The organism is Arthrobacter caoxuetaonis, from assembly GCF_023921125.1.
Lineage (GTDB): Bacteria > Actinomycetota > Actinomycetes > Actinomycetales > Micrococcaceae > Arthrobacter_B > Arthrobacter_B caoxuetaonis.
Genome location: NZ_CP099466.1, coordinates 2,229,907 through 2,287,577 on the forward strand (window position 1 = coordinate 2,229,907; position 57,671 = coordinate 2,287,577).

Genomic DNA, 57,671 nt, shown 5'->3' on the forward strand with positions numbered 1-57,671 from the left:
CAGGTCGATCTCCGCGGCGCTGGCGTGTCCGACTCCCCACGCCGGGCACCACTTCTTGATGAGCGGGACCAGTGCTTCGCGGTCCGCCGGCGAAAGGAGCTTACTGTCTCGGACCCCCTTAAGGGAGCGCACGGACTCGAGCTCGACCGCCACCAGCCCGACACTGACGGGACCGGCAAGGGCACCCCGTCCGACTTCGTCGCATCCAGCCAGGACCCGGTGCCCGACCGCGGTAAAAGTGCGTTCATACCGCAGCGAGGGGCCCTTCGCCCCCGCCGCCTTGGGCCGCGCGGTGCGTATGCTCCCAGCGGGCTTCGCTGCAGAGGCGCCCGCCGGAATCCGGAGCCTTAGCTGGGGTTCGGTGCTCACGGGGAAACCGTTTCGGCTCCGGCTGGTGCGGGAACGTTTTTGAAGACTTCGGGGTAGCTGCCGATGAAGCCGGCACGGTCCAGCGGCCAGGCGATGACAGCGGCTTTGCCTTCGATGTCCTCGATGTTGACGAAGCCCTCATTTGCGCCGTCCTGGTGTTCCCGGGAGTCAGCCGAGGCGTTGCGGTGGTCGCCCATGACCCAGACCTTGCCCTCCGGCACGACAACGTCGAAGGGTGCCTCGGAGGGAAGAGCTCCCGGATAGACGTAGGGTTCGTCGATGGGCTCACCGTTGATGGTGATTTTGCCGTCGGCGGTGCAGCAGGTGACATGGTCACCGGGCATCCCGATGATGCGCTTGACCAGATGCTGTTCGGATTCGTCCGGCAGCAGTCCCACGAACGTGAGCGCATCGGCGATGAAGTTCCCGTCATCCCCGTTGCCCGTGGGCGGCAGCCAGCCCTGGGTGTCCTTGAAGACGACGACGTCGCCGCGGGTGAGATCGAACGGCTCCGGTACCAGGAGGTTCACGAAGATCCGGTCATGGATTTCCAGGGTCTGTTCCATTGAACCGGAGGGGATGAAGAATGCCCGGAACAGGAAGGTCTTGATCAGGAAGGAGAGCAGGAGCGCGATGACAACAATGGTGAGTACTTCGCGCAGCCAGGCACCGAAACCGCGGCTCTTGCCGTCCTTGCCTGAGGCGTGGGCGGCATTGCGGCGCGGTTCGCCGGAGTCCGCGTTCCCGTCACGGGGATCGTCCGGGAAGTCCTGCGCCATGTGCTGTCCTCTTATTCCGCTAAATTCCATACGGCTTCCAACTCTAGCCGTTCAATCTCTGAGCTTCTTTCGAACGGCCATAGGATTTGCTGGGCGCGCCCAATCACACGATCCTGCGGGATGAGTCCACCTCCGGGAGCGCCGAGCAGCGACCTGGAATCAGCTGATTCGGAACGGTGGTCCCCCAGGAGCCACAGGCGCCCGGCCGGGACCTCGACGTCGAACGCCTGCTCGCTGGCGGCGTCGCCGGGGAACAGATAGGGCTCCTGGATCGGCGTGCCGTTGACGGTCAGGCTTCCGCTGTCCGAGCAGCACGCAACCTGGTCACCCGGAAGACCGATGACGCGCTTCACGTAGATGGAATCGCTGCCCGTCAGGCCCAGCCACTGGCCCGCTTTGGCCAGCCCCTGCTGCAGGAGGGGATCACTGCTGTGCAGGGGTGCCAGGGAGCCGCGTCCGTCGAAGACTACGACGTCGCCCCGCTGGATCTCGCCGCTGCGGTATTCCATCCTCGAGACCAGGATGCGGTCCCCGGGTGCAAGCAGCGGCTCCATGGACCCGGAGGGAATGTAGAACACGTCAAAGAAGAAGGCACGGACGACTCCGGCAAGCACAACGGCCGCTGCTGCGGCCCAGAACACGAAACGCCAGTCCCCCAGGGACCGGCGTTTCGCGTGCTTTCGGGGCGGGGCCCCGTCGGCGGATGTATCAGGCAAGTTATTACTTGGCGGGACGGAAGTCGCGCTTTTCCTTGATCTTGGCAGCCTTGCCGCGCAGGTCGCGCATGTAGTACAGCTTGGCGCGGCGGACGTCACCACGGCTAACGACCTCGATCTTGTCGATGACCGGGGAGTGCACCGGGAAGGTACGCTCCACGCCGACACCGAAGCTGACCTTGCGGACCGTGAAGGTCTCGCGGAGGCCGTCGCCCTGCCGCTTCATGACGAAGCCCTGGAAGACCTGAACACGGGTGTTCTTGCCTTCAACGATGTTGACGTGAACCTTGACCGTGTCACCGGCGCGGAACTCGGGGATGTCCGAACGCAGCGAGGCTGCGTCAACAGAATCTAGGATGTGCATTGTTACTCACTCCTGGTGAACGCCACAGGTCATCCACTTTGGTCACGGCAGCAAGGATGCGCACTCAGCGCACAGATACTGCCGAAGCTATGAAAACCGGCGGTCCGGGAATCGGTTGCCGGTGTGCCTTACCTGTTGGCCTCGCTCCCCCTGTGGCAGGTGCGGACCCAGATGACACAACTACCTATTGTGCCACAGCTTTGGTTCCAGCTCCCAACCGCATCCGGGTCAGGGCCGGGGCAGGACGGCCTCGGGCGTAACCGTCCAGCCCAGGGCTGCCAGCGTGGCCCTGTCTGCCTTGTCCAGGCTGGCCGGGTCGAGTTTGGCCAGCAGGTCCGGCCGGCGCTCGGACGTGCGCCTGAGCTGTTCGTCCCGGCGGAAACGGGCGATCTTCGCGTGGTTGCCGCTCAGCAGCACCTCCGGAATCGCACGTTCACGCCAGATTGAAGGCTTGGTATAGACCGGATACTCCAAGAGGCCATCGGAGTGGGATTCCTCGACCAGGGATTCAGGATTGCCAACGACGCCGGGCACCAGGCGGCCGATCGCCTCGACCATGGCCAGCACGGCCACCTCCCCGCCGTTCAGGACGTAGTCGCCCAGGCTCATGGGGCGGACGTCGAAGTTCTCCCCGGCCCATTCCAGCACCCTCTCGTCTATGCCCTCATAGCGTCCGCAGGCGAAGACCAGGTGCTCTGCCTCCGCAAGCTCATAGGCCGTGGCCTGGGTGAAGACTTCTCCGGCAGGCGACGGGACGATCAGGACCGGCCGGGTACCGGCGGTGTCCCCAGCACCGGCGTCCGCCAGGGAAGAGGCCAGCGCCTGGGACCAGGGTTCGGGCTTCATCACCATGCCGGCTCCGCCGCCGTAGGGAGTGTCATCCACAGTGCGGTGCCGGTCCGTGGTGAAGGCGCGCAGGTCGTGGACACGCACGTCAAGGAGCCCGTCCTGGCGTGCCTTGCCGATCAGGGACAGGTCCAGTGCGGCGAGGTACTCCGGAAAGATGGAGAAGACGTCGATGCGCACTTAGCTGCCTGCCCCGCCCTTGTCTGCCTCCGGGATGTTGAGCTCAAAGAGTCCGGCCGGCGGAGTCAGCAGCACATAGCCGTCTTCCGTGTTGACCTCCGGAACGATCGCCTCGACGAAGGGGACCAGGACCTCCCGCCCCTGCGTGTCTTCCACGATGAGCAGGTCCTGGACAGTAAGGGTACGCAGCGCAGTCACGGTGCCGACGACGTCGCCGCCCACCTTGGCCTTCAGGCCCACCAGCTCGTGTTCGTACCAGCCTTCGCCGTCCTCTTCTGCGCCGGCTTCGTCCGTGTCGATGAAAAGCTTCACGCCGCGCAGTTCCTCGGCGCCGTTGCGATCCACCACTTCTTCGAACCCGAGCAGGAGGATGTCCTTGTTCCAGCGTGCGCTCAGCACAGTCAGCGGGCCCTTGGACGCCGGCTCGACGGTGAGCACTGCACCGGGCACAAAGCGGTCTTCGGGGGCATCGGTCAGCACCTGCACGGTCACCTCGCCGCGGATGCCGTGGGGCTTGCCGATGCGTGCCACCTGTAACTGCATGGATTCTCCTAGGTTCGAAAGGGACTGCCGGTGGGGGCCGGCGGCGTAAAAAAACATCCGGCCCCTACACCATTATCTGGTGCGGGGCCGGATGCTAAGAACTGCTTGAATTGCTGGTGCGTCAGCGGCGCCGGTCAGTGTCGACGACGTCGACGCGGACCTGGTCGCTGCCGGCCAGGGCGGAAATCACCGTGCGCAATGCGCGGGCGGTGCGTCCCTGGCGGCCGATTACCCGGCCAAGATCGTCCTGATGAACACGGACCTCGAGGGTTTCCCCGCGGCGGTTGTTCTTTGCGGAAACCTTGACATCCTCAGGGGAGTCAACGATTCCGCGCACGAGGTGCTCCAGCGCTTCGGCCAGCAATCTACTCAGCCTCAGCCTCGGTGGAAGCGGCTTCTGCCTCTTCCTTCTTGGCCTTCGGGGTGATTGCTTCGGGGACAATCACGGACTTCTTCTCGGGAACCACGAAGGGCTCCTTCGGGGCCTTGGTACGCAGGGTACCTTCCTGGCCCTCGATGTTCTTGAACTTCTGCCAGTCACCGGTGATCTTCAGCAGAGCTGCGACCTGCTCGGTCGGCTGGGCGCCGACGCCGAGCCAGTACTGGGCACGGTCGGACTTGATGTCGATGTACGACGGTTCCTCGGTCGGACGGTAGAGTCCGATTTCTTCGATGGCACGGCCATCGCGCTTGGCACGGGAATCCATGACAACAACGCGGTAGTGTGCTGAGAACTTCTTGCCGAGGCGCTTAAGGCGAATCTTTACGGCCACTTTTGTGGTCACTCCTGATCTGAAATGGGGCGAACCCGTACTTCTGCTCCCGTGGGGCGGGCCATACGTTGGGGTTCAAAAGGACAAGATGCATGCACGGAGAGAGGGGCCGCGCAGATCGAGTACCTGACCATTGTGCCAGATGCCTCCATCTTTTGCGACTCGCGCCCCGCCGGGGAGGTTTCGCCTCCGCTCAGGCGGCGGCAACCCTGATGCGGTTGCGCCAGGGATCTTCGAAGCGCAGTTCGGCGCCCGTGTGGTGGCTGGAAACTCCGGCGGCCTTCAGCCGGTCAGCCAGCGCTCCGACGTCATCCTGCCCTGGAACCCGGATGAGCACCTCACCAAGCCCAAGCGTGTCCTTCCTGGGACCGGCGCCTTGGCTGTTCCACACATTCATTGCCATGTGGTGGTGATAGCCGCCAGCGGAAACGAACAGTGCCTGGCCATGGAAATCCGCCGTGCGTTCAAAGCCCAGGGTACCCACGTAGAACTCGGCCGCGGTGGCGGTGTCGCCGACCTGCAGGTGCACGTGCCCCACACCGGCTGCTGCTGCGGCAACCCGCGACATGGCCTCTTCGGAGAGGTGCTCCTGGAAATACTGCTGCGGGGGAAGCGCCAGCGATGCCATGCGGACGGTCTTGCCTGCCGCCGTCGCATCCCAGTCCCACGCCTCACGGGGACGGTCCCAGTAGAGTTCGATTCCATTGCCTTCGGGATCAGTGAAATAGAAGGCTTCGCTGACCAGGTGGTCCGCGCTGCCGACGTAGGCGGAAGGATCGAACTGTGCCGCCATCGCCACTGTCGCCGCAAGGTCCGACTGGGTCTCGAACAGGATCGCCGTATGGAACAGTCCTGCCTCTCCCCGCGATGCGACCTGCAGGCCCTGCGCGGGAGCCAGATGCACCAGCGGCACCGTCCCGCGCCCCAAATACAGGCCACCGTCAGCCTCTGCGACGACGTCGAGCCCGAGTGCTTCACGGTAATAGCCCCACACTCTCTCCATATTGCCCACCTTCAGCATCACGGTGCCCATGGCAAGGTCGGCGGGTAGGAGATCAGGGGTTGGTTGAAGGTTCATGTAAATAGCTTACTTGAAGCTTCATGTATTTCCTAGCGGGCGCGTTGTCGTCGTCAGCCCTGTTCGAAGGATTTGCGCATGGCCACCCTTGCTCCCAGCGAGTCCAGTCCAAGACGGCGTTCATTCTCCCGGACCCGTGCCAGCTCCCCCTCGGGATCAATAACGACGAACCCGCAGCTGCGGTAGAAGGGCGCGTTGAACGGAACATCGGCAAAGGTACACAGAGTCATGCCGGGATAGCCCTGCTCCCGGGCCCAGGCGAGTGCGGCCTCTACCAGGGCGCGCCCCACTCCCCTGCCTGCCTGCAGCGGATCGACAGAAAGCTGCTCGAGGTGCGCGTCCGTTCCGACCTCCTCGATCCGCGCGAAACCCTGCGGCGGCCGCCCTGCCACGAGTACCTGGAGCGCTGTGCGCAGCCCCTCCTCGCTCGTCGGCGGAGGCAAGCGGTCCACAGCGCCCGGCTGCGTCCCCGGGACATCCTGCAGCAGGGTGTCTGATGCGGCCTCGATCGCGGGAAGCAGGGACAGTTCGCCGGGCGACGCGGGACGGACAGCGCCGTTCATGCTGCGGCGCTCCCCCGGAAACCGCTTAGAAAGGCTTGGATCGCCTCCCGGCCTTCAGGGCTGTCCTGCGGGCGGTGGTTGCCGCCGGCTCCGATGTGCTCTGCTCCGGTGGATTTGAGAAAGGCTGCAACTTCCTCGTACAGCGGCTCCCATCCACCTGTCAGCACGAGAGTCGGGACCCCGGGAACGATCTCCAGGGGCGCTTCCCGCGGCGGGGCCTGCATCCGCCGGCGTGCTGCTGCCTTCGCATCGGGTACACCTGCGGGGTGCACCTCGGGGAGAAAGACCATCCGCTGCTGAGCCATCCGGATAGCTGATCTTCGGCAGGTTCGGGACATGTTCTAACCCAGCAGGTGGGACACTTCCGGAAGCTGCGGCATCATGGCCGGTATCCCCGGCCTGGCAGGCAGGGGGGCACCCGGGATCAGGCGTCCGTCGACCAGCTCCGCCACGGACTGCGTTTCCAGGGCAGTCAGGGCTGCCGCCAGCCGGGCTACTTCTGCCGGCTCCAGCAGCCTCGTGCACGCGTCAATGGACAGGAACCTGGCATGTACGGTATCGCCGGCCGCCCGAAAGCCGGAGGTGGCGGCCGGTACCGATCCGCCGTCGTACACGAATGCGAGGCCGCCGGCGTCCTGGGCCGAATCGACCGCACAGTCGAACACAAGCATCCGGCCGGCAGGAATCCGGTCGCCGAGAACCGGCAACAACGCACGTGCAGCGGCAGTCCGGGGATCTTCACCCGCTTTGACGACGGCGCCCGGCAATGCCCAGGGCCCGTCGCCTGAGCGGACGGCAAGAACGGCCCCCACGCTGTCGCGCACCAGGGCGGCAGCATCGACCCGGCGGCGGAAGACGCTGCCGTAGAAGCGCGCCAAACCCGAAGCTGCCACGTTCTTTCCTCCCCGTACGGATCACTTCACGATTGCGGTGAAGCCTATCCGCTCGGCGGAGGAATGACAGCTCTCAGGTCAGCCGGCTATTTCCCGAGGAACTTGTCGAAGCCCTTGGGAAGGTTCAGGGACGACGGATCAAAATCCCCGCCCTGCTGCCCGAAAGCCGAACCGGTGGGCAGCGACTTGCGTGCCCCGGCGCGGCGCGCCTCGGCCTCCGCCAGTTCCTGGGCGGCCTTGGCCGGGTTGCCGGAACGGGCCTTCTTCTTGCCCTTGGCAGCCTGCTGCTTCTTGCGGCTGCCGCCGAACCCTCCGGGGCCTGCAACGCCGGGCATCCCCGGGATGCCGCCGCCTGCAGCCATCTTCTTCATCATCTTCTGTGCCTGGGCGAAGCGCTCGAGCAGGCCGTTGACCTCCGAGACGTGGACGCCGGAGCCGCGGGCAATACGGGCACGGCGGGAGCCGTTGATGATCTTGGGAGCTACCCGTTCGTGTGGCGTCATGGAACGGACGATCGCCTCGACGCGGTCGATTTCACGCTCGTCGAAGTTCTCCAGCTGCTCACGCATTCCGGCAGCACCGGGCATCATCATGAGCATCTTCTTCATGGAACCCATGTTGCGCAGCTGCACCATCTGGGCGAGGAAGTCATCCAGGGTGAAGTCTTCCTGGTCGGCGAACTTCTTCGCCATCCGGGCAGCTTCATCCTTGTCCCAGGTCTTCTCCGCCTGCTCAATAAGGGTGAGGATGTCGCCCATGTCGAGGATGCGGCTGGCCATGCGGTCCGGGTGGAAGACCTCGAAATCCTTCAGGCCTTCACCGGTGGAAGCGAACATCACGGGCTTGCCGGTGACGGAGGCAACGGAGAGCGCGGCACCGCCGCGGGCATCGCCGTCGAGCTTTGTGAGGACAACGCCGGTGAAGTTCACGCCTTCGTTGAAGGCCTGCGCCGTGGCAACGGCATCCTGGCCGATCATGGCATCGATAACGAAGAGCACTTCGTCCGGCGTGATCGCCGCGCGGATGTCTGCGGCCTGCTGCATCAGTTCCGCATCGACGCCCAGGCGGCCTGCGGTGTCCACAATGACGATGTCATGCAGCTTGGTGCGCGCTTCCTCCACACCCTGGCGGGCGACGGCCACCGGATCGCCGGTGGCGGCTTCGAATTCCGAGCTGACGCCGGGATGCGGAGCGTAGACCGGCACGCCGGCGCGTTCACCGTTGACTTGCAGCTGCTTGACGGCGTTGGGGCGCTGGAGATCGGCAGCAACCAGCAGCGGGCTGTGACCCTGGTCCTTGAGGTAACGGGACAGCTTGCCCGCCAGTGTCGTCTTACCGGCGCCCTGGAGGCCGGCGAGCATGATCACCGTCGGCGGGTTCTTGGCCAGGGACAGGCGGCGGGTCTGGCCGCCGAGGATGCCGACGAGCTCCTCGTTGACGATCTTGACGACCTGCTGGCCCGGGTTCAGGGCCTGCGAAACTTCCAGGCCGAGGGCCCGCTCCTTGACCGAAGCAGTGAAGGCCCGGACCACGGGTACCGCGACGTCGGCGTCGAGGAGGGCACGGCGGATTTCCCGCACTGTGGCATCGACGTCCGCTTCGCTCAGACGCCCCTTGCCCCGCAGGTTCTTAAACGTGGAGGTCAACCGGTCAGACAGTGAATTGAACACGCGCTGCGCACTTCTTTCATCGGGTAGTTCGCCATGTTTGCCAGGCCCAGCTGTTAAGGGTACCAAGCGCGGGTGGGTATTCGCCGCATGCCCTTACACCGAAGCGCCCCCCGGTGGCACGCTGGAGAAATGGCTGATGAAGGCGTCCGCGAGACGCGCGTCCATACCCTGCTGATCCTAGGCGCCACCGGTGATCTGTCCCGCCGCCTGCTTTTGCCGGGGCTGGCCAGGCTGATCGCCCGGGGGCGGGCACCCGGGCTGGTGGTTGTCGGATCCGGGTCCCGCAGCTGGAGCCAGGAGCAGTGGCAGGACCGGGTGAGGGAGGCTTTCAGCTCGGAGAACAACGACGCCGATCCGGACGCGCAGCGCGAACTTTCAGCCGCGGTCCAGCGCAGCAGGTACCTTCAAATGGATTTGTCCCGGCCGGACGACCTGGGAGCCTCGCTGCAAACACTCGATGCACCCCTGGCCGTGTACTTTGGGCTCCCACCGGCCCTGACCCTTACGGCTGTGCAGGGGCTCAACCGCGACGACCTTCCCCCGAATACGCTGCTGGTCCTGGAAAAACCCTTTGGAACGGACCAGTCATCGGCACGTGAGCTCAACCGGCTCCTGGCGGACCTGGTGCCGGAAAAGGACATCTTCCGCGTGGACCATTTCCTGGGCATGACGACCGTCATGAACCTCGTAGGCATGCGGTTTTCGAACCGGCTCCTGGAACCCGTGTGGAATTCCCTGCACATCGAAAAGATGGAAATCCTGTTTGATGAGCAGCTTGCCCTGGAAGGCCGGGCAAAGTACTACGACAGCTCCGGGGCCCTGGAAGACATGATCCAAAGCCATCTGCTGCACACGATGGCCTTCATGGCGATTGGCCCGCCGGCCAGCCTGGGTGAAAGGGATCTGCGCGATCTGGTTGCGGCAGTTCTCCGGGCCTCCTCAGTGCCGGAGGACTTTCTGGCCAGCACGCGGCGTGCCCGGTACACCGCCGGCGTCATTGAGGGCAAGGAGATCACCGGCTATACCGAGTCCCCGGGGGTAGATCCCCACCGGGCCACAGAGACCCTCGCTGAGATCGAAATCGCCATCAACAACGAACGCTGGGCAGGTGTCCCGTTTATCCTGCGCTCGGGCAAGGCCCAAGCCCGGCGTCGCAAGGAAGCTGTCGTCACCTTCCGGCCGGTCAACCACCTGCCCGAAGGCTTCACCGGAGATACAGCGCTCCCCTCCCGGCTGAGGATCTCCTTCAATCCGGCCTTCCTGGAACTGGAAATGAACGTCAACGGCCCTGCGGACATCTTCAAGCTCGAACGCAGCTCCCTGACCGCCGAGCTGCATGCCTCCCGGCTGACCGCGTACGGAGAAGTCCTGGAGGCCGTCCTGGAGGGAAACGAACTGCTCTCCGTCCGCGGGGACATTGCCGAGGAATGCTGGCGGATCGTGGATCCCGTGCTCGCCGCCTGGCGTGGAAACAAAGTCCCTATGCAAACCTACGCTGCGGGTACGGAGGGTCCCCGGGACTGGAACACCAGCCGCAGCGGCCTGTAGCCCTTCGACCCTGCCGGCAGTTTGATGGACGGGCAGCACGAAGAAACCGCCCGGCCGAGAATTCGGCCGGGCGGTTTCCTCATAGGAGATGCCTGTTTGTGGTGGACTTGCAGCGGTGGACCTACAGTGCGGAGTCGCCCCGCTCGCCCGTCCGGACGCGCAGTGCTTCTTCGACATTGGTCACCCAGACCTTGCCGTCTCCGGCCCGGCCGGTGTTGGCAGTGGAGACAAGGACATCCACGATGTCGTTGACCCATTCGTTGGCGGCCAGCACCTCGACGCGCAGCTTCGGCAGCAGGTCGACGGTGTATTCCGCGCCGCGGTAGACCTCAGTGTGTCCGCGCTGGCGGCCGTAGCCGCTGGCCTGGCTGACGGTCAGTCCCTGGACTCCGTAGCTTTCCAGGGCGCCCCGGATGGCGTCGAACTTCTCGGGCCGGACAATTGCGGTGACGAGTTTCATGAGTTGATGCTCTCCTTGGTGGCAGCGGGAACGGTTTCAGCCAGCGGACGGAAGGTACCGCCGACGCCGACGCCGCCGAGTTCGTAGGCGGTCTCAGCATGTTCGCTGAGGTCCACGCCGTTGATTTCCTGCTCCTCGGAAACCCGGAAGCCGATGGTCTTGTGGATGGCCAGGCCGATGATGAGCGTCATGATGGCTGAGAAGAGGATTGCCACAATGGTCGCAACGATCTGTGCACCCAGCTGGGCCAAGCCGCCGCCGTAGAACAGGCCGCCGCCTTCGCCGTCAACCGGCAGTGCAATGAAGCCCAGGGCGACAGTGCCGATGAGGCCGGCGACCAGGTGGACGCCTACGACGTCGAGGGAATCGTCGTAGCCGAACTTGTACTTGAGGCCAACCGCCAGGGCGGAAACGATACCGGCGACCAGGCCGAGGGCCAGGGCACCAATCGGCGAGACGCTGGCGCAGGCCGGGGTGATCGCCACGAGGCCGGCCACGATGCCCGACGCTGCGCCGAGGGAGGTCGGACGGCCGTCGCGGATACGTTCGGTGATCAGCCAGCCGACCATTGCGGCGGCGGGAGCTGCCAGGGTGTTCACCCAGATCAGGCCGGCTTCTTCGGCAGTGCCTGCGGCTCCGCCGTTGAATCCGAACCAGCCGAACCAGAGCAGTGCAGCACCGAGCATGACGAACGGGATGTTGTGCGGACGGTGGCTCGGATCGGAGCCGAACCCGCGGCGCTTGCCGATGATCAGTGCCAGGACCAGGGCCGCTACGCCGGCGTTGACGTGTACGACGGTGCCGCCGGCAAAGTCGATGGCTTCCCCGACCACGGAGCCGATGGCTCCTTCTTCACCGAGCAGGCCGCCGCCCCAGACCATGAAGGCCAGCGGGCAGTAGACCAGGGTGACCCACACGGGGACAAAGATCGCCCAGGCACTGAACTTGGCCCGGTCTGCGATCGCCCCGCTGATGAGTGCGACGGTGATGATGGCGAAGGTGGCGCCGAAGCCGGCGCTGATCATGTCTTCGGTACCGATCAGGCCCTCAAGGCCGAAGGAGGCGAACGGGCTGCCGAAGAGCCCGGCAACGCCGTCTCCGCCGGTCATTGAGAAGCCCCAGAGAACCCAGACGACTCCGACAAGACCGATGGAGACGAAGCTCATCATCATCATGTTCAGGGCAGCCTTGGCCCGGGTCATGCCGCCGTAAAAGAATGCCACTCCGGGAGTCATGAGCAGCACGAGTGCCGCCGATATCATCACCCAGACGTGACCTGCTGTCAGATCCATCTTCGCGTCCTTCCACAATCGTGCGGGCATCTCCCGCCTGGAAAGAACTTTGCCCGGGTCAGGTTTCAGCATTCGGCCGGCCGGATTGCCGGAAGGTTACAAAGCCGGCGTACGTGTAAAAGACCAGTGACGGAAAGGTTTCGGGCACGTTACCCGGCAGTGGGAACTTGCCGGGGATGTTGGCTACAGGGGTTGCGGGCGGCGCGCGGATAGTATGTAGGCGACTCCCGTCCCCGTCCTGAGGAACTTTTCCATGCCCCAACAGAATCCTGCGCGCGGAAGCCGTGCACAGCAGCCGGACACGAACGGGCCCCAGCCGCCCAGGCGCCTCCGCCGTGCAGACCCCGCCAAGGCTCGCAGGAAGAAATGGATTGCCGGCGGCATCGCGGGCGCCGTCCTGCTGACGGCTGGAATCGCCGTTCCTCTCGCTTTGAACTCTTCGGAGGGTGAAAAAGTCTCAATTGCTGCTGCGGCCACTTTGCCGCCGGAGCCGGAGTTCGCCTATTACAACCAGGCCGGCCCGCCCGAGGGATCTCCCCTGAATGCTGTAGACCCGCTCTCGCTGGATATCAGCGCCACGACTACCGGCACGTCGCTGCCCAAGGGTTTGGTCGGTCTCTCACTTGAGGCAACGGATCTGGCTGATCCCGCAATGTCCGGTGACAACCCCGAAATGGTGCAGTCCCTCAGCGGCCTGGGACAGCCCCTGCTGCGTTTCGGCGGAAACGCCGTGGACCGGCGGTTCTTCTGGACCTCGGCCAATGAACCGATTCCCGGACATCTCCAAGGCGACAAGGCACATCCCGTTCGGGCGGTGACACCGGCGGATCTGGAACGGGTCAACACGCTCCTGACGGCCCTGGACGCCACCATCAACCTCACTGTGGATCTTGGCAACTACGATCCTGCCCGCGCCGCAGACATGGCCGCCCACGCCGACAGGATTTTTGGCGACCGGCTGGTGGGAATCACGGTTGGGAACGAGCCCAATGGATACGCAAGCAACGGCCTGCGTGATTCCAGCTGGACCATCGATGATTATTTCGTCGAGCTGAAGGCCTATGCCGATGCAATCTACGCGAGTGCCCCCGATGTCGCGATCGTAGGGCCGGGCGTGTATTCGCACTCTTGGTGGGAACCGTTTGCCAACGCAGACCTGCCACAGAAAAAGATCTTCTCGTTCCATCACTATCCGCTTTCCACCTGTGACGGGAAGAACGATCCAACGGGAGAGCCCATACTGGCGAACCTGATGAGCCAGAACATTCATGACCACGCGGACTACTACCGCGGGGAAGCACTGAAACCCGCTAACGAGGCAGGCCTGGAAACGTGGCTCACCGAAACCGGCGTCTCCGCCTGCCCGGGTTCCAACGAGACGACCAAGACCCATGCTTCGGCCCTGTGGGCGGCTGACTACGCCATCAGTGCCGCCCAGCTTGGCATCACCAGGCTGAGCTTCCACAGTTCGCTGCTTACCTGCCAGGGCGGCCCGCCCATGTCCGCCATCTGCACCGGGGGTGCTTACCTCCAGCCCAACGGGGTTGTCGAGGAACGCGCCAATTTCTTCGGTCTGTCCATGATCGCCGAGATGGCGCCGGGCCAGTTCCTGCAGGTCAGCGAGGAAGGTGGAGGTATTAGCCACTCCTATTCCGTCCATCACGACGACGGAAGCATCAGCGTTGTCCTGGTTAACGCCAACAACCCCGAGACGGACGCGCAGATGCAGGTAAGCCTGAAGCTCCCGGCCAAGCCCCTGACGGCGGCAATGACCCAGATGACCGGGGCCTCCTATGCCTCTGAGGACAGCACCATGATCGACGGGCAGAAGGCCGAGGCGGTCCCGGTGGCAGAGCGGCTGACCCTGCCCGGGTTCGCCTACGGCTCCGAGACGCAGGAATTCGCCCTTACCGCCGGAACCGTGACTGTCCTGAACTTCACGTTCCAGGAGTAGTCCCGGCCATACAAAAGAGAGCTCCCCGCACCGGATGGTGCGGGGAGCTCTCTTTTGTATGGTGCCGGGACTGTCGCTTGCTAGGACAGGAGGGCGTCCACAAAGGCTTCAGCGTCGAAGGGTGCCAGGTCATCCGGCCCTTCGCCCAGTCCCACGAGCTTCACGGGAACTCCGAGGGTGCGCTGGATGGCGACGACGATGCCGCCCTTGGCCGTTCCGTCGAGCTTGGTCAGGACGATGCCGGTGATGTTCACAACCTCGGCGAAAACCTTGGCCTGCGTGAGTCCGTTCTGGCCGGTGGTGGCGTCAAGGACCAGCAGGACCTCGTCTACCTCGGCCTGCTTCTCGATAACGCGCTTGACTTTGCCCAGCTCGTCCATGAGGCCGACCTTGTTTTGCAGGCGTCCGGCGGTGTCGATCAGCACTGTGTCGACTTCGCCGTCGATCCCGGCCTTGACGGCCTCAAAGGCGACGGACGCCGGATCGGCGCCGTCGACCTCGGAGCGAACGGTGGGCACGCCCACGCGCTGGCCCCAGGTGGCGAGCTGTTCGGCGGCGGCGGCCCGGAAGGTGTCAGCTGCACCGAGCAGGACGTCTTTGTCCTCCGCCACGAGCACGCGGGCCAGCTTGCCCACGGTGGTGGTCTTGCCGACGCCGTTCACGCCCACGACCATCACGACGGCGGGCTTATCGGCATGGCGGTCGACGGCCAGGGAGCGGTCCATGGACGGATCCACGAGCTTGACCAGCTCTTCGCGCAGCATCGCGTGGACCTCTTCGGGGTCGCGGCTGCCGGAAATCTTGACCCGCTCGCGCAGGGCATCGACCAGTTCCATGGTCGGTTCGGTGCCAAGGTCCGCCAGGAGCAGCGTTTCCTCGATCTCGTCCCAGACGTCCTCATCGATCTTGTCGCTGGACAGCAGGGTCAGCAGGGCCTTGCCGAGAGCGTTGTTCGATTTGGCCAACCTGGCGCGGAGCCGGGCCAGGCGTCCCTGTACGGGTTCGGGGGTCTCCACCACCGGCGCGGGCGTTTCCGCCTCTTCGAGGTCCCGGAGGTCATCCGGGACGATCACCGGCGAATCGGGTCCCGCTTCGGCGGTTCCCGGCCTGTCCAGGACGGCGGTGCTGCCTCCTGGCTGGTCGTCAGCGTCACGCGTCGTGGGATACATCCCCTTCGGCGTACGCCTGGTTCGTACCAGCAGGGCCGCCAGGGAACCGATCACGGCAAGCCCAATGACCACATAGATCACAATCGAAAGAGTCTCATTCACGCTTTCCAGCATGTCATACGGCACCGCACCCCGGCACCCGTCCAGCCGCTGGCAGCGGCTCGGATACGCCTCAAGCGGACAGGCACAAACCCCGCAGACTCTGCGAGAATCAAAACATCATGGCGAGCACACCCCGTATTCCCATTCCCCGCGAAATCAAGGTCCTCATCGCTGCGGCCTTCCTCATTGCCCTCGGCTTCGGCCTGGTGGCGCCGGTGCTGCCGCAGTTTGCTCAGAGCTTCAACGTCGGCGTCGCTGCATCCTCCGTTGTCGTCAGCGCCTTCGCTTTCACCCGGCTGGTGTTCGCGCCGGCCGGCGGCGCACTTCTGGAAAAGCTCGGCGAGCGCCCGGTCTACGTGATGGGGCTCCTCATCGTTGCGCTGTCCACCGCGGCGTGTGCCTTCGCCGGCAGTTACTGGCAGCTCCTGATTTTCCGGGGGCTGGGCGGGATCGGTTCGACCATGTTCACGATCTCTGCCATGGCACTCATCATCCGGCTGGCACCACCGGCCATCCGTGGCCGCATCTCCGGCGCCTATGCCTCGTCTTTCCTCCTGGGCAACATCGGCGGTCCCCTCCTGGGCGGCCTGCTGGCCGGTTTCGGCCTGCGGGTTCCGTTCCTGGTCTATGCAGCGGCACTGCTGGTTGCAGCCGTGGTCGTGGCGTTCCTGCTCCGGGATGCCAGCGGGACCGGGGCCCCCGGCGGGACCGCTCCCGAACGCGTCCACCTCTCCGTACGGGAGGCACTGTCCGACTCCGCTTACCGGGCGGCGATGGTCTCCAGTTTTGCGAACGGCTGGTCATCCTTCGGCGTGCGCAACTCGCTGCTGCCCCTTTTCGCCGCCGCGGTGCTTTCCGCCGGCCCGGAAATCGCCGGTATCTCCCTGACGGCGTTCGCCGCCGGGACCGCGCTGGCACTGACGTTCTCCGGCCGGCTGGCGGACAGCTGGGGACGCAAGCCGCTGGTCATCACCGGCCTGGCCGTCAACGCAGCGGCGACGGCGGCGATCGGCTTCTCCGGGAGCGTGGCAATGTTCCTGGTCGTCTCCGCCGTCGCGGGGCTCGGCACCGGGCTGCTGAACCCTGCGCAGCAGGCTGCCGTCGCCGACGTCGTTGGCAGCGGACGCAGCGGCGGCAAGGTGCTGGCCGCCTTCCAAATGTCCGCTGACACCGGTGCCATCATCGGCCCCATCCTTGCAGGCGTGCTCGCCGACCAGCTGGGCTACACCTGGGCCTTCGCCGTCACCGGTGCGGTGGCCGCGCTGGCCCTGCTGATTTGGCTCTCGGCACGCGAAACACTGGCTCCGGAGCAGCGGTTGGCCCGGACCCGCGGAAGCCGCACTACCATCGAGGAATGAAGCCCTTCCTGTTGCTGGCCTCCCGCGCTGAAGACGACGCCGCGGAGGAAGAGTACGAGTCCTATCTCCGGTTCGGCGGCCTGCTGCCCGCGGAGCTGCACCGCGTCCGGCTGGAGGCCGCTCCCCTGCCGGACATTGACCTGGACCGCTACAGCGGCATCATCATCGGCGGGAGCCCGTTCAATTCCTCGGATCCGGAAGAGTCCAAGACTCCCCTGCAGCACCGGGTGGAAAAGGAGCTCAGTGCCCTGCTGGACCGGGTAGTCGCACAGGATTTTCCCTTCCTGGGGGCCTGCTACGGGGTAGGGACGCTCGGCCGCCACCAGGGCGCTGTCGTCGACCGGCAGTTTGGTGAAGCCATCGGGGCGGTTCCCGTCACGCTCACGGCCGATGGCCGGGCTGATCCGCTTCTGGCCGGGCTGCCAGAGAAGTTCGACGCCTTCGTGGGGCATAAGGAAGCGGTGTCCAAGCTGCCGGCCCACGCCGTCAACCTGGCGGGCTCCCCCACCTGCCCGGTGCAGATGTTCCGTGTCCGTACGAACCTCTACGCAACCCAGTTCCATCCCGAGCTGGACCTCGCCGGGCTGCTGACGCGCATTTCTGTCTACCGGAATGCAGGATATTTCCCTCCCGAAGAGGCCGAGGCAGTAATGGATTCGGTGCGACCCGCTAAGGTCGACGCTCCCGGGACGATCCTGCGCAATTTCACCGCCCGCTACGCCCGGTAGCCGGTCAGACCCCTGCTTTGTCCAGCCGCTGGCTGATGACCGCTGATACCCCGTCCCCGCGCATCGAGACGCCATAGAGCGCATCTGCGACTTCCATGGTCCGTTTCTGGTGCGTGATGACGATCAGCTGGCTCGATTCCCGCAGTTCCTCGAAAATCGTGATGAGCCGGCCGAGGTTGGTGTCGTCCAGGGCTGCTTCGACCTCGTCCATCACGTAGAACGGTGACGGCCGCGCCTTGAAAATCGCCACGAGCAGCGCGACAGCCGTCAGCGAGCGCTCACCGCCGGAGAGCAGCGAGAGGCGTTTGATCTTCTTCCCGGCCGGCCGGGCCTCCACCTCGATGCCGGTAGTCAGCATGTCCTGGGGGTCCGTCAGCACCAGCCGGCCCTCACCCCCGGGAAAGAGGCGCCCGAAGACCCGCTCGAACTGTACGGCTGTGTCCCGGAACGCCTCAGTGAAGACTTCCTCCACCCGCTGGTCCACTTCCCGGATGATGTCCATCAGGTCCTTGCGGGTGGCTTTCAGGTCCTGGAGCTGGGTACTCAGGAACTTGTGGCGTTCCTCCAGCGCAGCGAATTCTTCCAGCGCCAGCGGATTGACCTTGCCGAGCGAGCTGAGGTCCCGCTGGGCACGTTTGAGGCGTTTTTCCTGCTCGGCACGAACATAGGGCACCCCCTCGGTGACCGGATTGCCGTCGTCGTCCACCGCCACATGCAGCGCTGCCCATTTGCCGGCGGCCTCCGTGGTCCCGGCGGGCACGGGCACCAGCTGGTCCGGCCCGTACTCGGCGACCAGCCGATCGGCAGTGATACCCAGTTCCTCGATCGACCGCGTTTCCAACGCCTCGATCCGCAGCCGCTTTTCAGCCCGCAGCAGCTCATCGCGGTGCACCGAATCCGTGAGCTTCGCCAGCTCCGCGGCGGCTTCAGCGTTGGCACTCCGCACTGTCGTGAGTTCAGCGTCCCATTCGGCCCGGACGGCTTCGGCCCGGTCCCGCTCGGCGGCTGCAGCTTCGAGCGAAACCCCGGCCCAGCGCGCGGCCAGAGCAGCTGCCTCGGCGACGGCGGCGGCACGGCTGGCCTGCGCAGCCCGAATCCGGGCCCGTTCAGCCGCAGCTTCGCGAGCCTTCCGCTCTGCCGCTGCCGCGCGTTCCAGCGATTCTGCACGGCCCGACACTGCCGCTAATTGCTCCTGGGCCGACCTCAGAGAGAGCCTGGCATCCATTTCGGCCTGCCGTGCCTGGGCAGCGGCCAGTGCCAGTGCATCCCGGCGCTCCGTCGAGGGCTCTTCCGCGTCCGCAGGCACCCCCTGGGCCGCAGCAAGCCGTTCAGTAACAGCTGCGAGGGCCTGCTGTTCCCGGGAGAGGTTCTCTTCCGCATCGGCGGCGAGGCGGGTGAGCCGTTCGGCCTCCCCCGACGCCGAGCGCAGCACGGAACCGAGTGCGCCGAGCCGTTCACCAACAGCGGCCAGCCGTGCATCCGAATCATGCAGTCCGGCCAGTGCTGCGTTCACGCGCGCCTGGGCAGCTTCCCGCTCAGCCGCAGCGCCGGCAATTGCGAACCTTGCCGCTTCCGCCCTCGCCGTTGCTTCGGCCAGGCGGGCCTCAGTCTCCTCGACGGCAGCCTGGACTTCGATCAGCCCCGGAGCAGACGCGGAGCCGCCGCGGGCACTGAATGAGGACAGCAGGTCGCCTTCCATGGTGACGGCCGTCAGCTCCGGGGCCTCGGCCAGCACCGCGGCAGCTTCCTCCAAGGTGTTCACGACGACGGCGCCGCGCAGCAAAGCGCGCACGGCAGCGTCCGCACCGGGTACCGCCTGCACTACCTCCAGAACATGGAGGCAGCCCTCAGGCAGCACCGGCATCCCGCCGTCGCCGGCTGTGGGCAGCGACGCGGCGTCCCCTCCGGCCAGGACCAGCGACACCTGGCCCCCACCGGACTGCTTGAGCAGGCTCAGGGCAGCCAGCGCCGGTTCCGTCCCGGATACTGCGAGCGCCTCAGCCGCTGGACCGAGGGCCGCACTGACGGCGCGCTCATAGCCCGGGCGTACGGTGAGCAGGTCAGCCAGCGGCGCCAGGACGCCGTCGAGCCCTGCCTCCTGCAGTTCCTGGGTGCCGTCCTTCCGGTCCAGGCCGACCGCGAGCGCATCCCGCCGTGCGGTCAGGGTGTCCCGGTCGCGGACTGCAGCGTGTTCCTCGTCCTGCAGCTTCCGGACCCGTTCCTCGATCGATTCGAGGACGGCGGCGGCTTCTTCATACTCCGCATCCAGGCTTTCTTCCCCGGCTTCGGCTCCTGCGGCCTGGTGTTCGAGTGCCGTGAAGTCTTCCTCGGCCTTGCGCCGCCGCTCCTCGCCCTGGGCGATGGAGGCGCGGAGCCTGCCCAGTTCCGCCTCCGCCGCTTCCACGCGGGAGCGTGCTGCCGCTACGGAGCCGGACAGCCGTGCCAGTCCCTCCCGGCGGTCAGCGGCGGCCCGGAGCAGGGAGGTGAGCCGGCGCTCCTCGGCGGCGGCGTCCTCCTCCGCGGCGGCGCGGATCTCCATGGTGTCTTCGAGCGCGCCTTCACGGTCTTCGACTTCGCGGGATAGTTCTTCGGCTTCCGCGCGTACCCGGGCGGCCTGCGCCTGCAGCTTCTCCGGGTCCCGGCCCGGATCCGGCGCCGGTTCGTCCGATCCAAGCAGGCGGCGGCGTTCCTGGGCAAGCGCTGCCAGGGCACGCAGCCGCTCAGCCACCGTGGACAGGGAGTACCAGGTGTCGCGGGCGGTGTTCAGGCGCGGAGTCGCAACGGCTGCCAGCCGTTCCAGCTCTGCCAGCCGGGCGCCCTGGGCCTGGACGGCCTGTTCGATTTCCTTCCGGCGTTCCCGAAGCGCATTCTCGGCAGCGGTGTCCTGTTCGACGGCGGCGGTGAGGGTCACGATGTCGTCGGCGAGCAGGCGGGCACGGGCATCCCGGACGTCCTGCTGGACCGTCTTCGCGCGCCGCGCGACGTCGGCCTGCTTGCCCAGCGGGCCGAGCTGGCGCCGCAGTTCCGAGGTCAGGTCGGTCAAGCGGGCCAGGTTGGCCTGCATCGCGTCGAGTTTGCGGACCGTCTTTTCCCGGCGGCGGCGGTGTTTGAGGATTCCTGCGGCTTCCTCGATGAACCCGCGCCGGTCCTCGGGAGAGGCGTGCAGCACTTTGTCCAGCTGCCCCTGGCCGACGATCACGTGCATTTCCCGGCCCAGGCCGGAGTCGGAAAGCAGCTCCTGGATGTCCAGCAGGCGGCAGGGGGCCCCGTTGATCGCATACTCGGATCCCCCGGCACGGAACAGCGTGCGGGAGATGGTGACTTCGGAGTACTCGATCGGCAGGGCGCCGTCGGCATTGTCAATGGTGAGGGACACCTGGGCACGGCCCAGCGGAGGTCGCCCCGACGTGCCGGCGAAGATGACATCTTCCATTTTTCCGCCGCGCAGGGTCTTCGCTCCCTGTTCCCCCATCACCCAGGCAAGGGCGTCCACCACATTGGACTTGCCTGAGCCGTTGGGACCGACTACGGCGGTCACTCCCGGCTCAAACTCGAAGGTGGTGGCCGACGCGAAGGACTTGAAGCCCCGCATCGTGAGGGTTTTTAAGTGCACTGGCCTCTGTCTCTCTTTTGTGGAAGATTCCCTAAAGCCGGGCGGTGCCCCACACTTAAGCGCAGTACTCGCAGAGCGTAATCCGGGATTTCGCGCGTTCCAGGCCGGGCAGGAAAGTAGGCTTCTAAGAGAATCATATGGTTCGACGGCGCCGTTACGGGCTTGACCGGGCCCGGACCTCGATCTTTTTTGGCAGCAGACAAGGCAGGCATTTTGAGCGGGAACTTCAACTTCCATCACACCAACACCGCGCTCCTGAGCGTCAAGAGCGTAGAAGCGCCCGTTGTTGTCAGTTCTCAGGAGTTCGACGAACGGCTCTCGCCGTCCTTGAAACGGCTGAGGCTTTCCAAGGGCCTCCTGGAACGGGTAGCCGGCGTCAGCGAACGGCGGTGGTGGGCACCCGGGTCGACTTTCGAGGACGGGGCGATCGAGGCAGGGGCCAAGGCGATGGCCGAAGCCGGCGTCGAGCCTTCGCAGATCGGCCTGTTGATCAATACCTCAGTGACCCGCAAGAACCTCGAGCCGTCCGTTGCCGTGAAAATCCACCACAGCCTTGGCCTGCCGTCCTCTTGCCTGAACTTTGACCTCGCCAATGCCTGCCTCGGGTTCGTCAACGGCATCACCATGGCCTCCAACATGATCGAGTCGGGCCAGATCGATTACGCCCTGATCGTCGCCGGCGAAGACTCGCAGGGCGTCCAGGAAGCCACGTTCGGCCGCCTGAACCGTGAAGACTCCACACGGCAGGACTACCTGCGCGAGTTCGCGACCCTGACGCTGGGCAGCGGGGCCGCGGCTGCCGTAATCGGCCGGGCCGGGGACCACCCCGGTTCGCACCGCATCCTGGGCGGGGTCTCGCGGGCCGGCACCGAGCACCACGAGCTCTGCGTGGGCGGCGAAGGCGGAATGTATACCGACACCAAGGGACTGCTGGAAGGCGGCCTGGACCTGGTGGTCACCGCCTGGCACGAAGCGCAGGAGAACGGCTGGGACTGGAAGGGCATGGACCGCTACGTCACCCACCAGGTTTCAAACTCCTACACGAACGCCATCATCAAGGCCGTGGAGCTGGAGAAGGAACGCGTTCCGATCACCTTCCCCCGGTGGGGCAATGTTGGCCCCGCCTCGCTGCCTATGACCCTTGCCCAGGAAGCCCGCACCCTGCATCCCGGGGACCGGGTGCTGTGCATGGGCGTGGGATCAGGCCTGAACACCACCATGATGGAAATCGCGTGGTAGCTGAGCTTTGGCCCGGTGTTCCGGCCGCCTGGTCCCGCTATGTCCAGGTGCCCTCCACCGCGGCTGTCGACCGTCCGGGAACCGTCCATGAGTGGCATCTCCTCGATAACGCTGCGGACCTTGAGTCCAGGGGCGTGGAACCTGCCGGGACCCTGCTCTGCGTCCATGGCAACCCCACCTGGTCCTATCTGTGGCGTGCCCTGTCGGCCGCCGGAAGCTCGGCTGAAAAGCCCTGGCGGGTCATCGCCGTCGACCAGCTGGACATGGGTTTCTCTGCCCGGACCGGAACGTTCCGCCGTCTGGCCGACCGCATCACCGACCTGGGCAACCTCACTTCTGCTCTCGGGCTCACCGGACCGGTGGTCACGGTTGGGCACGACTGGGGCGGGATCATTTCCCTCGGCTGGGCGCTGCAGCACCAGGAACAGCTTGCCGGGGTGGTGCTCACGAACACCGCCGTGCACCCTGCCGGGTTCTCCCTGCCGCCTGCCCTCCGGCTGGCACTGCATCCGGCGGTCCACGGGTGGGGCACCGTGAGCACGGATGCCTTTATCCGCGTCACCCATTCCCTCGCCCAGCCCGCCCTGGCACGGGAGGTGCGTGCTGCCTTTGCGGCACCGTACCGCGGGGCAGGCCGCCGGGCCGGCGTCGGAAACTTCGTGGCCGACATCCCCGCCGATGAAACGCACCCCAGCTACCGGGCCCTGGAGCAGGTCGCCGAAGGCATCCGCCGGCTCAAGATCCCGGCGCTGGCACTCTGGGGGCCGAAGGACCCGGTCTTCTCCGACCGGTACCTGCGGGACCTGATCAGCAGGATGCGGCACCTGGATGTCCACCGCTTCGAAGGCGCAGGGCATCTCGTCGGGGAGGACCGGGATATTGCAGGCCCGATCCTGGCCTGGCTGGAGTCCGTTGCCGGCCAGGCGGCGGAAACGCCGCAGACCGGGACGCCTGCCGAAAGCGCGGACGAGTTCCGTCCGATGCTCGCCGAGCTGCTCGAGCGCAACGAAGACAATTCACCCGCCGTCGTCGACATGGCCCCGGCTGCGTCCGGGAAAGCTCCGGCAGTGCTGTCCTGGGCCGAACTCGGCACCCGGGTTAACGCGCTTGCCGCCGGGCTGGCCGGCATCGGAGTCCGCCCGGGCAGCCGGGTGAACCTGCTGGTTCCGCCCGGCAGCGAGCTCACCACCCTCATCTACGCCTGCCTGCGCCTCGGCGCGGTAGTGGTGGTGGCCGACGCCGGACTGGGCACCAAGGGCCTGAGCCGTGCCATCAAGGGCGCTGGGCCGGACTTCATCGTGGGAATCGAACGCGGCCTGACCGGCGCGCGGCTCTTCGGCTGGCCCGGCACCCGCGTCCTGGCCGGCGAAGCTTCCCCGGCCAGGCGCCGCCTGCTGGGTGCAGCGCACACGGTGGCGGAACTGACCGCAGCAGGCACCGGACAGCCCGTCCCCGACTGGCAGGTTGAGCCCGACGCCGACGCCGCGGTCCTCTTCACCTCAGGCTCCACCGGCCCGGCCAAGGGCGCCGTCTATACCCACCGCCGGCTTGCCGCGATGCGGGACACGCTGCGCCGGACGTACAACCTCAAGGCCGGGTCCTCCCTGGTGGCAGGTTTCGCGCCGTTCGCCCTGCTGGGTCCGGCACTGGGTGCCACCAGCGTCACACCGGACATGGATGTCACTGCTCCCCGGACACTGACCGCCGCAGCCTTGGCTGACGCCGCTGCGGCTGTCCAGGCCACCACGGTGTTCGCCTCCCCGGCTGCACTGACCAATGTGCTGGCCACCGCCGGGGACCTCGACGCCGCTCAGCGCACCGCACTGTCACAGGTGGACCTGCTGCTCTCCGCCGGGGCTCCCATCCCGGAAGCGCTGCTGGCCCGGGTGCAGGACCTCGTCCCGGCTGCTGCCCTGCACACTCCCTACGGAATGACCGAGGCACTGCCGGTCACGGACATCAGCCTGGAACAGATCCGCAAGGCAGGTACCGGAAACGGCGTCTGCGTTGGCACGGCAGTAGCCGGCGCCCGCGTGGCCCTTGCACCTCTTTCCGCAGACGGCACCGCCGGCAGCGAGATCTCCGAGGCCCCCGGAACCACCGGGGAAATCCTGGTCAGCGCACCGCATGTGAAGGACCGGTACGACCGGCTCTGGATCACCGAGGCCCACAGCAGTTCGCTGCCGGGCTGGCACCGGACAGGGGACGTGGGCCATTTCGACGCCGACGGCCGGCTGTGGGTAGAGGGCCGGCTTGGCCATGTGCTCACCACCCCGGCCGGACCGGTCACCCCGGTCGCCGCGGAGCAGGCCGCCGAGTCAGTCCCCGCAGTCCGTCTGGCGGCCCTCGTGGGCGTGGGTCCGGCCGGAACGCAGGTGCCGGTGGCCGTGGTGGAAACCGCCGACGGCGTCCGCAGGCCCGGGCCGGCCGAAGATTCCCTGGCCGCCGACGTCCGCACCGCCGTCGCCGACCGCTGCGGACTGGATCTGGCCGCCGTGCTGGTGCTTCCGCAGATGCCCACGGACATCCGGCACAATTCCAAGATTGACCGCTCCGCTCTGGGAGTCTGGGCCGCCCAGGTCCTGGCCGGCGGACGGATCACGGCACCGGGGGCGCGCCGATGAGCCGCCGGATCCTCGTCACCGGCGCCAGCGGCCTGCTCGGCGGCGCCGTCGCCGGCGTCCTGGCCGGGCAGGGACACTTTGTGCGCACCCTGCAGCGGCGCCCCGCGTCCGTTTCCGGCCTGGAGTTCGTCGCCGGGTCCATCACGAACCGCACGGCGGTGGACGCAGCCATGGCGGGAATGGACGCCGTCGTGCACCTCGCTGCAAAGGTGTCCTTCACCGGCGAGTGGTCCGAGTTCCAGGCCACCAACATCGAAGGCACCCGCAACGTCCTGGACGCTGCCCGGGCTGCAGGGGTACGCGACGTCGTGTTTGTGTCCTCCCCCTCGGTCGCCCACTTCGGTGAGCCCATTGCCGGTGCGGGCGCGGGCACCGCGGATCCTGGACGGGCCCGCGGCCACTATGCCCGGTCCAAGGCCGCCGCGGAACTCCTCGCGCTGGCTGAGGATTCCCCGGGTTTCCGGGTTGCCGCCATCCGGCCGCACATTGTCTGGGGGCCCGGTGACACCCAGCTGGTGGAACGGGTGATGGACCGGGCGCGCTCCGGACGGCTGCCCCTGCTCGACGGCGGCGCTGCCCTGATCGACACCACGTACCTGGACAATGCCTCCGCCGCCATTGCGCGTGCACTGGACCGGATGGAATACGCCCGCGGACAGGCGCTGGTGGTCACCAACGGCCAGCCGCGCATGGTCCGGGAGATGATCTCCGGAATCTGCGCTGCCGCCGGCATCCCGGCGCCGTCGTTCAGTGTGCCCGGCTGGCTGGCCCGCGGCGCCGGCAGCGTTCTTGAAAAGGCCTGGCTCGCTGCCGGGGCCCGTGGACTGGTGGAGGACGAACCTCCCATGACCAGGTTCTTGGCCGAGCAGCTGTCCACCTCGCACTGGTTTGACCAACGGCACACCCGTCAGGTGCTCGACTGGCAGCCGGAGGTGTCCGTCGAGGAGGGCATGGCCCGCCTGGCCAAGCACTACGCCGCATAGGATGGCAGGGATGAAGACTCTCGAACAGACCCAGTCCTGGCCCGCAGGGAACGTTTCCGCCGCCGTCGTCACTGCCGACGGCACAGTGCTGGCAAGCGCCGGTCACCAGGACAAGCGCTATCCGCTGGCCTCCGTCACCAAGCTGCTGACCGCGTACGCGTTCCAGGTGGCCCTGGAAGAAGAGGCCGTTGCCCTGGACGATCCGGCAGGTCCGGAAGGGTCCACCATCCGGCATCTGCTGGCCCACACCGGCGGCTACGACTTTGGCGACCGTACGGTCCGCTACGAGCCCGGAACCCGGCGCCTGTACTCCAATGCCGGCTTCGAGGTGCTGGGTGAGCATCTGGAAGAGGCCACGGGCATCGCTTTCAAGGACTACCTCTCCGAGGCAGTCCTGACGCCGCTGGGCATGAAGGACACATCCCTGGACGGCTCCCCGGCTGCCGGCGCGGTCTCTACCGCGGCGGACCTGTCCCGGTTCGCTGCCGAGCTGCAGAATCCCCGCCTGGTCTCCGCGAACTCAATGGCCGCTGCCACCTCCGTGGTGTTTCCCGGCCTGGCCGGTGTGCTGCCCGGCTTCGGCCGGCAGAAGGAAAACGACTGGGGCCTGGGCTTCGAGATCCGCAACGGGAAGTCTCCGCACTGGACGGGACAGTCCAACTCCCCGCGCACCTTTGGGCACTTCGGCCAGTCCGGGACGTTCCTGTGGGTGGATCCGGAGCTGAAAGCCGCTGCAGTCGTGCTTACCGACCGGGACTTCGGGCCGTGGGCTGCCGAAGTGTGGCCGGTGTACAACGACGCCTTGGTTGCCGAGCTGCGCAGCAGCTAAACCGGCGCTACCAGCGGCCGCTGCGCGGACGCTTCTGGCAGACCGGGCAGGAGTAGGACGAGCGGTTCATGAACGAATCGCGGCGGATGAGAGTGGGAAGTCCCTCTGCCTCGCACCGCGGACACGGCTGGCCTTCCCGGCCGTAAGCGTTCAGCGACCGGGCAAAGTAGCCCGAGGCGCCGTTGACGTTGACGTAGAGCGAATCGAAGCTGGTGCCGCCGGCTTCAAGTGCACGGAGCATCACGTCCCGGGCTGCTTCCACCAGGCGCAGCGCATCTGCCCGGCGCATGGTGTCGGTGGGCCGGGCAAAGTGCAGCTTCGCCGCCCACAGCGCCTCATCCGCGTAGATGTTGCCGACGCCGGAGACCAGTCCCTGGTCCAGCAGTGCCCGCTTGATGCCGGTGCGCCGTGCCTTCAGCCTGCGGTAGAAATCCTCGAAGGAGAACGCCGGGTCCAGCGGATCGCGGGCAATGTGGGCTGCCTCGGAGGGAACCAGGGCCAGTCCGGTTTCGGACAGCCCGCCGGGTTCCCCGTCAGGAGTGGGCAGCAGATCGGCCAGGAACACTCCGCCGAAGATCCGCTGGTCCACAAAGCGCAGTTCTGCGGGCATGGGAGCGCCGTCCGCATCTTCTGCAGGACTCAGGGTGAACCTGACCTTGAGATGTTTTTCATCCGGCAGGGCAGAATCCTCCATCAGGAGCTGTCCGCTCATGCCAAGGTGCGCCATGAGCGCAAACGGCGGAGCGGCGTCGGGGGCCGAGGCTTCCACGAGCGGCATCCACAGGAACTTCCCGCGCCGCGCTACGTCATGGACCCGGGCACCTTCCAGGTTCCCGCGAAGGTCCTCAGGACCCGGGGCGTGCCGGCGTACCGAGCGCAGGTCCAGGACCTCAACGCGAAGGATGGTGCGGCCGCGCACCCAGCGGGCGAGGCCGCGGCGGACTACCTCGACTTCGGGCAGCTCGGGCACGGCAGGGCTAGGCGCCTGCGGGTGAGGCAGATCCGCCAGGCACGGGCAACGTGCCTGCTTCGCGCAAAAGCCTGCAGGTATCTGCAGCGGCTTCCTGTTCGGCATCCTTCTTGGAGCGCCCTGTTCCGGTGCCGTACGCGCGGCCGCCGATGTGCAGGACTGCCACGAAGCTGCGGGAATGGTCCGGACCGGAGCCGGTAACGCGGTATTCGATATCGCCCAGTTTCCGGGCGGCGGCGATTTCCTGGATGCTGGTCTTCCAGTCGGTGCCGGCTCCGAGGGCTTCGGCATCATGGAGCAGCGGACCGATCAGGCGCATGACCATGGAACGCGCGGTTTCCATGCCATGGCACAGGTACACGGCCCCGATCAGGGCTTCAGTGGTGTCGGCAAGGATGGAGGACTTGTCCTTGCCGTTGGTAAGTTTCTCGCCCTGGCCAAGAAGGATGTAGTCGCCCACGTTCAGCTGGCGCGCTACGGAGGCAAGGGCCTTGGTGCTCACGACGGCGGAACGCCGTTTGGCGAGCTCGCCTTCGGAGAGGTCTGGGTTGTCCCGGTACAGGGTATCCGTCACGGAAAAGCCGAGGATGGAGTCGCCTAGGAACTCCAGCCTCTCATTCGTGGGGATTCCGCCGTGCTCGTAAGCGTAGGACCTGTGGGTGAGCGCAAGACGAAGCGTCTCGGCATCGATATCGACGCCGAGACGCTTCAGAAGCTCTTCAGTGTTTTTCACTTGGTGATTTTGCCCCGAAAAGCAGTGCGCCCCTCCGCTGCCTGCCTCAAAAGGCATGCGGCAAAAGGGGCAAACACTGGTCTTAGACGTCCGCTACCTTGCGGCCCTTGTATTCAAGGAACAGCGCGGTACCTGCAGAGTCGGTTACGACCTTGGCCTGGTGAGGCAGGCTGTAGGTAACGCGGCCGTTCTCAACGGTCTTCACCAGGTTGGGCGCAGTTGCCTTCCACTGGGACCGGCGTGCACGCGTATTCGAGCGGGACATTTTCCGCTTGGGAACAGCCACGACTAACTCTCTTCTCTCTCGTCTGACTCTGTACTTTTTGCCGCTTCGTTGTCAGCGGCGGTGCCAGTCAACCCGGCGAGGGCTGCCCAGCGAGGATCCACGACTTCATGATGGTGACCCGGATCCTCCTCAAGGCGCACCCCGCATTCGGGGCAAAGGCCTTCGCAGTCCTCCCGGCACACCGGCTGGAACGGCAGGGAAGTTACCACTGCGTCCCGCAAAACCGGTTCAAGATCGATGACATCTCGCTCGATCCGGCGTTGCTCTTCTTCCTCTTCTTCTCCGAAGGACTCAGCGTCCTCGTAGTAGAAGAGTTCCTGCACATCGACGTCTTGGTCGTACGCGATGGGCGTCAGGCACCGTCCGCATTCTCCCCTCACGGGAACAACAGCGGTTCCGGATACCAAAATCCCTTCGTGCACGGCCTCAAACCGCAGATCGAGCTCAATGTCCGATCCATCAGGTACGCCGATCAGCGCAACACCGAAGTCTTTCGGTGCCGGCACATGCTCATGCATGGTCCGCATGGTTCCCGGGCTGCGCCCGAGATCCTTGACATTTTCTGCCAAGGGGGAACTCGGTTGTGACCGCGATGAAACGCTAATGAGAACTCCTGTAGAACATAGACCGACATATCATCTTAGCCTGACCGGGGGGAATCTCTCAAACCGGCCCTTCAAGGCCACTTCGCCGCGCGGCAGGCAGTGCCCGGCGCGGACATCTGTTACCAGTCTAAGGCAGGAACGGTGCGACGGCGGATTCATGGCCTGCGGCTGCTCTCGCCTAGTCTTGGGTGGTGTTCTTTCGACGTGCCAGGTCCCTGCGACTCATAGCTGCCCTTGCCGGTGCTGCGCTCTCCGCACTCCTGGTGTGGCTCCTGGTCGCGGTGAACCTTTTCTACTTTCCGTACACAGAAGACCCGCCGGCCCGCGCCGATGCAGTGATCGTCCTGGCCGGTGCGGCTTCGGAGCGCCTTCCCGTGGGGCAGGCCCTGGTGCGCGAAGGGCAGGCACCCGTCCTGGTGCTCTCCACCACCGACACGCCGGGCAACGCCAACATGGATCTGGTTTGCGATTACTCAACGAACCCCGCGATCAAGTGCTTCGCGCCGAACCCGCTGTCCACGCGGGCAGAAGCCCGGTCCATTGCGCGCCTGGCTGCTGACAACGGCTGGGAGGACATTGTCGTGGTGACATCGAAATACCACGTCGTCCGTGCGCAGGCGAACATCAGGCAGTGCACCAACGCGAACGTAACGATGGTCGGGTCAGAACCTAACCTCGGCCCCGTCCAGTGGCTGGGACGCTTCACGGAGGAAACCGGAGGCGTGGCCGCAGCGTTTGTTCGCCCGGCGTGCGCCTCCCCTATCGGCTAGGTCAGGCGAACAGGCGTTTGAGGACAGCCCGCGGGACGTAGTTGGTGATGTCTCCGCCCAGCGCGGCAACTTCCTTGATCAGGCTCGAGGACAGATGCGTGTAGGAACTCTCCGCAGCGAGGAAGACGGTCTCGACGCCGGTGAGCTGACGGTTCATCACGGCCATCGGCAGTTCGTACTGGTAGTCCTGGACCGACCGCAGGCCTTTCACGACGGCGCTGGCGCCGTGCTCCCGGCAGAACTCCGCAAGCAGGCCCTGCCCCATGGGTACAACCGACACCCCCGCCAGCGACCCCAGCGTCTCGGAGGCGATCTCGAGGCGTTCCTTCTCGGAGAACCGGTACTTCTTGGCGTAGTTCGTTGAAACCGCCACGATCACCTCGTCGAAGAGGTTCGTGGCCCTGGCGATGACTTCCAGGTGTCCGTTGTGGATGGGGTCGAAGGATCCGGGGCATACCGCGCGTCGCATACGTCGAATCTACCGGGTGCGGTGGGGTAATACTTGAAGGCATGACCTCAACACCCCGTACGCACATGCTCAGAGACTCACGGGACGGATCTCCGGCTCCCTGGCAGCGGACAGCGGCGGGGGCAAACCTGCTCGGAGACGACGGCAACCTCGGCATCACTATCTTCGAAGAGATCACTGCACTGGCGGGCCGGTACGAGGCGATCAACCTCGGCCAGGGATTCCCTGACGAGGACGGACCGGCAGACATCCGTAACGCGGCCCGCAAGGCAATACTCGCCGGAGCCAACCAGTATGCCCCGGGCATGGGACTGCCCGTGCTCCGGGAAGCCATCGCCGAGCATCAGGAGCGGTTCTACGGACTGACTCCGGATCCGGAAACCGAGGTCATGGTGACCACCGGAGCCACCGAAGGCATCGCTGCCACACTGCTGGCGCTGACCGGCCCGGGCGACGAGGTGCTGACCTTCGAACCGTTCTATGACTCCTACGGGGCCATGATCGGCCTCAGCGGCGCCACGCACACTACCGCTCCCCTGCTGGCCCCGGACTTCCTGCCGGACCTGGACGCATTGGAAGCAGCCTTCACCGACCGGACCCGCGTAGTGCTGGTGAACAATCCGCACAATCCTACGGGAACGGTCTTCCCCCTCCCGGTCCTGCAGCGCATCGTGGACCTGGCCGTGAAGCACGACGCCGTCATCGTCACGGATGAAGTGTATGAGCACCTCACGTTTGGCCCGCAGCACATCCCTGTGGCCACCCTCCCCGGGGCAGCAGAACGGACCATCACGCTGTCCTCGGCCGGGAAAACCTTCTCCCTGACCGGATGGAAGATCGGCTGGCTGACCGGCCCCGCTGAACTGGTCGCTGCCGTGCGCACGGTGAAGAGCTTCCTCACCTACAGCTCGGGCGCCCCGTTCCAGGCGGCGATCGCCGGTGGACTGCGGATGGATGATTCCTTCTTTGCCGAGGCCGCCGGCACCCTCCGCGCCAAGCGGAACGTCCTGTCCACCGGCCTGCGGGCAGCCGGCCTGGACGTGTTCCAGCCTCAGGGAACCTACTTCGTCGTTGCCGACGTCGCTCCCCTGGGCATCGACGACGCCACCGATCTTTCCCGGCGCCTGCCGGGACTCGTGGGAGTCGCGGCCATCCCGGTGGCCCCGTTCTGCCATCCCGAGGGCGCGGAGCGGACAAAGACCCTGCTGCGGTTCGCTTTTTGCAAGCGTTTTGACGTGCTCCAGGAAGCCGCTGAGCGCATCGCCCGCCTGGGCGAGGTGCTTTGATGACCGGCCGGCCGCCGTCGCGCCTGCTGCGGGGCATCGGAGCGCACGCCGAACTTGACGAAGACGCTTACACGGAAGGCGCCTGGATACTTTCGATCGGCGGGGCACAGCAGTCGCACGTGAACCTCGCCCGGCCGGAGGAGATCTTCTACGAATACCTCCGCCGCATCGGCAATGTGCTGGATTTGGCCGCCGAGCCCGGCCGCCCGCTGCGGACCCTGCACCTTGGCGCCGGGGCCCTCACGCTGGCGCGCTACCTTCAGGCCACGCGGCCAGGCTCGGAACAGACGGCTGTGGAACTGGAACGGGAACTGCTCGACTATGTGCTGGCGTATCTGCCGCTGCCCGAAGGAACCATTCTTGAAACCGTGATCGGTGACGCCCGCGCGGAGCTGCACAGGTTCGAATCCGGTTCCTTTGATGCGGTGGTGCTCGATGTCTTTGCCGGAGCCGATGCTCCGGAACACCTGGCTTCGGCAGGCTTCTACGCGGAGCTCAAAGACCTGCTGGCTCCGTCCGGCGTACTGCTGGTCAACGTGGGCGACGACCCGCCCCTGGCGTTCGCGCGCCGCCAGGCGGCAGCGATGCAGCAGGTCTTCGGGAACGACGGCGATGTGGCGGCCCTCGCCGAAACCAGCATGTTCACCGGCCGTCACCCCGGGAACGTTGTGCTGGCTGGAGTTCCGTTCCGCTGGCCGGCGGAATGGACCACGGCCCTTCTGGCGGCCGGACCGCATCCGGCATCAGTGCTGACCGGAACAGACGTGGACGCCTTCGTTCGCTGAAATCAGGAGTCCTTTTCTTCCGGCTCCCCCGCGGGCTCGGCGAACCACAGTGTTGTCTCGCCGTAAACCCTTTCACTGAAGCGCTCCAGGCCGGCAGGCCAGGACGGTTCCGGGGAACGGGTGGAGCGTTCCACGACGACGACGGCACCGTCGGCAAGGTGGCTTTCCAGCGTTTTGAGGACGCCAGCGAGGCCTTCTTCGTCCAGGGTGTAGGGCGGGTCCAGGAAGACCAGGTCCCATTTCAGGGCTTCCGGCACCCGCAGCAGGTACGTCTCCACTTTGGCCCGGTGCACACGGACGGCTTCGCGGCCCAGGACCTTGTTGACCAGGGCGGCATTGCGGTGGCAGACGGCGGCTGCCTTTTCGGCGAGTTCCACCAGGTCCACCCGGGCTGCGCCCCTGCTCGCGCTTTCGACGCCGAGGGAGCCCGATCCGGCAAACAGGTCCAGGACGTAGGCGCCGGAGAGGATTTCGTAGGACTCCAGCCTCGAGAAGAGCGCTTCCTTGACGCGGTCCGTGGTGGGGCGGGTTCCTGATCCCGGAACGCTGGAAAGGGGGGATCCGCCGGCGGCCCCGGCAATGATGCGGCTCATGGGTTCCACTCTAGCCAGCCGGAGCGTTGGGCCCGGAATCAGCCTCTTTCGAGGAAGGCTTCCTTCTCCGGGTTGAGGTAGGCCTCGATGGCCTCGTTCAGGGCCGGATGTTCCAGCAGGTCCGGATCCTCACCCACCAGGCCGTAGGCATCGGTACGCGCCTTCTCGATGAGCGGCTCATCCTGGATGGCCCGCAGCAGCTTCAGGGTGGACCGGCCTCCGGACTGCGAGGCGCCCAGGATGTCGCCTTCGCGGCGCAGCTCCAGGTCGCGGCGGGAGAGCTCGAAGCCGTCGGTCGTGGCTGCGACGGCGTCCAGCCGCTCCCGGCTGGGGTGCCCTGCCTCCAGGTTCGTCACCAGCAGGCAGGTGCCGGGAAGGCCGCCTCGGCCCACCCGGCCGCGCAGCTGGTGCAGCTGGGAGATTCCGAAGCGTTCGGCGTCGAGAATCACCATCATGGTGGCGTTGTGCACGTCCACACCCACCTCGATGACGGTGGTGGAGACCAGCAGGTCCGTCTCCCCCCGGTTGAAGGCGTCCATGGCTGCTGACTTGTCGGCCGGGTCCATCCGGCCGTGCAGCATGCCCAGACGAATCCCGGCAAGGACAGGCAGTTCCTGCAGCCGTTCCACCACCTCCGTGACAGCGGCCAGCGGCCGCTGGTTCCGCTGGGCTGTCTGCCGGGGAGCATCTTCGACGGGGGCCAGTTCCGTGCCGGGCTCTTCGTCCTGGTCCCCGATTTTGGGGCAGACCACGTAGACCTGGCGCCCGGCGTCGACCTCCTCCCGTGCCCGGGCCCAGATCCGCGGTCCCCAGGCCGGCTTGTCCGCCAGGGGTGCCAGGTAGGTGGAGATCGGGGCCCGTCCGGCCGGAAGTTCGTCAAGAGTGGAGACATCCAGGTCGCCGAACACCGTCATGGCAACGGTTCGGGGTATGGGCGTCGCTGTCATCACGAGCAGGTGGGGCGTGCCGTTGCGGCCCTTGGTCCGCAGGATGTCTCGCTGTTCAACGCCGAAGCGGTGCTGTTCGTCCACCACCACCAGGCCCAGGTCCGCGAACTGCACGTTCTCGGAGAGCAGGGCGTGGGTTCCGATGACAATCCCAGCCTCGCCGGACGCCGCGTCCAGAAGGGCAGCTTTGCGCTGGGAGGCGGACATGGACCCGGTCAGCAGGGTGACCCGGGTTCCGAGTTCGCTGCCGCCAAGCATGCCGCCCTCCGCCAGCGGACCCAGGGTCCGGGTGATGGAGGCGTAGTGCTGGGCGGCGAGAACTTCGGTGGGCGCCAGGAGGGCTGCCTGTCCCCCGGCGTCGATGACCTGGAGCATGGCGCGCAGGGCTACCAGGGTCTTGCCGGAGCCGACTTCTCCTTGGAGCAACCGGTTCATGGGGTGCGGCTTGGCAAGGTCGGCGGCCAGTTCGCCGCCGATGCGGGACTGGCCCGCCGTGAGGGTGAACGGCAGTGCGGCGTCGAAGGATTCCAGGAGCCCTCCTTCCGCCGGAGGGCGCGCTGTCGCGTCTTGCCGGGCGGTTTGGGCATGGCGGCGTGCCAGTGCGGTTTGGAGGACCAGCGCTTCCTGGTAGCGGAAGCGGTGCCTGGCTTTGTACGCCTGTTCAATTTCCGCGGGCCGGTGAATCGCTTCGAAAGCCGCCGGCAGCGCCATCAGCTTGTCCCTGGCGCGGATGGCCTGCGGAACCGGATCACCCAGGCGATCGGCCTGGAGACTGTCGAGCAGCACATCGATGGTCTTTTTGATGTCCCAGCTGGTGAGCTTCGCCGTTGCCGGGTAGACCGGGATGGGCCGGCGGGCCTCTTCCTCGTCGTCGGCTTCGTCGCCCAGCAGAACGTAGTTGGGGTTGGTCAACGTTAGCTGGCCCTTGTACACGCCCACCTTGCCCGAGAACATCGCCCTCGTTCCCACCTGCAGCTCTTTCTGGGCGTTGTAGCCGTTGAAGAAGGTGAGGTGCAGCAGGCCCAGGGACCCGTCGGCGTCGTCCGTGACTGTGATCTCCACGATCATGCCCTTGCGCGTCTGCATGCGCCGCGAGTTGTTCGACTGCACCCGCGCCACAAGGGTCACTTCTTCGTCGAAGGGTATCTCCGAAATACGGGTCAGCTCGCCGCGTTCAAGATAGCGGCGGGGAAAGTGGAAGAGCAGCTCCCCCACGGTCGTGATGCCGAGCTGCTTCTCGATCTTGTCCGCAGATTTCTTGCCGATCCGGCGGTCGAGCGGATAGTCGAGTTCGCCGGGGATCCTGTCCTGCATGGAGGCTTAGGCTTCGCGGGCCAGACCGCCGCCGGCGGTGGCACCGGGGACGGGAACCTGCGGGATTTCGCTGGTCTGGTGCCCGTCGGCGGAGAGCTCGGTAATCGTGACGTTGGTTGGTTCCCCAACAGTGCGCAGAAGCTCCAGCGCTGCCCCGGCGTCCGGCGTGTGCACATGGACCCGCCAGCGGTACCCGTCCCCAACCGGGCTGACGGCACTCATGATGACGGACTCCCCCAGTTCGTCCAGCTGCAGCCTCATGGTGGCGGCGTCGAGCGGGGAAAGGATGATGGTGCACATAACCTCCACGCCCTCCAGCTGGGGCTGGGTGCTGTGGATGTGCGGGTCCTGGACGTCGTAGCCGTGCAGGCCGTCGAGGAGCTCGCCCTGCAGTTCCTCGCCGAGGGCTGCGGCGCGGAGCGCGTCCAGCACCAGCAGGAAGCCGACGCCGCCGGCGTCCACCACGCGGGCATCGGTGAGGGTTTTCAGCTGCTCTTCAGTGCGGATGACGGCGGCAAGCGCGGCTGTCATCACCGCCCGCAGTGTCTCGGCCAGCCCGGCGTTGGAATCGTCCCCGCTCTGGGCGGCTTCAACGCGGGAAGCGGCCCGGGCTGCTTCCTCCAGGACTGAGAGCATGGTCCCGGGTACGGGATCGCTGAGCACGGACCAGGAACGCAGCTGTGCCCTTTCCAGAGCCCTGGCCAGCAACGGAGCCGAAAGCCGGGTGTCGCCCGCCAGCGGCTCGGCCATCGCGGTGAGGAAGACCGATAGCAGGGTTCCGGAATTTCCCCGCGCCTGTTCCATGGCGGAGCGGCCTGCCACTGAGAGCAGTTCGCCGATGTCCTGGGTCTCAAGTTCCGCGGCCGCAGCGGAAGCGGCCCTCATGGTGAGGTACAGGTTAGTGCCTGTGTCGCCGTCGGCCACGGGGAAGATGTTGATGGCGTTCAGCCGGTCGCTGTGGTTTCCCAGCGAGATTTCTGCCTTGCTCAACCATCGCTTCAGCGCCTGCGCGTTGGCGGTGATCTTAGTCTGCAAAGTAGTCCCGTTCCTTGCTGATGCTCATGCTGCTGCTCCGGAGGGTTTGTGCCTGGTGCACTGTTAGTCCTCCAAGGCACCGCTGACCCGAAGCAGCCTGTCCTCAAGGAAGCCTACCGCAGGGCCCTGACAGCGGCCGAGAACGCAGGGAGAATCTGTGCGAAAGTGGTGCCCATGGGTAAACGGCTGCATATGGAGGCCGCGGCTGCGCGGCACATGGGTTCCTGGAACGCCGGGGTGGCTGGAGAAGACGGTACCGTCCGGCCGTCGGGTGCCGTGAGAGCGGAGCCGGCACGCTCGTATCGGCGGAAGCGCGCCGTTGTGATCGCCCTGTCGGTCCTGGTTTCCACGTCGGTTCCGGCCCTGATAGTCCTGCTGGTGCTTTTCGGCTAGACCCCGTTCGAAAGCTGCCTTAACCCAGGAAATCCGCAAAGCGGATAGAATCAGCGGACTACGCACACACTCGCACGAACCATGGGGTACCGTTTTGCCACTTATTATGCCTATCTACGGCACTCGTCCTGAAGCCATCAAAATGGCGCCGATTGTCGCTGCGCTGCATGAATCCACCACGCTGGAGCAGTTCACGACGGTCACCGGCCAGCACCGGTCCATGCTCGACCAGGTGAACGGCCTCTTCGGAATTGTTCCGGACCACGACCTCAATATTTTCTCTCCGGGACAGACCCTTAACGGCATTCTGACGAAGACTATTGACGGCCTGGACAAGCTCTTCAGCGTCAGCCGTCCCGATGCGGTTGTGGTTCAGGGCGACACGACGACGTCCACTGCCGGCGCCATCGCTGCGTTCTATCACAGCATTCCCGTCGTCCATGTTGAAGCGGGCCTGCGCAGCGGTGATCTCTTCTCTCCGTTCCCGGAGGAAGCCAACCGCAAAATGACCTCCCAGATTGCCAGCCTGCACTTGGCGCCCACCACCACGAGCCGGGACAACCTGCTCAGGGAGAACATTCCCGCCGCGGACATTGTTGTTACCGGCAACACGGTCATTGACGCCCTGTTCATGACCGTCGACAAGAAGGTTCCGTTCTCCGACCCGGCACTGGAAAAGCTGGCGCAGGACGGCGGACGCATCCTGCTGGTCACCACGCACCGCCGCGAAAACCAGGGCGAGGCCATGCGGGGCGTCGGCCGGGCACTGGCCAGGATCGCTGATGCAGAGCCGGACCTCACAATCGTTGTTCCGCTTCACAAGAACCCGGTGGTCCGGGCTGCCGTGATGCCCTTTATCGAGGGCAAGGAAAACGTCCTCGTGGTCGAACCGCTTGCCTACGGTGAATTCACCCGGATGCTCGCGATGTCCCACGTAGTCCTGACCGACTCCGGCGGGGTCCAGGAAGAAGCACCGAGCCTGGGCAAGCCGGTGCTGGTTATGCGGGAAAACACCGAGCGTCCGGAAGCCGTAGTCGCAGGCACGGTCAAGCTGATCGGCACCGACGAGGACAGGATCGTCACCGAGGTTGACCAGCTGCTGAATGACCAGGCACATTTCGAGTCCATGGCCAATGCAGTGAACCCCTACGGTGACGGAAAGGCTGCCTCACGCACCGTTGCGGCCATCGAGGAGCTGCTTGGGGTTGGGTCACGGATCTCTGACTTTGCCTGACTAGAGCCTTCAGATAAAGGCAAAACCGAAGATGCTGCTTGGGCACCGTGTATAACGGTGCCCAAGCATTTTTACACTTCGAGGCTTAGCGCACGTGCTCCGGCAAGCTCCAGAAAATCGTTGTAGATCTGCGTGGTCGGCGACACATGACCCTTTCCCCAATTGACATCGATGAATTCAACCCGTCCAGCATCAGGATGGGCGTCGATGACATCCTTAAACGGAGTCAGGTGTTTCTGGACATGGTGCCCATCGCCCGAGTTCTGGACATATAGAACAGAAGGATACTTGCCAAGGCCCCTGTAGCGTTCGACCGCTGAGATACGGGACAGGAGGCCGGGGTCAGAGACGGCCTCTTCCATGCCGCCAAAACAAGCCGCCAGGGCCGGCTCCGCACGTGCGCGGTGATACGCCCCGACAATCGTCTGGGGGTTGAAAGCTAGCACCGAGGCGTCCGGCAAATAGGACGCTACTTGCAGGGCGGTGAAGCCTCCTCCAGAACTTCCGGACAAGACAACTCTTTTTCCTCCCAATGTCCGTGCAAATTCACGAACTACATCGGCGATTTCCTGGTGCAGATTCACTTCTTTTGTCCCGAGGAACCAAGCCAGGTTTATCTGCTGATCCAGATCAAGGGAAGGATCCTGGAAGATGGCAAAGCTATTCCCCCCACGGGACTCTGAAGTCAGGCCCTGGAAGAGAGGCAAAGTGTATTTTTCCCTATTGATCGCACCATGGAATCTCACCGACAAGAGGTCGGTGTCACCCCGCCCAATGGACACCGGAAGCGTTAGCCCTCCAACTTCGATCGACAGAGTGGCCGGAGAGTCAGCGGGGAGCCTTCCGGAGATTCCTCCATATATCGAATGAACTTTTGCTCCGTAGGTCTGCGACCTGACAGGAACATCCTGATTCCAACTTATTAAGGGTTCCCGGCGGACCCCTAGAGTCGTCTGGCTGATCAACCCGTCAAACACCAGATCATGCCCGGCGGTGTCCACGATGGCCGACCGGAGCCCGTTATCCGGCTTGGTCACGTCTCCAGCGACATCCAACTTTTCAAGCAGCCGGTCCAACACCATCAGTCGACGGAGTCGCTGATTAGCGTCATCAGCCCGCACCCAATCCCGCAAGGTTTGCCAATATGCCGGAGAGAAAGCGCTTTCCGTGCAAGGGGCTACGTTACTTTCTCCTGACAGGGCATCCCGAACAAGCTCCGCGGCGAGACCTAGGGGATTCGAAATGCGGGGCGCTGTAAAAACGCCGTCACCGGCAGCAACCTCCACAGTATCGCGCCCAATTCGCACACTCCAGACAGTTTTGCCGTTTCGCACTGTCATCACCATGTCCGCATCTTGCGGACTCGTGGACAAAACCTCGGGGCCTCTTTCCCATCTCCGGCCAGCGCCGAATACAGTAATAAACCGGAAACGGTCCCCACTCCTCGTGGCCGACAGGACTGTAGCTTCCTCTCGCTTCATCCAATCGGTAGCCATCCATCCGTCTAGCGGATCTTCCTGTCCACGGACTGTCGATAGGGTGGGCATCTTTCCAGCCCACTGAATCGAAGCACGCCCCCGAACACGATTCAGGTTGTAGCCTTTCTTAGTCGGCTCTACCGTGGTCTCGTAATCTAGGTGCCAGCGCTGATGGGCGGTGATACTCTTCGAACTTCTGACAGTGTCAAAAACAATGAAGAAATCGCCTCCCCTGACGTAGATAATGCGCCTCGTTAGCTTGACTCCAGCGTAACCGTTATCTGACAACACAAAGTCGTCAGCCTCTTGAGTCAGCTTATACCTATCAAGCGAAACACGCGATGTAGGATCATACTTCACCCCATCAATATGGACAACGTTATGCCCAAGCCTTCGCACGCAATAATCGCGCATTTTGTCCTGCACATAGGCATACTTGCCAGCGTCGACTAGCCACGGGGATCCCTCCGCATGCAGGGTGACAGATGCCCCGTCCTGGTGCCCGTGAACACGATTGGCAGGTCCATAGGATATTGAATAGAACGTCTCGTTTACGAATTCTCGTTCAAAGTCACCCCATCCGCTTCGTCCAAAAACATAGCCAGCCTTGTAGACTTTTGTTAAGTCCGACGGCGTCTGACCGCTTGCTCCCTGAGTCTGCACATAGGTGAGTTCTGGCGATTGAAGTCCTGTAGGACCGCCGACATCAATATCACCGATCCGCTCAAAGAGACCATTCGGCTTGGTAGCATACGCCAATTCAGTAAGCGCGAGCTTAAGACGGTCTGCGTTTTTGGGCCGAGCAATTCCTTCGACATCCAGCCTAGTAAAAGCCGTCTCCCACCAGTCATGGTTTAGGCGGTGATATGCGATACTTCCTTCTGCATTAACTCCCTCATCGTCGAAACTCTCGTCGAACAACTCCATCAGTCGCTCTATGGCCAGATCAACCCACGGCTGATACTTGAACACCCGTCCGACTACAAGAAGTGCCTGATGCTGATGGAGGGCATGGTTTGAGTGACCCAGATGGGAGGGGTCGGCAAGCCACTCTCCGTGTTCCCATATTGATCGAGTCAGCCATTCATGGTCTTCGCCCTCAAACATCGGCAATGCAAGCGTCATAACCATGGCACGAATTCCGTCGACCATGTCGCCCCAGGCATATCGGGATTTACTGGCACCCGGAGGATTAGCAGCGATCCAAGATTGGCAAGTGTCGACCCAGAACTTCCGAGCGTTCGGATCGCCCGCCAGTGCGATTCGCCTCACCGGCTCCATCCATCGCAAGGTGTGAAACTGAAAGACCCAGTTTCGCTGAGCGAAGGGATCTTCATCCCACAGGATCGTTTCCGGAAGTTGCCATGCGCCGTGGGGTCTCATAGTGAGCCGGCCGCTCATAATTTCAGCTGCCATTTCGGCGTCATTTGAGGAGGATCCGAACTGACCACCAAATGCTTGACGGCGGCTTACCTCATAGTCAACATTCCTAACCAATGGATTCATCTGTTCCACCGTTCGCTGTAAGTTGATCGTAGATTTCGGTAACCGACGAGGCTAGATGGTTCCAGTCACGTTCGGCACGCACCCACTCCATCGCGCAGGTCGCTAGTTCGTTCCGCAGTTCGGGGTCGTCAAGAAGTCTCACCAACGCCGTCTGTAAATCTTCGAAGCTGCCTTTCTTGTGGAGCAGTCCAGTCTTACCGTCTTGGACGATTTCGGCAAGCGCGGCGACGTTTGAGGCGACCACTACCTTTCCCATGGCCATCGCTTCAAACGGCTTGAGGGGTGACACCATTTCGCACACAGCAAGTGGAAGCCTGGGGAACGGTGCTATATCCACAACAGAATAGTATTTCTCTACGTCCTCATGGGGAACCCTGCCGGTGAAAGTGACGACGTCATGTATGTCTAGTTCGCCCGACATCGTTTTAAAGCGCTCAAGTTCAGCGCCGTCACCCACTATTAGTACATGGAAATCGTCACGGGTGCTCTTCATCGACCGGGCAGCCAGCAGAAGGAGTTCCAGTCCTTCGTAATCCAAAATCGAACCAATATACCCGATTACGGTTTTTCCCAAGAGTCCGAGTTCTCGGACGAGCGACATATCTTTGTCGACTGGCTGAAACCGAGCGGTGTCTACTCCGTTGGGCACAACCGAAATTTTGTCCTCATCGACACCGCGTCGTATCAGTTCGCCTTTCAGCGCCTCGGTAATAGTCAGCACCCGTGTGGCACCCTGTGCAGCGTCAGCTTCCATTCGCGCGATCATCCGGTACATGCCACCCCCAACCCACTCCGGGTTGCGGGACCCGCGGGTAACCTCCCACAAGCCTCTGACCTCGTAGATGCTGGGAATACCGAGCCGGTTCGCGGCAGTAACTGTAGCCAACCCATTCCAGTGGTTTGACGCAGCGTGCAGGACGGCTGGACGGGCATCCATGGCGAATTCTTGAAGGGCTGCAGCGTAGCGTTGCACATAGTCGAAGAGCGGGTTCTTTCGCTCTACGCCCGGAGTAGTGGAGAGATGCGCGTAGCTCACACCATCTACGAGGTGCTCCGAGGGGATGGGCCCCATATCCTCCTTATTAGGCATATCGTATGGGTAACCTAGCCTGGTCACTCCCTGTACTTCATAGCCGCTCTTATTCAGCTGGGAGAGCAAACCGTGTGTTCGCGTCGCGTATCCGGCAGAATTGTAAGGAAGGGCGTTGTGGAGTGTGTAGAGAACCTTGTTGGAAATTGGCAAGTACTGCGGCTCGCCAGCTCGCCGAGGGAGAGGGAAACCTCTTTTAGTCAGGGCATAATTGGTCAGATTCGCTGTGTACTCGAACTCTGACAGTTGCTTCTTCACCCAAGCATCCTGGGGTTTGATTCGCTCCATACGCTTCAACAGGGGCACGGAAGTGTCCGGGCGGGGTCCCGCAAGTGCTCTCCGAGCGGCGCGCCGAAGTGCGTGCCACGGGATAGCAGCATCATTCATGTTCTCGAGAACCTCTAATGCCGACGTATAGCGTCCTCGAGCCAGGAATACAGAAACGTATGCAATTTTGGTTTCCTCGTCGGCGACGCTCAGGTCTTCCGAAGAGGGAGCATCCGCACCGCTTTCGAGAGCGATCGCAATCTGCGCTGCAGTTGTGGCGAGTGACGTCCCATTCCGGGCAATATTGCGGATACCTTCCGCACATCCGTTTGGAATGAGGAAGTCCAAGGCTCCAAGATTATCCACTCGTTTACCACCGGCGGCCCGCGCCAGACCGTGGATCACTGCGGCGACGTCTTTTTGCCGTTTACCGGAGTCCACCAACCCGCTTAGGGAAATATAGTATTCCAAGGCCATGAGGTGCGCTGGATCACATCGGAGAGCCTGTGCTAGCGCTTCCATTCCTTCATCAGGCCGCTGAACGTCGATAAGTACGCGAGCGTAGGTGTACCATAAGTCGGCGCTGTCGGGGAAGCGAGAGACGCTTTCCCTGCAGGTATCCAACACAGCTTCGGCACCGACTGCCTTTCGCTGGGCTTGAATCGACCGACGGAGTTCTCGAATCTTCGCGTTCCTTCTACGGCGCAGCACATTCGAAAGCTTAGAGGAGCCTCGTCGCAGGCTGTCGTTGGTGGGATTGTTCACGCCTTCGAGGCCTCCAGCATCCCCTTGGTATCTATAACTTCAACTTTGCTCAAGTCCATTTCGCCGAGTTTAGCGAAAGCGTCGTGATCGACGAGAAGAAGTATGACCTTGGAAGTTGCTATTGCCTCCTCAAGCGATACCAGGCTAACTCCCGTCCCGCTCAGCGGCTTTGGCAGTTCCACGACATGGGGCTCAACTACATTGATGGAAACATCGACCAGCCGCTGTGACAGCGTTTTTACGATGCCCACAGCGGGCGACTCGCGCAGATCATCCACATTTGCTTTGAAAGCAAGCCCCAAGGCCGCGACGGAGGTGGCGCCGGTACTCTTTACAGCTTTCAGAACCTGTTCGACAACGAACTCGGGCTTGGAATCGTTGACAGTCCGCGCAGTGCGGATAATATTTGCTTCATCAGGAGCCGCTGCAACGATAAACCAAGGATCGACTGCTATGCAGTGGCCTCCTACGCCCGGACCGGGTTGCAGAATGTTTACGCGCGGGTGGTAATTCGCCAAACGAATAAGCTCCCACACGTTGATGTCTAGCTTGTCGCTAATCATCGAAAGTTCATTAGCAAATGCGATGTTTACGTCACGGTAGGAGTTCTCCACGAGCTTGGCCATTTCGGCAGTCGTAGCGTCCGTCAGGTGAATATCCCCCTTGCAGAAGCTTGAGTAGAGGTCCTTTGCCCGTTCCGCAGCTGTACGGGTGGTTCCACCGATGATGCGGTCATTGGTAACAATTTCCACCATGATGCGGCCGGGCAGTACTCGCTCGGGGCAGTGGGCGAGAAGAATGGAACTATCGTCTTCTCCGAAGGAAAGATCCGGCCTCAGAGCCGCTACCACTTCACCCATGCGCTTCGTGGCCCCGGGCGGAGAGGTGGATTCGAGGATCAGCAGTTCCCCGCCCTGCAGCATGGGGGCAATGGAGGTGGCCGCTGCCTCGATAAAGGACAGGTCAGCGCTCTTATCAGCGTTAAAGGGAGTGGGGACAGCGACAATGAACGCATCGGCAGCAGGCATTTCTGCGGTGGCTGACAACCTTCCCGAAGTCACCGCCTGTTCCAGAAATTCTGCAAGATCTGGCTCCACAAATGGAACCTCGCCGCGGTTAACCGCATCAATCGTGCTCGTATTGACGTCAACGCCGATAACGCGAAGCCCATTGGTTGCAAGAATTGTTGCCGTCGGAAGTCCAATGTATCCGAGTCCAATAACGGCTACTGTGCTGATTGTCTTCATGATTTTCCCCTAGATAAATACTTGGTACTCAGGAGCGCCAAAAAATTTGACGTCTCCTGAAGCAATTAATTCGACATCGGAAACACGCCATGTATGATCTGTGTTTCCCCTGTACTGAGCATAGTTGAATCGGTCAGACGAGTATATTTTGCCGCCCGACTCACCAACTCTGCATAAGAACGCGCTGTCCTCCCCGCTTTGTAGTGGGGAGAATGGTGCGTCCTCAAAAACTGTTCTGGATCCAGTGATCGTTGGTCCCATGACGGAATGCGTGAATTTGTGCTCCCGGTCAGCGAAGCGCAGGATCGAGACATCCTGTCGGGCAACGTACATATAGTGAGCCTGTTTGCCGACGATGTCCGCTCCGGAGTAGCTCAACGAGTGGAGCAGGTCAGAAAGGTACTCGGGACCATAGAAATCGTCGTCGTCCATCTTGGACAGAACGTCACCCGACGATGCTTCAACACAGCGGTTGAGGCATTCCCCCAGAGGAACCGACACATGCTGGTGAAGTAACTCGACGTTGCCCACTCCATACTTCTGTGCAAGTGTCCTGGCGTGCCCTGGATCGAGGTCGAACCCATGTGTAAGAAGGACAAGCTCAGACTCAACGCCCCGCATCGAGCCAACAGTCTGAAATACATGCTCTAGCTGATGTGGTCTAATCGTCGACACGAGCAGCGAAACCGTAGGGCGCTTCCGATCGGCGGTACTTTCTCCTGGGAGAACTGCCCGTGCGAGCTGGTCGACTCGGTGAGCATAAGTGTGATGCCCCCAGATCTTGCGCTGTGCCAAATGTAACTGGCGATCCGATAATTCTGGATTTCGGAGTACAGCTTTGAGCGTAGCTTCGGCATGGGCTTGATCCCCGACGACAAATTGTTCGCTCGGCAGCCACATTTCTTCCAGAGCACGGCTCGGTGTGCTAATAACTGTCGTACCGGCGGCCGTTATTTCAAAAATCCTTCTCGCACACATGCTCGGGGAATCCACGACAGAGTTGACATTCAGAAATACTCGATACGCCTTGTAGGCGGTCAGCATCTGAGGGTAGCTGAGCGTCCCTGCCAAGTACGCCCTGAAAGCCTCGGGAAAACGGTAATTCTCATCCGTCGAAGAGTGCCGGGAGAAAATGTCCAGGCTCGTGCCTGTTTGCGCCGCTACAGTTGCAGCCGCTCCCAAGAGGAGCTCCAACTGGGCTCTGCGCTCGGGGTACTTGTGGGCAAAATACATCCCCGCGAAAGCTATACCCCTTTCGTGTCCGCCTGACCGGGGCCGTACAGGGTTGTGGATGGCCGGCTGCGCAGCGAATTGAAGCACGCCGATCCGGTCATGCCCCAAATCACTCTTATAGGCGCTGACCCGATCCGTATCGCTGGTGAACACATAGTCAAACAGTCTCGCGGTCTCCAGAAAATCAGCGTAGTGGGGTGGATCCTCTTTGTTCCAGAATACTGTTGGTATACCTGATTTACGACAGTATTCCACTAGCGCGCGAAACTCGGATTTGGGTCCGTCGGTGCCTGTCAGCTGGTACTGCCACTCACCACCGTTACCGTTCCAAGCCGATTCCACAAATAAAAGATCTGGTTGTGACCCGGTTATTTCTTCTGACCATCTGGCCTTCGTCAGTTCAACCTGCTGCCACTCAAAGCCAAACGCCATTCGAGAGAAGTCATCCAAGATCACCGCTGCTTTGATACCACGGCGACAATTCAGACCATCGGGGAAATCGAATTCATCGAAAGAAATCCTTCGCTGTTTTCCAAAGCCAAAGAACCGGCCGCCTGAGTAACGGGGCCGGGCATGTAGACCAAGACGTTCCGGGTGGCGTCGCCTACGGAACTCAGCGACGGCTCCGTATCCACCTGTCCTCAAATGCCAGGCGGCCCGCCTCAGCTGGGAAAGATTCATACCCATGTGCTCTTCCTTCGTCCAGGAACTTTTGGAATAACCCGAGCAGGTTGCAGTTCTTGGAACATCCTTCGCTTTATACGATCGGCTTCTGCATTGTTCCCCTCGGCCAGGAATTTGGTGTAGCGCCGGTACCATTTCAGGCCGTAAGCCGGGGGGCCGTCGTAAAGCAGGTCACCTTTGTCCAACCATATAATGCGGGTACATAGATCCTGCACCGTAGAAAGGCTGTGGCTTACGAGGAAAACGCACCCCGCCTGTCCCCTGAGCTCGTCCATACGGCGTTTAGTCCGCCCGCGGAACTCATCGTCACCTGTGTTTAGGGCTTCATCTAGAATCAGGATCTCTGGATTGATTGACGCCGCAATAGCGAATCGAAGACGGGCTGACATTCCGGAAGAATAGGAGCGCATCGGTAGATTTATGGCACTTTCCAAACCTGCTAAGTCCAGAATACCGTCATATTTGGCACTGATTTCGTCACGAGTCATCCCCATGGCAAGACACCCCAGGACGACGTTATCGCGACCCGAGAGGTCAGGAACCAACGCGGCAGAGACACCCAGCATAATCGGTGTAGAAGAAGCGTAAACCGCGCCCTGTGTAGGTTTGGCCTTCCCGCATATGAGCTTCATAAGGGTGCTTTTACCGGAACCATTCAGACCGATAACCCCGATAGACTCCCCGTGATTAGCCACGACCGTCAGGGGCTTGAGCGCGTGCACTCTATCCGGTACAACTGTCTTAGTCTTTGCAGGCCTGTTGAATAGGCTTTTATACCGCCCATATAGTCCGTCACCGCCTGCAGACTCCGCCTTAACCTGGTAAACCATCGACACATTGTCCACGACAACAGCCGGAGAGGAGTTGTACCAGAATGGATCATTCGTTTCTGCCATAAGTTTCCTCCCCCTTCCAGAACAACACGATACCGATAGCCAAGGCGCCTAATGACCACGCCGCCAACGCTGCCCAGCTTTGCCACGGAGGTGTTTCCGCATAGAGAAGACTGCTTCGAACTATCGACAGCAAAAGATAGAGTGGATTCGCTTCGACGACCGATTTGATCAGGGGCCAGCTTTCGTACCGCTCTATTGAGAACATAACACAGGATGCAAAGAGCCAGAAGCGCATGAAAAATGAGATTATATGCACCAGATCGTTAAAGCGCGCAACCAAAGGGGCGAGAAGGAAACCCACACCGAGGTTGAAGAGGACTTGCAAGAACACCGCTGGTATCAGCAGAAGCCAACGCCAGGTAATTTCTTCCACCGGACTTATCGTCAGTATGAGAAGCAACATGACTAAGAGCACCGGAATGTTGGCAATGAATTCGCGCACATTCACGGAAACAACTAAAGTAGCCCGTGGAAAATTGAACGCCTGTATGACATTCTGATTTGTTCTGATGACCCTAGAGCCGTTTACGATCGTGCGGGTACTGAACTGGAATAGAAACACTCCGATGACGAGATATCCAATAAAGTTCTCAATTCCTCGGCTGGCACCGAGCAGCAGGCCAAAAATCAGAAAATAGCCAATTCCGTTCAGTAGCGGGTTCAATAGCAGCCAAGCACTACCAAGCCTGTCCTGTCGGTTGCCGCTCTGCACCCTGGCCCGAGAATCAAAGAACACAAAGTGCCGGAAACTCCAGACCGAGATAAGATAGTCAATGAATGAGGGTTTCGCCCCCACCCGACTCAGTGACTTCAGATCCACCGATATTGGAGGGAGACCTACGTTTTCACCCGATTCAGTTCTAGGCGCCGTCATATCTGCTAATCCTTCTATAGAGCTCGGCTGTCGCGGTGGACAGGGCTTCCCACGTGCGTGTGTCCAACACATGCCGACGACCCGCAGCTCCCAGAGCGGAACAACGCGGTCCATCGATCACTAAGCTGCCGAGCATCTCTGCCAAGCTCCCGGCGTCCCCCGCAGGAACTGACAATCCATCCATTCCGTCTCGGACCACTTCATGAAGTGCGGGCAGGTTGCTGAACACCACGGGACGCCCGGAAGCCAGTGCTTCCACGGGCTTCAGCGGCGTCACCATCCGGGTCACTGGGAAGTCCTTGCGGGGCACGACAAAGATGTCGAGCGCCTGATGGTAGAGGTGCGCCTGCTCCCTGGGAACACGTCCGGTGAAGATTGTCCTGTCTTGAAGCCCAAGGTCTACGGTCAAGCGTTTCAGGCCAGGTCCGGCGACCCCGTCTCCGACAATGAGGCATCGCAGCGCAGGATACCGGGGCGCCAACAGAGCGAAGGCGTGGAGCAAATCATCCAGCCCCTCATAATCCACGAGGCTGCTGACCGTTCCGATAAAAAGGCCCTCCGCGGGCAGTCCCAACTGGGCCCTGGCAGCAGATGGAGTGGCGGGTTCCTGGAGGAAACCCTCCCCGACGGCGTTCGGCAGCAGCAGGGTCTGCTCAACAGCCACACCGGCTTCGACAATGCCTGCGCGCATAGCCTCACCAAGAGTGGCCACAGTTCCAGCCGAGCCCATGACGTCCGCTTCCCGTACGCCAAACTTCCGGTACCGTTCGCTCAGCTTCGCCTCGTCACCCCGGGTTGAGGCCCAGGTATCGGCCAGCTGGCCCCGTACCTCGTAGATCCAGGGAATCCCCAGAGATTCAGCAACGGCCCGGACCACCAGACCGTTAACGAAGTGCGTCGTCGTGTGGAGCACGGCCGGCCGCACCTCAAGCGCCAGCTTGAGCAGCTCCTCAGTTTGAAGTTGCAGCCGTGCTGCCATGCCCTTCGGGAGCCGAGCCGGCAGGAGCCGGTGGTAGGTAACGCCGTCGATCAGGTCAGTGTCTGCTGCCCCGAGCCGCCCAATTTGAACCGGATACCCTATTCGCGTCGCCGCATGGACGTTCCATCCCGAATCGGACTGCGCTTTGAGCAGGGAATGGGACCGCTGGGCATAGCCGCTGCCGGTATAGGGCAGGGAATTCGTCAGCAGATGCAGCACCGACTGAGCGCGGGGAACATACTCCTGGACTGGCGGCAGGCTCGGTGTCCAACCGTCAAATACACCCAGCTCGCTGGCCAGCCGGGTCCGCTGGCGTCGCTCACCCACCGTGGTCCGCCCGCGGCCCAGTACCTCGACTGCACCCGACATATCCCCCCGGTACCAGCGCAGGCGCGCCTGTGCGCCCGCCCAGCCGCGGGTCGTCTCCGGAGCTGCAGAGAGCAGTTTGTCCGCAATCTCAGGCAGCGCGGCAGCAGTAGCTACGTCCGCCAAGCGAACTTTGGCACGCGCCCCTATGCCGCTGTCCACCGTCTGGGACAGACGGTCTTTGACATCATCGTTGCGCCCCTGAACAAGCGCTCCAAGCGCCGGCAACAGCTGGCCGGGTGCGCTGGATGCCGCAGCAGCCAGTGGACGAACCAGCGATGCAGGCAGCCGGCGGGATACCTGGAGTGCCAGGACGGCGGGATCATCACCAAGGTGCTCGAGGACCGTTGCAGCCGCCAGGCACCCGTTCCTGGCAAGGTTTCGTACGTTCATTACCGGGCCGGCCCCGCTGCCACTGTCTTCAGAAGTTCTGCATACGCCCGCCCAAGCGTTTCGACGTTCGCGTTGCTCTCCACCCAATCGCGGCCGGACGTGCCCGTCAGCAACCGGCTTCGGTCCGATGCAAGCTCTTTCCAGAGCTGGGCAATGGCCTGCGGGTTGGACGGGACGACGTCGCCGGCCTCCGATTCTTCAACAATCTGTTTCGCTTCGCCCAGGACGATGCCGGTAACGTGCCGGCCAACGGCCAGGACTTCGTACGTTTTGGAGGGAATGGTGGTCTCGAAGGACTTCCAATCGTCCCGCAGTGACACCACGCAGGTATCCGCACGCCGGTAGTAGGACATCACCTCGGCTGTGCCCTGAGCCGGTTCATGGAACTCAACCGGTGCCCCGAGCGCCTCGGCCAGGGCTATCAGCTGGCGCCGCTGGACGCCGTGTCCCACCATGGTCAGCCGCACAGAGTCCGAGGCAAGGCTTGCTGCCTGGATGACGGTCTCCAGCCGCTGGCTCTCCCCGTGGTTTCCCAGATAGAGCACTTCCAGGCGTTCGGAGTCTGCCGGCGGCGGCGGAAGGAGTTCACGTGCAGCCGTCTCAATGCCGTTGCTGATGGTGGCGACGTTGCGCATGCCCCGGTCCCTGAGCGTCTGGGCAAAACCATACGTCACGGTTACTACAAGCTCAGCACGTTCCTGCAGGGCAACTATGACTCGTTCCGCAATGCTCTTGGCGCTGCCCTGCACAATGCGGGCATCACGGGCGATGTCCGGCCAGGCGTCCCGCATATCCGCTACAAAGGGAACGCCGCGCAGCTTGGCGACCATGTATCCGGCGCCCAGGATAGGCAGTGAGGGGACGGTGGCGATAACGACGTCGGGCTTGCGTCCCATCAGGCCGGCGAGAACGCTTCCTGCCGCGGAAAAACACTGATCCGCAAACCTGCCCAGTCGCGTTGTGGGATGCCAGAGGTAGGGCGCCCTGCGGATTCGCTCGCCGTACTGTCCGGTATCGCAGCGGAAAGCCTTCCCTGCGACACTGCGGGGCATGGTCCGCCGGCCGGCTGGTGCATGCGCCACAGGGGCGATCACATCGATATCCCAGCCGATCTCCCGAAAGGTCCGGATCAGCTGGGTCCAGCGGCGCTGCGGCGGGCTGTGCTCAGGAGAGTACGAGTGCGTTAGCAAAAGAACCCGCACATCCCCTCCATTCCTGTATCGCCACGGCTTTTAGGCTGCCTAAGGCAACCGTCAGTCTACCTAATAAATCGTTAGGGCTTAGACGCATAGTTCTGCCCCGGGTGCCGCAGTTTTACGTAATAGAGCGCTCCGGCTGCTGCCAGCAAAAGAATCACCGCCGACCGGGTGAGCCAGTGCGTGCTCCAGTCAACGCCCTCGTCCATCCCGGTGCTGGTGGCCGATAGCTCGGCTGCAGGACTGCTCGGTGCCGGGCTCGGGGCGGTTTCGGGACCGGGCTTCACCGCGGCCTCAGTGGCAGGACTCTGCGTCGGGGAGGCACTCGGGGACGCAGATTCTTCCGGCGCGTCAAAGATGTTGACCACCTCACCGGTCGACGGATTCCAGCGAAGGTCCGTGTAGAGCCAGGTCCGGCCATCAACGAGGTTTCCCGTCCCGGGCTCTATGAGGTATCCGGTGGCGGGGTGGATCAGGTATCCACTGGAACGCTCGATCTGGAAACCTGTTGCCGGATCGATGAGGGCCTGTTCAGGAACCGCCGGAACGGTTGGTACCGCTGCCGGCAGGCTCGGCACGTTCTCAGGCGGCGGATCGGCCGGCGGGGCTGTCTCAACGGGCGGGTCCGTTGGCAGCACTGGGACCGGCTCAGCACTTGGTTCAGGAGCCGGCGTGGTCGGGACCACCTGTTCCTCGTTCACTGTCTCCAAGGCAAACACGGGTGCCGCGGACACTGTTGCCAAGAGGAACCCTGCAAGCAGGCCGTATCGCAGCCGCTGGCCGAATGTGCCGGACATACTATTGGTTCTCCCCGTTCAGGCCTTGGACATAAGCGGCAAGTCTATCGGCTTTCAGGGCCTCGGAGATCCCGGCGATGGCGGCGTCGTCCTTGACGACGATCGACTGGCCGTCGGCAGAGGTTCCTACGCCGAGGTTGGGCAGGGTGAACATCTGAATGTCGCTGCTGCGCACGGAACGCAGTTCCACGGCCAGCCCGCCTGCCGACGCGGCATCCAGATTCTCGTCGACGCTGAGGAAAGGGGAAATCTCCCCCACAACGTTGTTGATTTTGATCGGGTTGGACAGCGTTTCAGCCGAAATAACGCGTGTCATCAGTCCGCGGACGAATGCCTGCTGGTTCTTCACCCGCTGATAGTCGCCGTCCGCGAAGGCGTACCTTTCACGGACAAACTTCAGTGCCGAATCACCCTGCAGCGTGATGGGACCGGCCGCGAAGTATTCGCCGTCGGCTCCGGAAGACTGGAAGCCGACGGCGTTCTCAACCTGGATCCCGCCGAGAGCCGTGGTGAGGCCCTTGAATCCCTCGAAATCGATCACGGCAACGTGATCGATGGGTACGTCAAACAGGTTTTGCACGGTCTCCACCGTCAGTGCCACGCCGCCCAAAGCCATGGCCGCGTTGATTTTGGCCTCTCCATGCCCCGGTATGTCCGTCCAGGTATCGCGCATGATGGACGTCACGTAAACACCGGAGCGATCACCCGGAATATGCACCAGCATCATCGTGTCCGACCGCGCATCGGCCCCCGGATCGCGCGTATCGCTGCCAATGAGGAGGATGTTGCGGGAATCTCCTGCCGCATCACCCTTCTCCGGGGCTGTAGCAGGCATCGCGTTGGCGATGGTTTGGGAGCCGGAGTCAAACGTACGGGCCAGGTTCCAGAGATAGCCGCCTGCCGCAAGAGCCACTACGAGCACCAGCGAGAGGAAAACCAGCAGTGTGGCACGGACAGGGTGCCGTGCACGCTCCGGTTCCGTTTCCGTGGAACGGTCGGGGAAAAAATCGGTCACGGTAATCCTTAGGGGTCCTTGCGGTGCGGATGCTGTCTGAGTTTACCGCCCGCACCCGCTTGCCCGATTCCAGACTGGCGCGGCGCGCCGGATACCCTTGGACCATGAAGTTCTTTCCGGCAGCCGTTTCCGCCGGCACCCTGGCCCTCGCCGCTCTCCTGACAGGCTGCACCCCCGTTGCCGATGTGGAGGCTGCTCCCGACGCAGCCAACCCCGACTGCGCGGAAGTCATGGTCGCCCTGCCGGAAGACCTCGCGGGCGCGCAGCAGCGCGAGACCACCGCACAGGCCACCTCGGCATGGGGCAATCCGTCCCAGATCATCCTGCGCTGCGGTGTGCCGGTTCCAGGACCAACGACAGACACCTGTGCCACGGTCAACGGAGTCGATTGGGTGCTGCGGGAAGAAGGCAGCCTGTGGACCGCAACAACCTACGGGCGCGAGCCTGCGGTTGAAGTGCTGTTCGACACCGAACAGGTTGCCTCATCAACCGTGCTGGTGGAGCTGGAGAACGCTGTATCCCGGATCGAACAGACCCGTGAATGCCTCAGCACCAAGGACGTCCAGCTGCCGGGCTAGGACTTCTAGCGAAGGCCCGTGCGGCGCTCCAGCGCCAGCGTAATCAGCTCGTCAATGAGCTCCGTGTACGGCAGCCCGGATTTGGCCCACATCTGGGGGTACATGCTGATCGGCGTAAAGCCCGGCATGGTGTTGATCTCGTTGATAACCAGTTCGCCGTCAACGGTGTAGAAAAAGTCCACCCGGGAGAGCCCCTCTGCACCGACGGCGTCAAAGGCCACACCTGCCAGTTCCCGAACCCGGGTCGTCACGTCGTCGGGCAGGTCCGCGGGGCAGCTGAGCTCGGCAGCGGCGCCGTCCACGTACTTGGCCTCGAAGTCGTACCAGTCATGCCCGCCGTCGCGCACTGCGATTTCGCCGGGCTGGCTGGTCCGCGGGTCCTCGTTGCCGCGTCCCTGAAGGACGGCCACTTCAATCTCGCGTCCGGAAATGCCCGCCTCGACAATGACCTTGGGATCGTGTTCCCGGGCTGCCTCAATTGCCGGCCGGAGCCCGGAGGCTTCGGTGACCCGGGTGATGCCCATGGAGGAACCTGCTCGTGCGGGCTTCACGAACACCGGGAACGCCAGCCCGGAAACACGGGAGAGGCATTCCTCGGGGCTGCGGTTCCACTGCCGGTCGGTGATGACCTCATACGGACCGACGGCGAGCCCGGCGGCCGCGAAGACCACCTTCATGTAGTGCTTGTCCATCCCGACGGCGGACGCCAGGACACCTGCCCCCACATAGCGGATGTCCGCCATCTCGAGCATTCCCTGCAGCGTGCCGTCTTCCCCGAACGGGCCGTGCAGCAGCGGCAGGACCACGTCAACACGTCCCATGGACTTGGGCAGGCTGTCCGGGGCGTGGGCTACGAGCTCACGCGAGCCTCCTTCGCCGGAGAGCACAACGGTCTCCGGCCCGGACTCTACCTCCGGCAGCGAGCCGCTCCTCAGCGACCACTGCTCCGGATCAACGGAGGCCAGGCTCCACTGGCCGTTACGCGCGATGCCGACCGGGACGACGTCGTACTTTGAATGGTCGATGGCCTCCAGCACGCCGGCAGCAGTCACGCAGCTGACTGAATGCTCACTGGAACGGCCGCCGAACAGGACAACGACGCGCGGTTTGCCGCTGGGCTGGGAGGAAGCGGGATCGATCGTCATGGGGCGTGCACACCTTCGGCTTTGAGTTCGCGGGCCAGCAGGCGCGGGCCGAGTTCGTCCACGGAAATGACGCCCTGCAGCACTGCAACGACGTTTTCGGTGATGGGCATGTAGACGCCAAGCTGGATGGCGCGGTCCAGCACGGCCTGGGCTGACTTGATGCCTTCGGCGGTCTGCTGCATTTTCCCGGTGACCTCGTCGAGGGTCAGGCCCTGCGCCAGCAGCCGGCCGGCGGTGTGGTTGCGGGACAACGACGAGGAACAGGTGGCAATGAGGTCGCCCATGCCGGAGAGCCCAAAGAGGGTCTCCGATTTGCCGCCCAGGGCAACCGCCAGCCGTGTGGTCTCGGCCAGCCCGCGGGTCATGACGGAGGCCTTGGTGTTATCCCCCATCTGCTTTCCCTCGCAGATCCCGACAGCCAGGGCAATGACGTTCTTGACGATGCCACCGATCTCCGTGCCGATCACGTCAGTATTCGTATAGGGACGGAAGTAGGGCGTGGTGCACGCTGAGGCGATCCAGCCTGCGGTTTCGATGCTGGAGCAGGCGACGACGGACGCTGTCGGTTCTTCACGGGCGATTTCCATCGCCAGGTTCGGGCCGGAGAGGACAGCGATGCGGTCCTGCGGCCACTCGAGCTCCTCGGCGATCACCTGGCTCATCCGCGCGTCCGTCCCAACTTCCAGGCCCTTCATAAGGGAAAGGATGATCGCGTCCTTGGGGACGAGGGACTTGAACTCGCGCAGCTGGGCCCGAAGCGTCTGCGCCGGTACAGCAAGGACTACCAGCTGCGCCCCGTTCAGGGCCTCTGCTACGTCATCGGTGGCCTGCAGGTTCGCGGGCAGCTGGATGTCCCCGAGGTAGCGTGAGTTGCGGCGGGTGGCGTTGATCTCTTCGGCGGCTTCCGGCCGGCGGGCCCACACGCGGACCTGCACTCCCCGGGAGTCGCCGGAATCGGCAGCGATCTTGGCGAAAGTCGTCCCCCAGCTTCCGGCTCCGAGGACAGCGACTGTCTGCGGCGGGCGTATCACTTCTTCTTCTCCGTGTCCTGCTCATAGCCTCTGCCTACCGGCTTCTGGCCTTTGCTTGAGGGATCCCAGCGTTCCTCAGGTGGTTCTTCACCGCGCAGCGTGGCCACCAGCGTGGTCATCTCTGCCATGATCCGTGCGGTCGCTTCCTCCAGCACGGCCTTCGTCAGCGGCAAGGAACGCAGATCGGACAGATCCACCGGTTCTCCTACGAGGAGCCGTACCCGCTTGCGCGGAAACAGGTGCAGCATCTTGCCGTAGCGCGGAAGCAGGTCCTGCGCCCCCCAGTGGGCCAGGGGTATCACCGGGGCACCGGTCTGGAGCGCCAGCCGGGCAGCTCCCGTGCGGCCCTTCATCGGCCACAGATCCGGATCCCGCGTCAGTGTTCCCTCCGGATACACGATGAGTGCTCCGCCGGCGTCGATCACTGCCTGGGCGCTGTCCAGGGAAGCTGCTGCCCCGGAGCCGCCGCGCTGAACCGGAACCTGCTTGGTGGCCCGCAGTGCTGGCCCCAGCACTGGTGCCTTGAAGAGTGACGCCTTCGCCAGGTATCGCGGCAAATAGCCCTGGCTGTAGAAGAAGTGCCCCACCACGAGCGGATCGATCTCGGTCACATGGTTCGGACAGGCAATAAAACCCTGCCCTTTGGGAAGGTTCTCGATCCCCTCCCAGCGCCGCGCCATCATCAGGTTCAGGACCGGTCGGACAACGGCCGCCAGGAGGGTGAACGTGATACGTGACTTGGCAGATTCACTCATGGCTACGGAGCCCTACTTCCCGTCAGTAACGTCGAAGTCCGCTCCAAGACCCTCAAGCTTGTCCAGGAAGTGCTCGTAGCCGCGGTTGATCAGTTCAACGCCGGTGACACGGGAGGTGCCCTCGGCAGCCAGGGCGGCAATGAGATGGCTGAAGCCGCCGCGGAGGTCAGGAATGTCGATCTCCGCACCCTTGAGCTGCACGGGTCCGGAGATGACAGCTGAGTGCAGGAAGTTGCGCTGCCCGAACCGGCAGGGAATGCTGCCCAGGCATTCGCGGTGCACCTGGATATTCGCTCCCATGCGGATCAGCGCGTCCGTGAAGCCGAAGCGGTTCTCATAGACCGTCTCGTGCACGATCGACACGCCTTCTGCCTGGCTGAGGGCGACGACGACAGGCTGCTGCCAGTCCGTCATGAAGCCGGGATGGACGTCAGTTTCCAGGACCAGCGGGTTCAGGCTGCCGCCCGGGTGGTAGAAACGGATGCCGCCGTCGTCGACGTCGAACGCGCCGCCGATCTTGCGGTAGATGTTCAGGAAAGCCGTCAGGTCCTGCTGGTTGGCACCCTCAACGTAGATATCGCCCTTGGTGACCAGGGCTGCCGAGGCCCAGGAGGCGGCCTCGTTCCGGTCCGGCAGCGCGCGGTGGTTGTACCCGGTAAGTTCCGGGACGCCTTCGATGCGGATGACGCGGTCCGTCTGGACTGTGATGATTGCGCCCATCTTCTGCAGCACGGCAATCAGGTCCAGGATTTCCGGCTCGACGGCGGCGCCGCTCAGTTCGGTGATGCCTTCGGCGCGGACCGCGGTCAGCAGCACCTGCTCGGTCGCTCCAACGGAGGGGTAGGGCAGCTCAAGCTTGGCTCCCTTCAGGCCCTTCGGCGCGGAGATGGAGATGCCGCCGGGACGTTTCTCCACCAGCGCACCGAAATTGCGGAGCATCTGCAGGTGGTAATCGATCGGCCGGTCGCCGATCTTGCAGCCGCCCAGGTCAGGAATAAAAGCTTCTCCGATGCTGTGCATCAGCGGCCCGCACAGCAGGATCGGGATGCGTGAATCACCGGCGTGGGCGTCAATGTCCCGGGAAGCGGCCGTCTTGGCGTTCTGCGGATCCATCAGCAGGTCCCCTGTTACCGGGTCCTTGGAAACCTCTACACCGTGCAGCCGGAGAAGGGATGTGACGACGTCGACGTCCTTGATTTCCGGAACATTGCGCAGCAGTGAAGGGGTGTTGCCCAGCAGGGCCGCCACCATGGCTTTGGGGACTAGGTTCTTGGCCCCGCGGA

Annotated in this window: 53 protein-coding genes (2 of these 53 only partly in view); 14 read left to right on the forward strand and 39 right to left on the reverse strand. The window is 63.6% G+C overall.

What is annotated here, in order from left to right; genetic code table 11:
• The 13 genes from rnhB to ffh all read right to left on the reverse strand — a co-directional run.
• Window positions 1-300 carry the beginning of a ribonuclease HII gene (gene rnhB / locus NF551_RS10250; protein ID WP_227895604.1) on the reverse strand. The gene continues 441 nt to the left of window position 1, outside the view, so 300 of the gene's 741 nt are visible here — the first part of the coding sequence; the start codon lies at window positions 298-300; its stop codon lies off the left edge, out of view.
• A gap of 65 nt (window positions 301-365) precedes the next feature.
• Window positions 366-1,148: a signal peptidase I gene (gene lepB / locus NF551_RS10255; RefSeq protein ID WP_227895532.1), complete on the reverse strand. Its 783-nt coding sequence runs from the start codon at window positions 1,146-1,148 to the stop codon at window positions 366-368.
• An 11-nt stretch (window positions 1,149-1,159) separates the two neighbouring features.
• The gene (lepB, locus tag NF551_RS10260; protein WP_227895603.1) at window positions 1,160-1,807 is read right to left on the reverse strand and encodes a signal peptidase I; all 648 of its coding nucleotides are present in this window, start codon (window positions 1,805-1,807) and stop codon (window positions 1,160-1,162) included.
• Between the two features lie 61 nt (window positions 1,808-1,868).
• On the reverse strand, window positions 1,869-2,228 hold the full coding sequence (rplS, locus tag NF551_RS10265; protein WP_227895531.1) for a 50S ribosomal protein L19: 360 nt from the start codon (window positions 2,226-2,228) through the stop codon (window positions 1,869-1,871).
• A 228-nt stretch (window positions 2,229-2,456) separates the two neighbouring features.
• A complete protein-coding gene (gene trmD / locus NF551_RS10270) occupies window positions 2,457-3,254 on the reverse strand; it encodes a tRNA (guanosine(37)-N1)-methyltransferase TrmD (protein ID WP_227895530.1) in 798 nt (265 codons plus the stop codon).
• Entirely contained in the window at window positions 3,255-3,797 is a 543-nt protein-coding gene (gene rimM, locus NF551_RS10275; protein ID WP_227895529.1) for a ribosome maturation factor RimM, read from the reverse strand.
• A 121-nt stretch (window positions 3,798-3,918) separates the two neighbouring features.
• The gene (locus NF551_RS10280) at window positions 3,919-4,161 is read right to left on the reverse strand and encodes an RNA-binding protein (protein WP_055240819.1); all 243 of its coding nucleotides are present in this window, start codon (window positions 4,159-4,161) and stop codon (window positions 3,919-3,921) included.
• Between the two features lies 1 nt (window position 4,162).
• Window positions 4,163-4,570, reverse strand: a complete 408-nt coding sequence (gene rpsP / locus NF551_RS10285; RefSeq protein ID WP_227895528.1) for a 30S ribosomal protein S16 — start codon at window positions 4,568-4,570, stop codon at window positions 4,163-4,165.
• A gap of 193 nt (window positions 4,571-4,763) precedes the next feature.
• Window positions 4,764-5,648, reverse strand: a complete 885-nt coding sequence (locus NF551_RS10290) for a VOC family protein (RefSeq protein ID WP_227895527.1) — start codon at window positions 5,646-5,648, stop codon at window positions 4,764-4,766.
• Between the two features lie 53 nt (window positions 5,649-5,701).
• On the reverse strand, window positions 5,702-6,211 hold the full coding sequence (locus NF551_RS10295) for a GNAT family N-acetyltransferase (RefSeq protein ID WP_227895526.1): 510 nt from the start codon (window positions 6,209-6,211) through the stop codon (window positions 5,702-5,704).
• Window positions 6,208-6,516: a hypothetical protein gene (locus tag NF551_RS10300; RefSeq protein WP_227895525.1), complete on the reverse strand. Its 309-nt coding sequence runs from the start codon at window positions 6,514-6,516 to the stop codon at window positions 6,208-6,210. Before NF551_RS10300 ends, NF551_RS10295 begins: the two co-directional genes overlap by 4 nt.
• Before the next feature lie 36 nt (window positions 6,517-6,552).
• Window positions 6,553-7,104: an NUDIX hydrolase gene (locus NF551_RS10305; RefSeq protein ID WP_227895524.1), complete on the reverse strand. Its 552-nt coding sequence runs from the start codon at window positions 7,102-7,104 to the stop codon at window positions 6,553-6,555.
• Between the two features lie 86 nt (window positions 7,105-7,190).
• Window positions 7,191-8,774, reverse strand: coding sequence for a signal recognition particle protein (ffh, locus tag NF551_RS10310; RefSeq protein ID WP_227895523.1), 1,584 nt, complete (start codon window positions 8,772-8,774; stop codon window positions 7,191-7,193).
• 129 nt (window positions 8,775-8,903) lie between these two features.
• On the opposite strand from ffh, the gene NF551_RS10315 reads away from it, so the two are divergent.
• Window positions 8,904-10,322, forward strand: a complete 1,419-nt coding sequence (locus tag NF551_RS10315) for a glucose-6-phosphate dehydrogenase (protein ID WP_227895522.1) — start codon at window positions 8,904-8,906, stop codon at window positions 10,320-10,322.
• Window positions 10,323-10,443: 121 nt separating this feature from the next.
• On the opposite strand, the gene NF551_RS10320 is transcribed toward NF551_RS10315, so the two are convergent.
• Window positions 10,444-10,782 (reverse strand): P-II family nitrogen regulator, encoded by a 339-nt coding sequence (locus tag NF551_RS10320; protein ID WP_227895521.1) that lies wholly within the window; start codon window positions 10,780-10,782, stop codon window positions 10,444-10,446.
• Window positions 10,779-12,074, reverse strand: coding sequence for an ammonium transporter (locus NF551_RS10325; RefSeq protein WP_227895520.1), 1,296 nt, complete (start codon window positions 12,072-12,074; stop codon window positions 10,779-10,781). The genes NF551_RS10320 and NF551_RS10325 overlap by 4 nt, the downstream gene beginning before the upstream one ends.
• Before the next feature lie 253 nt (window positions 12,075-12,327).
• On the opposite strand from NF551_RS10325, the gene NF551_RS10330 reads away from it, so the two are divergent.
• Window positions 12,328-14,028 carry a hypothetical protein gene (locus tag NF551_RS10330; protein WP_227895519.1) on the forward strand — a complete coding sequence of 567 codons (1,701 nt, stop codon included), beginning with the start codon at window positions 12,328-12,330 and terminating at the stop codon, window positions 14,026-14,028.
• An 80-nt stretch (window positions 14,029-14,108) separates the two neighbouring features.
• Here NF551_RS10330 and ftsY read toward each other — a convergent pair whose 3' ends face one another.
• Window positions 14,109-15,299, reverse strand: coding sequence for a signal recognition particle-docking protein FtsY (gene ftsY, locus NF551_RS10335; protein WP_227895518.1), 1,191 nt, complete (start codon window positions 15,297-15,299; stop codon window positions 14,109-14,111).
• A 119-nt stretch (window positions 15,300-15,418) separates the two neighbouring features.
• Here ftsY and NF551_RS10340 point away from each other — a divergent pair, with 119 nt between their 5' ends.
• Both NF551_RS10340 and NF551_RS10345 read left to right on the forward strand, forming a co-directional pair.
• On the forward strand, window positions 15,419-16,657 hold the full coding sequence (locus tag NF551_RS10340) for an MFS transporter (RefSeq protein ID WP_227895517.1): 1,239 nt from the start codon (window positions 15,419-15,421) through the stop codon (window positions 16,655-16,657).
• Window positions 16,654-17,385 (forward strand): glutamine amidotransferase, encoded by a 732-nt coding sequence (locus NF551_RS10345; RefSeq protein ID WP_227895516.1) that lies wholly within the window; start codon window positions 16,654-16,656, stop codon window positions 17,383-17,385. The genes NF551_RS10340 and NF551_RS10345 overlap by 4 nt, the downstream gene beginning before the upstream one ends.
• Window positions 17,386-17,389: 4 nt before the next feature.
• On the opposite strand, the gene smc is transcribed toward NF551_RS10345, so the two are convergent.
• Window positions 17,390-20,998 carry a chromosome segregation protein SMC gene (gene smc, locus NF551_RS10350; RefSeq protein ID WP_227895515.1) on the reverse strand — a complete coding sequence of 1,203 codons (3,609 nt, stop codon included), beginning with the start codon at window positions 20,996-20,998 and terminating at the stop codon, window positions 17,390-17,392.
• Window positions 20,999-21,211: 213 nt separating this feature from the next.
• Here smc and NF551_RS10355 point away from each other — a divergent pair, with 213 nt between their 5' ends.
• Genes NF551_RS10355 through NF551_RS10370 form a run of 4 tightly spaced genes read left to right on the forward strand, consistent with a single transcriptional unit; the run spans window position 21,212 to window position 26,673 of the window.
• Window positions 21,212-22,237, forward strand: a complete 1,026-nt coding sequence (locus tag NF551_RS10355) for a 3-oxoacyl-ACP synthase III (protein ID WP_227895514.1) — start codon at window positions 21,212-21,214, stop codon at window positions 22,235-22,237.
• Entirely contained in the window at window positions 22,231-24,861 is a 2,631-nt protein-coding gene (locus tag NF551_RS10360) for an alpha/beta fold hydrolase (RefSeq protein ID WP_227895513.1), read from the forward strand. The genes NF551_RS10355 and NF551_RS10360 overlap by 7 nt, the downstream gene beginning before the upstream one ends.
• Entirely contained in the window at window positions 24,858-25,844 is a 987-nt protein-coding gene (locus NF551_RS10365; RefSeq protein ID WP_227895512.1) for an NAD-dependent epimerase/dehydratase family protein, read from the forward strand. The genes NF551_RS10360 and NF551_RS10365 overlap by 4 nt, the downstream gene beginning before the upstream one ends.
• A gap of 10 nt (window positions 25,845-25,854) precedes the next feature.
• A complete protein-coding gene (locus tag NF551_RS10370) occupies window positions 25,855-26,673 on the forward strand; it encodes a serine hydrolase domain-containing protein (RefSeq protein ID WP_227895511.1) in 819 nt (272 codons plus the stop codon).
• 7 nt (window positions 26,674-26,680) lie between these two features.
• Here the strand turns inward: NF551_RS10370 and mutM are convergent, their stop codons facing one another.
• The 4 genes from mutM to NF551_RS10390 all read right to left on the reverse strand — a co-directional run bounded on the left by mutM (window position 26,681) and on the right by NF551_RS10390 (window position 29,231).
• Complete coding sequence (mutM, locus tag NF551_RS10375; protein WP_227895510.1) at window positions 26,681-27,643, reverse strand: bifunctional DNA-formamidopyrimidine glycosylase/DNA-(apurinic or apyrimidinic site) lyase; 963 nt, start codon at window positions 27,641-27,643, stop codon at window positions 26,681-26,683.
• 7 nt (window positions 27,644-27,650) lie between these two features.
• Complete coding sequence (gene rnc / locus NF551_RS10380; RefSeq protein WP_227895509.1) at window positions 27,651-28,376, reverse strand: ribonuclease III; 726 nt, start codon at window positions 28,374-28,376, stop codon at window positions 27,651-27,653.
• 82 nt (window positions 28,377-28,458) lie between these two features.
• Window positions 28,459-28,662, reverse strand: coding sequence for a 50S ribosomal protein L32 (rpmF, locus tag NF551_RS10385; RefSeq protein ID WP_055240805.1), 204 nt, complete (start codon window positions 28,660-28,662; stop codon window positions 28,459-28,461).
• Window positions 28,663-28,664: 2 nt separating this feature from the next.
• The gene (locus tag NF551_RS10390) at window positions 28,665-29,231 is read right to left on the reverse strand and encodes a YceD family protein (RefSeq protein WP_227895508.1); all 567 of its coding nucleotides are present in this window, start codon (window positions 29,229-29,231) and stop codon (window positions 28,665-28,667) included.
• Between the two features lie 227 nt (window positions 29,232-29,458).
• Here NF551_RS10390 and NF551_RS10395 point away from each other — a divergent pair, with 227 nt between their 5' ends.
• Window positions 29,459-30,037 carry a YdcF family protein gene (locus tag NF551_RS10395; protein ID WP_227895507.1) on the forward strand — a complete coding sequence of 193 codons (579 nt, stop codon included), beginning with the start codon at window positions 29,459-29,461 and terminating at the stop codon, window positions 30,035-30,037.
• A gap of 1 nt (window position 30,038) precedes the next feature.
• Here NF551_RS10395 and coaD read toward each other — a convergent pair whose 3' ends face one another.
• A complete protein-coding gene (coaD, locus tag NF551_RS10400; RefSeq protein ID WP_227895506.1) occupies window positions 30,039-30,506 on the reverse strand; it encodes a pantetheine-phosphate adenylyltransferase in 468 nt (155 codons plus the stop codon).
• A gap of 41 nt (window positions 30,507-30,547) precedes the next feature.
• Here coaD and NF551_RS10405 point away from each other — a divergent pair, with 41 nt between their 5' ends.
• A complete protein-coding gene (locus NF551_RS10405) occupies window positions 30,548-31,792 on the forward strand; it encodes an aminotransferase class I/II-fold pyridoxal phosphate-dependent enzyme (RefSeq protein ID WP_227895505.1) in 1,245 nt (414 codons plus the stop codon).
• A complete protein-coding gene (locus NF551_RS10410; protein ID WP_227895504.1) occupies window positions 31,792-32,577 on the forward strand; it encodes a spermidine synthase in 786 nt (261 codons plus the stop codon). The genes NF551_RS10405 and NF551_RS10410 overlap by 1 nt, the downstream gene beginning before the upstream one ends.
• Before the next feature lie 2 nt (window positions 32,578-32,579).
• Here the strand turns inward: NF551_RS10410 and rsmD are convergent, their stop codons facing one another.
• The 3 genes from rsmD to NF551_RS10425 are packed head-to-tail and all read right to left on the reverse strand — an operon-like array spanning window position 32,580 to window position 36,466.
• Window positions 32,580-33,170, reverse strand: a complete 591-nt coding sequence (gene rsmD / locus NF551_RS10415; RefSeq protein ID WP_227895503.1) for a 16S rRNA (guanine(966)-N(2))-methyltransferase RsmD — start codon at window positions 33,168-33,170, stop codon at window positions 32,580-32,582.
• A gap of 38 nt (window positions 33,171-33,208) precedes the next feature.
• Window positions 33,209-35,431 (reverse strand): ATP-dependent DNA helicase RecG, encoded by a 2,223-nt coding sequence (gene recG, locus NF551_RS10420; RefSeq protein ID WP_227895502.1) that lies wholly within the window; start codon window positions 35,429-35,431, stop codon window positions 33,209-33,211.
• A gap of 6 nt (window positions 35,432-35,437) precedes the next feature.
• Complete coding sequence (locus tag NF551_RS10425) at window positions 35,438-36,466, reverse strand: DAK2 domain-containing protein (RefSeq protein ID WP_423721574.1); 1,029 nt, start codon at window positions 36,464-36,466, stop codon at window positions 35,438-35,440.
• Between the two features lie 48 nt (window positions 36,467-36,514).
• Here NF551_RS10425 and NF551_RS10430 point away from each other — a divergent pair, with 48 nt between their 5' ends.
• Window positions 36,515-36,859: a hypothetical protein gene (locus NF551_RS10430; protein ID WP_227895501.1), complete on the forward strand. Its 345-nt coding sequence runs from the start codon at window positions 36,515-36,517 to the stop codon at window positions 36,857-36,859.
• 106 nt (window positions 36,860-36,965) lie between these two features.
• Window positions 36,966-38,093, forward strand: a complete 1,128-nt coding sequence (gene wecB / locus NF551_RS10435; protein ID WP_423721572.1) for a non-hydrolyzing UDP-N-acetylglucosamine 2-epimerase — start codon at window positions 36,966-36,968, stop codon at window positions 38,091-38,093.
• A 71-nt stretch (window positions 38,094-38,164) separates the two neighbouring features.
• On the opposite strand, the gene NF551_RS10440 is transcribed toward wecB, so the two are convergent.
• The 10 genes from NF551_RS10440 to NF551_RS10485 all read right to left on the reverse strand — a co-directional run bounded on the left by NF551_RS10440 (window position 38,165) and on the right by NF551_RS10485 (window position 52,879).
• A complete protein-coding gene (locus NF551_RS10440) occupies window positions 38,165-40,987 on the reverse strand; it encodes a heparinase II/III domain-containing protein (protein WP_227895499.1) in 2,823 nt (940 codons plus the stop codon).
• Between the two features lie 73 nt (window positions 40,988-41,060).
• Window positions 41,061-43,199: a glycosyltransferase gene (locus NF551_RS10445; protein ID WP_227895498.1), complete on the reverse strand. Its 2,139-nt coding sequence runs from the start codon at window positions 43,197-43,199 to the stop codon at window positions 41,061-41,063.
• Window positions 43,196-44,446 carry a UDP-N-acetyl-D-mannosamine dehydrogenase gene (gene wecC, locus NF551_RS10450; RefSeq protein ID WP_227895497.1) on the reverse strand — a complete coding sequence of 417 codons (1,251 nt, stop codon included), beginning with the start codon at window positions 44,444-44,446 and terminating at the stop codon, window positions 43,196-43,198. The genes NF551_RS10445 and wecC overlap by 4 nt, the downstream gene beginning before the upstream one ends.
• A gap of 9 nt (window positions 44,447-44,455) precedes the next feature.
• A complete protein-coding gene (locus NF551_RS10455) occupies window positions 44,456-46,366 on the reverse strand; it encodes a glycosyltransferase family protein (RefSeq protein ID WP_227895496.1) in 1,911 nt (636 codons plus the stop codon).
• Window positions 46,357-47,259 carry an ABC transporter ATP-binding protein gene (locus NF551_RS10460; protein ID WP_227895495.1) on the reverse strand — a complete coding sequence of 301 codons (903 nt, stop codon included), beginning with the start codon at window positions 47,257-47,259 and terminating at the stop codon, window positions 46,357-46,359. Before NF551_RS10460 ends, NF551_RS10455 begins: the two co-directional genes overlap by 10 nt.
• Complete coding sequence (locus tag NF551_RS10465; RefSeq protein WP_227895494.1) at window positions 47,243-48,079, reverse strand: ABC transporter permease; 837 nt, start codon at window positions 48,077-48,079, stop codon at window positions 47,243-47,245. Before NF551_RS10465 ends, NF551_RS10460 begins: the two co-directional genes overlap by 17 nt.
• A 40-nt stretch (window positions 48,080-48,119) precedes the next feature.
• Window positions 48,120-49,871 (reverse strand): glycosyltransferase, encoded by a 1,752-nt coding sequence (locus tag NF551_RS10470; RefSeq protein ID WP_227895493.1) that lies wholly within the window; start codon window positions 49,869-49,871, stop codon window positions 48,120-48,122.
• Window positions 49,871-51,073: a glycosyltransferase family 4 protein gene (locus NF551_RS10475; RefSeq protein ID WP_227895492.1), complete on the reverse strand. Its 1,203-nt coding sequence runs from the start codon at window positions 51,071-51,073 to the stop codon at window positions 49,871-49,873. Before NF551_RS10475 ends, NF551_RS10470 begins: the two co-directional genes overlap by 1 nt.
• A 71-nt stretch (window positions 51,074-51,144) precedes the next feature.
• Window positions 51,145-51,864, reverse strand: a complete 720-nt coding sequence (locus NF551_RS10480; protein WP_227895491.1) for a hypothetical protein — start codon at window positions 51,862-51,864, stop codon at window positions 51,145-51,147.
• A gap of 1 nt (window position 51,865) precedes the next feature.
• Entirely contained in the window at window positions 51,866-52,879 is a 1,014-nt protein-coding gene (locus NF551_RS10485) for an LCP family protein (protein WP_227895490.1), read from the reverse strand.
• Between the two features lie 104 nt (window positions 52,880-52,983).
• Between NF551_RS10485 and NF551_RS10490 the strand changes: the two genes are divergently transcribed.
• A complete protein-coding gene (locus NF551_RS10490; protein WP_227895489.1) occupies window positions 52,984-53,457 on the forward strand; it encodes a DUF3515 domain-containing protein in 474 nt (157 codons plus the stop codon).
• A gap of 5 nt (window positions 53,458-53,462) precedes the next feature.
• Here NF551_RS10490 and NF551_RS10495 read toward each other — a convergent pair whose 3' ends face one another.
• The 4 genes in view from NF551_RS10495 to murA are tightly spaced (at most 12 nt apart) and all read right to left on the reverse strand, a layout consistent with a single transcriptional unit that may run on beyond the window.
• Complete coding sequence (locus NF551_RS10495) at window positions 53,463-54,602, reverse strand: D-alanine--D-alanine ligase family protein (protein WP_227895488.1); 1,140 nt, start codon at window positions 54,600-54,602, stop codon at window positions 53,463-53,465.
• Complete coding sequence (locus tag NF551_RS10500) at window positions 54,599-55,630, reverse strand: NAD(P)H-dependent glycerol-3-phosphate dehydrogenase (protein ID WP_227895601.1); 1,032 nt, start codon at window positions 55,628-55,630, stop codon at window positions 54,599-54,601. Before NF551_RS10500 ends, NF551_RS10495 begins: the two co-directional genes overlap by 4 nt.
• Window positions 55,630-56,388 (reverse strand): lysophospholipid acyltransferase family protein, encoded by a 759-nt coding sequence (locus NF551_RS10505; RefSeq protein ID WP_227895487.1) that lies wholly within the window; start codon window positions 56,386-56,388, stop codon window positions 55,630-55,632. Before NF551_RS10505 ends, NF551_RS10500 begins: the two co-directional genes overlap by 1 nt.
• Window positions 56,389-56,400: 12 nt before the next feature.
• A protein-coding gene (gene murA / locus NF551_RS10510; protein WP_227895486.1) for a UDP-N-acetylglucosamine 1-carboxyvinyltransferase crosses the window boundary here: on the reverse strand, window positions 56,401-57,671 show its 3' portion. The gene runs 55 nt beyond the window's last position; only the last 1,271 of its 1,326 coding nucleotides appear in the window; its start codon lies beyond the right edge, outside the window — the gene reads right to left on this strand; the stop codon is at window positions 56,401-56,403.

Bases quoted from the DNA above. Each gene is read 5' to 3' on its own strand.
- rplS (WP_227895531.1), bottom strand. From the start codon at position 2,228: ATGCACATCCTAGATTCTGTTGACGCAGCCTCGCTGCGTTCGGACATC.
- NF551_RS10320 (WP_227895521.1), bottom strand. From the start codon at position 10,782: ATGAAACTCGTCACCGCAATTGTCCGGCCCGAGAAGTTCGACGCCATC.
- recG (WP_227895502.1), bottom strand. From the start codon at position 35,431: ATGCAGGACAGGATCCCCGGCGAACTCGACTATCCGCTCGACCGCCGG.
- NF551_RS10315 (WP_227895522.1), top strand. From the start codon at position 8,904: ATGGCTGATGAAGGCGTCCGCGAGACGCGCGTCCATACCCTGCTGATC.
- NF551_RS10490 (WP_227895489.1), top strand. From the start codon at position 52,984: ATGAAGTTCTTTCCGGCAGCCGTTTCCGCCGGCACCCTGGCCCTCGCC.
- NF551_RS10345 (WP_227895516.1), top strand. From the start codon at position 16,654: ATGAAGCCCTTCCTGTTGCTGGCCTCCCGCGCTGAAGACGACGCCGCG.
- wecB (WP_423721572.1), top strand. From the start codon at position 36,966: ATGCCTATCTACGGCACTCGTCCTGAAGCCATCAAAATGGCGCCGATT.
- NF551_RS10455 (WP_227895496.1), bottom strand. From the start codon at position 46,366: ATGGGTATGAATCTTTCCCAGCTGAGGCGGGCCGCCTGGCATTTGAGG.
- NF551_RS10295 (WP_227895526.1), bottom strand. From the start codon at position 6,211: ATGAACGGCGCTGTCCGTCCCGCGTCGCCCGGCGAACTGTCCCTGCTT.
- NF551_RS10505 (WP_227895487.1), bottom strand. From the start codon at position 56,388: ATGAGTGAATCTGCCAAGTCACGTATCACGTTCACCCTCCTGGCGGCC.
- lepB (WP_227895532.1), bottom strand. From the start codon at position 1,148: ATGGCGCAGGACTTCCCGGACGATCCCCGTGACGGGAACGCGGACTCC.
- NF551_RS10330 (WP_227895519.1), top strand. From the start codon at position 12,328: ATGCCCCAACAGAATCCTGCGCGCGGAAGCCGTGCACAGCAGCCGGAC.
- NF551_RS10340 (WP_227895517.1), top strand. From the start codon at position 15,419: ATGGCGAGCACACCCCGTATTCCCATTCCCCGCGAAATCAAGGTCCTC.
- NF551_RS10325 (WP_227895520.1), bottom strand. From the start codon at position 12,074: ATGGATCTGACAGCAGGTCACGTCTGGGTGATGATATCGGCGGCACTC.
- rsmD (WP_227895503.1), bottom strand. From the start codon at position 33,170: ATGAGCCGCATCATTGCCGGGGCCGCCGGCGGATCCCCCCTTTCCAGC.
- NF551_RS10410 (WP_227895504.1), top strand. From the start codon at position 31,792: ATGACCGGCCGGCCGCCGTCGCGCCTGCTGCGGGGCATCGGAGCGCAC.
- NF551_RS10300 (WP_227895525.1), bottom strand. From the start codon at position 6,516: ATGGCTCAGCAGCGGATGGTCTTTCTCCCCGAGGTGCACCCCGCAGGT.
- NF551_RS10370 (WP_227895511.1), top strand. From the start codon at position 25,855: ATGAAGACTCTCGAACAGACCCAGTCCTGGCCCGCAGGGAACGTTTCC.
- NF551_RS10470 (WP_227895493.1), bottom strand. From the start codon at position 49,871: ATGAACGTACGAAACCTTGCCAGGAACGGGTGCCTGGCGGCTGCAACG.
- NF551_RS10460 (WP_227895495.1), bottom strand. From the start codon at position 47,259: ATGGCAGAAACGAATGATCCATTCTGGTACAACTCCTCTCCGGCTGTT.
- NF551_RS10365 (WP_227895512.1), top strand. From the start codon at position 24,858: ATGAGCCGCCGGATCCTCGTCACCGGCGCCAGCGGCCTGCTCGGCGGC.
- wecC (WP_227895497.1), bottom strand. From the start codon at position 44,446: ATGAAGACAATCAGCACAGTAGCCGTTATTGGACTCGGATACATTGGA.
- NF551_RS10290 (WP_227895527.1), bottom strand. From the start codon at position 5,648: ATGAACCTTCAACCAACCCCTGATCTCCTACCCGCCGACCTTGCCATG.
- NF551_RS10480 (WP_227895491.1), bottom strand. From the start codon at position 51,864: ATGTCCGGCACATTCGGCCAGCGGCTGCGATACGGCCTGCTTGCAGGG.
- rimM (WP_227895529.1), bottom strand. From the start codon at position 3,797: ATGCAGTTACAGGTGGCACGCATCGGCAAGCCCCACGGCATCCGCGGC.
- NF551_RS10405 (WP_227895505.1), top strand. From the start codon at position 30,548: ATGACCTCAACACCCCGTACGCACATGCTCAGAGACTCACGGGACGGA.
- NF551_RS10440 (WP_227895499.1), bottom strand. From the start codon at position 40,987: ATGGCAGCTGAAATTATGAGCGGCCGGCTCACTATGAGACCCCACGGC.
- coaD (WP_227895506.1), bottom strand. From the start codon at position 30,506: ATGCGACGCGCGGTATGCCCCGGATCCTTCGACCCCATCCACAACGGA.
- NF551_RS10495 (WP_227895488.1), bottom strand. From the start codon at position 54,602: ATGACGATCGATCCCGCTTCCTCCCAGCCCAGCGGCAAACCGCGCGTC.